The sequence below is a fragment of the Dyella choica genome, from assembly GCF_003977665.1.
GTDB classification, from domain to species: domain Bacteria; phylum Pseudomonadota; class Gammaproteobacteria; order Xanthomonadales; family Rhodanobacteraceae; genus Dyella_B; species Dyella_B choica.
Genome location: NZ_RYYV01000017.1, coordinates 57,672 through 99,606, shown reverse-complemented (window position 1 = coordinate 99,606; position 41,935 = coordinate 57,672). Strand labels below are relative to the sequence as shown.

Annotated in this window: 36 protein-coding genes (1 of these 36 running past the window's edge); 14 read left to right on the top strand and 22 right to left on the bottom strand. The window is 61.8% G+C overall.

Annotation, left to right across the window (positions count from 1 at the left end; translation table 11 throughout):
• Window positions 1–2: 2 nt before the first annotated feature.
• The 3 genes from EKH80_RS24350 to EKH80_RS18595 are packed head-to-tail and all read left to right on the top strand — an operon-like array spanning window position 3 to window position 1,315.
• Window positions 3–83, top strand: coding sequence for an integrase core domain-containing protein (locus EKH80_RS24350; RefSeq protein WP_268991921.1), 81 nt, complete (start codon window positions 3–5; stop codon window positions 81–83).
• Window positions 84–86: 3 nt separating this feature from the next.
• Entirely contained in the window at window positions 87–683 is a 597-nt protein-coding gene (locus EKH80_RS18600; RefSeq protein WP_126686290.1) for a hypothetical protein, read from the top strand.
• Window positions 680–1,315 carry a hypothetical protein gene (locus tag EKH80_RS18595; protein ID WP_126686289.1) on the top strand — a complete coding sequence of 212 codons (636 nt, stop codon included), beginning with the start codon at window positions 680–682 and terminating at the stop codon, window positions 1,313–1,315. Before EKH80_RS18600 ends, EKH80_RS18595 begins: the two co-directional genes overlap by 4 nt.
• Window positions 1,316–1,740: 425 nt before the next feature.
• On the opposite strand, the gene EKH80_RS18590 is transcribed toward EKH80_RS18595, so the two are convergent.
• The 5 genes from EKH80_RS18590 to EKH80_RS18570 all read right to left on the bottom strand — a co-directional run bounded on the left by EKH80_RS18590 (window position 1,741) and on the right by EKH80_RS18570 (window position 8,304).
• Window positions 1,741–3,948, bottom strand: coding sequence for a penicillin acylase family protein (locus EKH80_RS18590; protein WP_126686288.1), 2,208 nt, complete (start codon window positions 3,946–3,948; stop codon window positions 1,741–1,743).
• A gap of 250 nt (window positions 3,949–4,198) precedes the next feature.
• A complete protein-coding gene (locus EKH80_RS18585; protein WP_230473803.1) occupies window positions 4,199–4,612 on the bottom strand; it encodes a GFA family protein in 414 nt (137 codons plus the stop codon).
• A gap of 55 nt (window positions 4,613–4,667) precedes the next feature.
• The gene (locus EKH80_RS18580; protein WP_158628881.1) at window positions 4,668–6,038 is read right to left on the bottom strand and encodes a GGDEF domain-containing protein; all 1,371 of its coding nucleotides are present in this window, start codon (window positions 6,036–6,038) and stop codon (window positions 4,668–4,670) included.
• 314 nt (window positions 6,039–6,352) lie between these two features.
• A complete protein-coding gene (gene fghA / locus EKH80_RS18575) occupies window positions 6,353–7,183 on the bottom strand; it encodes an S-formylglutathione hydrolase (protein ID WP_126686286.1) in 831 nt (276 codons plus the stop codon).
• Window positions 7,184–7,194: 11 nt separating this feature from the next.
• Window positions 7,195–8,304 carry an S-(hydroxymethyl)glutathione dehydrogenase/class III alcohol dehydrogenase gene (locus tag EKH80_RS18570; RefSeq protein WP_126686285.1) on the bottom strand — a complete coding sequence of 370 codons (1,110 nt, stop codon included), beginning with the start codon at window positions 8,302–8,304 and terminating at the stop codon, window positions 7,195–7,197.
• Between the two features lie 227 nt (window positions 8,305–8,531).
• Here EKH80_RS18570 and EKH80_RS18565 point away from each other — a divergent pair, with 227 nt between their 5' ends.
• The 5 genes from EKH80_RS18565 to EKH80_RS18550 all read left to right on the top strand — a co-directional run bounded on the left by EKH80_RS18565 (window position 8,532) and on the right by EKH80_RS18550 (window position 14,078).
• Window positions 8,532–9,869, top strand: coding sequence for a hypothetical protein (locus EKH80_RS18565; RefSeq protein WP_126686284.1), 1,338 nt, complete (start codon window positions 8,532–8,534; stop codon window positions 9,867–9,869).
• A gap of 644 nt (window positions 9,870–10,513) precedes the next feature.
• Complete coding sequence (locus tag EKH80_RS18560) at window positions 10,514–11,872, top strand: alkaline phosphatase family protein (protein WP_126686283.1); 1,359 nt, start codon at window positions 10,514–10,516, stop codon at window positions 11,870–11,872.
• A gap of 239 nt (window positions 11,873–12,111) precedes the next feature.
• Window positions 12,112–12,648 (top strand): LamG domain-containing protein, encoded by a 537-nt coding sequence (locus EKH80_RS24240; protein ID WP_230473802.1) that lies wholly within the window; start codon window positions 12,112–12,114, stop codon window positions 12,646–12,648.
• Entirely contained in the window at window positions 12,623–13,063 is a 441-nt protein-coding gene (locus tag EKH80_RS24235) for a LamG domain-containing protein (RefSeq protein ID WP_230473801.1), read from the top strand. The genes EKH80_RS24240 and EKH80_RS24235 overlap by 26 nt, the downstream gene beginning before the upstream one ends.
• Window positions 13,064–13,148: 85 nt before the next feature.
• Window positions 13,149–14,078 (top strand): M15 family metallopeptidase, encoded by a 930-nt coding sequence (locus EKH80_RS18550; protein ID WP_158628880.1) that lies wholly within the window; start codon window positions 13,149–13,151, stop codon window positions 14,076–14,078.
• 76 nt (window positions 14,079–14,154) lie between these two features.
• Here EKH80_RS18550 and EKH80_RS18545 read toward each other — a convergent pair whose 3' ends face one another.
• The 5 genes from EKH80_RS18545 to EKH80_RS18525 all read right to left on the bottom strand — a co-directional run bounded on the left by EKH80_RS18545 (window position 14,155) and on the right by EKH80_RS18525 (window position 21,689).
• A complete protein-coding gene (locus EKH80_RS18545; protein WP_126686281.1) occupies window positions 14,155–14,517 on the bottom strand; it encodes a nuclear transport factor 2 family protein in 363 nt (120 codons plus the stop codon).
• 9 nt (window positions 14,518–14,526) lie between these two features.
• On the bottom strand, window positions 14,527–16,575 hold the full coding sequence (locus EKH80_RS18540; RefSeq protein ID WP_126686280.1) for a M13 family metallopeptidase: 2,049 nt from the start codon (window positions 16,573–16,575) through the stop codon (window positions 14,527–14,529).
• Window positions 16,576–17,617: 1,042 nt separating this feature from the next.
• Window positions 17,618–18,922, bottom strand: coding sequence for a c-type cytochrome (locus EKH80_RS18535; protein WP_126686279.1), 1,305 nt, complete (start codon window positions 18,920–18,922; stop codon window positions 17,618–17,620).
• Window positions 18,919–21,189, bottom strand: coding sequence for a xanthine dehydrogenase family protein molybdopterin-binding subunit (locus tag EKH80_RS18530; RefSeq protein WP_126686278.1), 2,271 nt, complete (start codon window positions 21,187–21,189; stop codon window positions 18,919–18,921). Before EKH80_RS18530 ends, EKH80_RS18535 begins: the two co-directional genes overlap by 4 nt.
• Window positions 21,186–21,689 (bottom strand): (2Fe-2S)-binding protein, encoded by a 504-nt coding sequence (locus EKH80_RS18525; protein ID WP_126686277.1) that lies wholly within the window; start codon window positions 21,687–21,689, stop codon window positions 21,186–21,188. Before EKH80_RS18525 ends, EKH80_RS18530 begins: the two co-directional genes overlap by 4 nt.
• Before the next feature lie 221 nt (window positions 21,690–21,910).
• On the opposite strand from EKH80_RS18525, the gene EKH80_RS18520 reads away from it, so the two are divergent.
• The 4 genes from EKH80_RS18520 to EKH80_RS18505 all read left to right on the top strand — a co-directional run bounded on the left by EKH80_RS18520 (window position 21,911) and on the right by EKH80_RS18505 (window position 26,374).
• Window positions 21,911–23,002, top strand: coding sequence for an XdhC family protein (locus EKH80_RS18520; RefSeq protein ID WP_158628879.1), 1,092 nt, complete (start codon window positions 21,911–21,913; stop codon window positions 23,000–23,002).
• 105 nt (window positions 23,003–23,107) lie between these two features.
• Window positions 23,108–23,725, top strand: a complete 618-nt coding sequence (locus EKH80_RS18515; protein WP_158628878.1) for a nucleotidyltransferase family protein — start codon at window positions 23,108–23,110, stop codon at window positions 23,723–23,725.
• A gap of 626 nt (window positions 23,726–24,351) precedes the next feature.
• Window positions 24,352–24,930: an acetate uptake transporter gene (locus EKH80_RS18510; RefSeq protein WP_126686274.1), complete on the top strand. Its 579-nt coding sequence runs from the start codon at window positions 24,352–24,354 to the stop codon at window positions 24,928–24,930.
• Window positions 24,931–24,946: 16 nt separating this feature from the next.
• Complete coding sequence (locus tag EKH80_RS18505; protein ID WP_230473800.1) at window positions 24,947–26,374, top strand: OprO/OprP family phosphate-selective porin; 1,428 nt, start codon at window positions 24,947–24,949, stop codon at window positions 26,372–26,374.
• Between the two features lie 61 nt (window positions 26,375–26,435).
• Here the strand turns inward: EKH80_RS18505 and EKH80_RS18500 are convergent, their stop codons facing one another.
• The 5 genes from EKH80_RS18500 to EKH80_RS18480 are packed head-to-tail and all read right to left on the bottom strand — an operon-like array spanning window position 26,436 to window position 31,766.
• Window positions 26,436–27,890 (bottom strand): efflux transporter outer membrane subunit, encoded by a 1,455-nt coding sequence (locus EKH80_RS18500; RefSeq protein ID WP_126686273.1) that lies wholly within the window; start codon window positions 27,888–27,890, stop codon window positions 26,436–26,438.
• 7 nt (window positions 27,891–27,897) lie between these two features.
• A complete protein-coding gene (locus EKH80_RS18495) occupies window positions 27,898–28,920 on the bottom strand; it encodes an HlyD family secretion protein (protein ID WP_126686272.1) in 1,023 nt (340 codons plus the stop codon).
• A 28-nt stretch (window positions 28,921–28,948) separates the two neighbouring features.
• Window positions 28,949–29,146: a DUF1656 domain-containing protein gene (locus EKH80_RS18490; protein WP_126686271.1), complete on the bottom strand. Its 198-nt coding sequence runs from the start codon at window positions 29,144–29,146 to the stop codon at window positions 28,949–28,951.
• Complete coding sequence (locus EKH80_RS18485; RefSeq protein ID WP_126686270.1) at window positions 29,136–31,262, bottom strand: FUSC family protein; 2,127 nt, start codon at window positions 31,260–31,262, stop codon at window positions 29,136–29,138. The genes EKH80_RS18490 and EKH80_RS18485 overlap by 11 nt, the downstream gene beginning before the upstream one ends.
• Window positions 31,263–31,274: 12 nt before the next feature.
• Window positions 31,275–31,766 (bottom strand): MarR family transcriptional regulator, encoded by a 492-nt coding sequence (locus EKH80_RS18480; protein WP_126686269.1) that lies wholly within the window; start codon window positions 31,764–31,766, stop codon window positions 31,275–31,277.
• Window positions 31,767–32,084: 318 nt separating this feature from the next.
• Between EKH80_RS18480 and EKH80_RS18475 the strand changes: the two genes are divergently transcribed.
• Entirely contained in the window at window positions 32,085–33,485 is a 1,401-nt protein-coding gene (locus EKH80_RS18475) for an MFS transporter (RefSeq protein WP_126686268.1), read from the top strand.
• 37 nt (window positions 33,486–33,522) lie between these two features.
• On the opposite strand, the gene EKH80_RS18470 is transcribed toward EKH80_RS18475, so the two are convergent.
• From EKH80_RS18470 to EKH80_RS18450, 5 genes are all read right to left on the bottom strand, one after another.
• Window positions 33,523–34,509, bottom strand: coding sequence for an LLM class flavin-dependent oxidoreductase (locus EKH80_RS18470; RefSeq protein ID WP_126686267.1), 987 nt, complete (start codon window positions 34,507–34,509; stop codon window positions 33,523–33,525).
• Window positions 34,510–34,601: 92 nt separating this feature from the next.
• Window positions 34,602–35,624: a cupin-like domain-containing protein gene (locus tag EKH80_RS18465; RefSeq protein ID WP_126686266.1), complete on the bottom strand. Its 1,023-nt coding sequence runs from the start codon at window positions 35,622–35,624 to the stop codon at window positions 34,602–34,604.
• Window positions 35,625–35,771: 147 nt separating this feature from the next.
• Window positions 35,772–37,421 carry a phosphoglucomutase (alpha-D-glucose-1,6-bisphosphate-dependent) gene (gene pgm / locus EKH80_RS18460; protein ID WP_126686265.1) on the bottom strand — a complete coding sequence of 550 codons (1,650 nt, stop codon included), beginning with the start codon at window positions 37,419–37,421 and terminating at the stop codon, window positions 35,772–35,774.
• Between the two features lie 245 nt (window positions 37,422–37,666).
• Complete coding sequence (locus tag EKH80_RS18455) at window positions 37,667–38,347, bottom strand: HAD family hydrolase (RefSeq protein ID WP_126686264.1); 681 nt, start codon at window positions 38,345–38,347, stop codon at window positions 37,667–37,669.
• Window positions 38,344–38,682 (bottom strand): hypothetical protein, encoded by a 339-nt coding sequence (locus EKH80_RS18450; protein WP_126686263.1) that lies wholly within the window; start codon window positions 38,680–38,682, stop codon window positions 38,344–38,346. The genes EKH80_RS18455 and EKH80_RS18450 overlap by 4 nt, the downstream gene beginning before the upstream one ends.
• A 149-nt stretch (window positions 38,683–38,831) precedes the next feature.
• Between EKH80_RS18450 and EKH80_RS18445 the strand changes: the two genes are divergently transcribed.
• A complete protein-coding gene (locus EKH80_RS18445; RefSeq protein ID WP_126686262.1) occupies window positions 38,832–39,080 on the top strand; it encodes a GlsB/YeaQ/YmgE family stress response membrane protein in 249 nt (82 codons plus the stop codon).
• Between the two features lie 223 nt (window positions 39,081–39,303).
• Here EKH80_RS18445 and EKH80_RS18440 read toward each other — a convergent pair whose 3' ends face one another.
• Both EKH80_RS18440 and EKH80_RS18435 read right to left on the bottom strand, forming a co-directional pair.
• A complete protein-coding gene (locus EKH80_RS18440) occupies window positions 39,304–41,388 on the bottom strand; it encodes a S46 family peptidase (RefSeq protein ID WP_230473799.1) in 2,085 nt (694 codons plus the stop codon).
• A gap of 475 nt (window positions 41,389–41,863) precedes the next feature.
• Window positions 41,864–41,935: the end of a DedA family protein/thiosulfate sulfurtransferase GlpE gene (locus tag EKH80_RS18435; protein ID WP_230473798.1), read on the bottom strand. It continues 915 nt past the right edge of the window; the window shows 72 of its 987 coding nt (coding positions 916–987); the start codon falls outside the window, past its right edge; the stop codon is at window positions 41,864–41,866.

Sequence of the window (41,935 nt, the reverse complement as noted above, 5' to 3'; positions counted from 1 at the left end):
GGATTCAGTTCTACAACCATCGGCGCCCTCACCAGGCGCTCGGCATGAAAACACCCGACGAGGCCTATGCTTTAGCGGCCTGACCTGTGCAGAAACTGCTGGGTCATTACACCGTGGGCAAGGCCGCGATGGTGATCCGGGCGGGGATCAAGGAGGGGAAAGTTGCTGGACAGTCGGCGAGCGTGGCCGGGGATGCGCTAAAGTCGGCCGAGCAAGAGGTAGGAACGCCTGATCATCTGCTGCCGGACAACATCGCAGGAGATGGCTTAGCCGGTAGAACGGCCCAAGACGCTGTTGGCGATTTGAAAGCAGGAAAGCTACCCGGCACATCGATTGGTGGTCCAGGCACGCCTAGGGAAATGCCTGCAACGGCTGATCCTGATGCTGCAGCGAAAGAGTTTGCTACCGAACTCTTTGGCGGCGCTAAGCCATCAGGCGACGCATTGATCCAAGATGGAATGACCATAGCAGGCAAGCGGTGCGCAGATTGCTGGGTTGGAAAGGCAAGCGATGGAAGTTATGTAACCTATCGTCCTGCTGGCTTTGCAAGTTCTGCGACGGAAGCGACTACTGCGACAGTGGAGATTAAAAACGCAACAATTCAGACAGTGAACGGCGGTAAGAGCCAACTAAAATTGAAATTTCCAAAAACGGGAAAAACCATCATAGGCAGTAACCCATGACGCTAAGTCCAGATGTCGCAGCATGGTTGCAGCGAAACCTCGTGATCATGTCAATTGATGACGTGTCGGCCATAGGGTTGTCGGGCGATAGCCCCAATCGGGCTTTGAATGAAACTGTGGGACAATGGCAATTCACGATAGACATGATTTATCGTTGCTTGGTTAGCGGATTAATTTGCGTAGGACCAACGGATGAGTGGTTGCGAGCCATTGGCCTTCCCGACATCAAATCCTTTACTGAAACGTTGGCAAAAATAAATCCTTTTGATCTCCCTGGTGATCCTGGTCATTGGTTCGATACCTATTTTGTCGATACCGATTATTGCCGCCTGCGTATTGCCCATTACGGTCTATTGAATGCCGATGCTGCAGAGACCATAGCACGCAACAATCTGGCGGTTCTCGAAGAAACGCCTGCATATTATCCGAAGGCTTACGTCAAGGATGAGGTTGGGCTAAGGAATGCTGCAACCCATTTCTTTGAGTGTGCCGCGATATCCCGGGCGGCTGGGTGGCATCCAGGAAAGAATGTAGATGTCCTAGTTCCTGCATTCGTCGAGGAAATAGAAATGTTATTCGAAAACCATGGTATCCCGTGGAGTGAAAAGCCACTGATTCCCATTCATCAGTAAACTGGTGTCGATATAAACGGAGTGTCCCACCAATGTCCGTTAGGTACGAAATCCTCTACAAACAGGGGGTGTTGGTGCCGACTTAAAACTGACCCACCGTGCCGATTCAAAACTGACCCGGGGTAAAGACGGCCACGCGAGGCGGCTGTTTGTGGACAACAGTACTGTTTACTGGACTTAGTGGCTAGCTGCGCGACCAGTCCTCCTCGTTGATCGGTCATCCCGATTGAGCGTATTTCTTCGTCGCTTCGCGGACCTTGATTCATTCAAAACGGTGTCCAAGACGGCGTCAGGTTCACTTCCGCGCTAGGCGCGTACCCTCGAAACGTTGTGTCTTCGCTTCTACCATCGCTCCGAAGGCATCGTGACCAAGCGCACGCTGTTTCTACAGGTAAGCGCGGCTGGCGCAATGCTGCCGCTTGCCATCATTGTGGGTGGTAGATCTTCTCCACGTGCCCTTTCAACTCCTCCGGCCAGAAATATACCTGGCGCAGATTCCCGGTGGCATAGCGCTCGGCTTCGTCATTGAAGTGCGGCGAATCCGGATGACCGCTTTCACCGCCGGCGGTCACGGCGCGGGCATGTACCTTGTCGCCGAATTCCACGACCGCCACGAAGCTGTTGCCGCTGGTGCCGTAATAGCGCTTGGTGCCCGGCCAGCGATGGGCGCCGAAGGAAGCAAGTGAGCCCCAGCGCGATGAGGTGAATGGCACGGGTATGCTCGGTTTGCTTTCGTCGAAGTGCGGGGCGATGTCATCGTTGACGCGCTGGAAGCGGTTCACTTCACCCCAGGGAATACCCCAGCTGCCGAAGTCCTGCAGCAAGCGGTCGGAAGCATCGGAAAGGGCTTGCAGCCGCGCTTGTGCACCTGCCTTCTCCGCCATGCGGTCGTACATCGACAGGCCTTCGGCATTATCGGCCTTGTCCATCTTGTTCCACAGCGCATCCCCCCAGAACACCGCGAGCGTAGTGGGCATGGAGGCAATGCCCCAGCGGTAGTCCCAGTTGCGCAGCATGCCGATCTGGCCGGCCAGTTTCCGCTTGAGCGGGTCAGCGGCCGGCAGCGCGTCGTAGTCGTGCACGAGAATCGGAATCTGGCGCGCAAACTCCGGCAGATAGGAATCAAACGCGAGCGTAAGCAAAGATTCCATGCTCAAACCCTGCTTGCCGGTCAGCAGCATCGTGGCGTGCACGCCGCGGGGGTTTTCGCCGACGGTATCCATGTAGCGCGGATAGTCTTCGCGTTTCGGGCTGTAGGGTCCCGCAGCGGAATACGGCCAGTCGTTGGTGTTCATGATCCAGCCATTGGGCGGATTGAACAGGCGCGGCAATTCATCCAGCGCATGCAGGCCCTGCCAGTCGGTGGCCGGATCGCTGCCGTCGACCGGCTTGGTGTAGTCGAAACGATCATTGCGCCTGGGCATGAATTGCGGGTGCAGATAGGCGATCTCGCCCTTGTCGTCCGCAAAGAGCGTGTTGTTCGACGAATTGGCCTTCAGCTCGGCCACCTTCATGTAGCTGGCGTAATCGCTCGCCTTGGTTCGCAACCAACTCTGTTCGAGGGCTGGCAGTGGCTTGTTCATCAGCGCGACGGCGATCCATTTACCGTCTTGCTCGCGCACTATCGGGCCATGCTGCGTAGCGTAGACGGTGAATCTCCGCTCGGCCAACGAGCCGTCGCTCTTGCGATAGGGCACGTCGATGGTGCGCATGGATATCGGATGCAAGTCGCCGCCATGGCGGTAGAACAGCTTGCCGTCCTTGTGCTCGATGGTTTCGGCGAACTCGTCCACGGCATCGGCCGTGGTGGAGGTGTGCATCCAGCCGATATGCCGATTGAAGCCCTGGTAGATGAAGAACTGGCCCCAGGTGACAGCGCCGTAGGCGTCCAGACCCGCATCGCTGGTCATCTGCAATTCGGAGCGGAAGTAGAACGAGGTATGCGGATTGATCAGCAGCAGGGCATGGCCATCGACTGTGAGCTTAGGAGCAATGGCGATACCGTTGGAACCGGAAGGCTCAGCCCAGCTCGAAGGGGATTCGGCCAGGGCGACCGCCTCGCCGGCGCGGCCGTAAAACGCCTGCAACTGCTCGAGCGACACGCGTTCGATATCGCCACCGATGCTGCCTTCGCTGAAGCTCAGTGCCATCCACGGCTCGAAGTGCTTGATCGCACGCGGGCGTACATCCGGATGCGTGGCCAGGTAATCGTTCAAGCCGTCGGCCCAGGCATCCATAAGCGCCTTCAGCCAAGCCGGACTATGAGCGTATTGGCTTTGCAGTTGCGCCGAATCGATGAACAGCCGCTGGCGCAGATCGCTCCAGATGGCCGATTCGCCTTCGGCTTCAGCCAGGCGACCCAGCGAGTTCAGGTAATTCGTTTCGACGCGGTTGAAATCGTCCTCGGCCTGCGCGTAGGCCATGCCGAACACGGCATCGGCATCGGTCTTGCCGTGCACGTGGGCAAGGCCCCAGTCGTCGCGGGTGATGGTGACAGCCTGCGCCTCCCGGTGCCAGCGGGCGGCTTCGTCATCGGCTTGGGCAGTGGCCGTAAGCCCAAGCAAAAGGGCGATGGCTAATGCAAAGGTGCACCGCTTAAGATGCGTAACTACTGCGATCGCGCGGCTTCGCATGGCGTTGTGACCTATCCGATGGGAACCCGGGCATGGTAGCGATGGCGGTCAATGGGGGTAAGTTGACCTTTGGCCCATGCGGCGCAACATAGGGGGCGAGCCAGAACGGCACGTGGGCATGGGGAACTCGGAGATGGCGTACTTCATGCCACGCCGATCGTAGGCTGGGATGACAATCCCAGCTCTTCCTGCGGACAGCCCCAGCTGAGATTGGCATCCCAGCCTACGATTGCATCCCCGGTCTGCGCGATCACTGTACCGGCATCTTCTCGTACGCCGGCACGGCTTCGGCCATGTGGTGAAAGATTTGCTTGTCGCAGGTGTAGATCGCCACCTGCGGGCCGCCGAACAGCGAGGGCTCATCCAGCGTGCCCACTTTCAGGATCACTAGCGGCATATCCGGGCGCCGAGTAACCAGATGAGTGCCGCATTCCGGGCAAAATTCGCGCGTGACCGGATGTTCAAGGTCGCTGCGCGAATAGGTTTTGGCGGTTCCCTGCGTATAGTGGAAGGTGCCGGCCGGCATGGCCAAAAACAGCTGCGGGGCACCACCGCTGATGTACTGGCATTCGCGGCAATAGCACTCCCCTTTCAGTACCGGCTCACCGTCCGCCACATAGCGCAGCGCACCGCAATAGCATCCGCCCTCGAACTTCATGGCCATCCCCCGATCCTGTCTTGGCGAGAACCGCAGTGTAGTGCACGCGCACAGAGACTACTCACGAAGAAGCATCGTGGAGCGAGGGTTGCGCAGGCGGTGAACGCGATGCTGCAGCGGAAGTCCTTTCTCCCTCGCCCGAGAAAACGTGCTCGACACGCCAGCGCTCCCGGCGCCGCAGGCCGGCTTTTTCGATCAGGTCATGAAACGTTTCTTCGGCATCGGGGTCGCTGGTCGCCTCACCCACGCTGAAGTGCGCCTTGTAGGAGCCCCCGGCGGCATTCAACGCTTCGATCGCTTCGCCGATACGCATCAGTGCAATCACTCCACCGGTGTTCTCGTCCTTGGTGATCACCACGAATTCATCGTTCCCGGTGCGAGCGATGATGTCCGCCGGCTCGAAGCTCTCTCGCAACATGCGCGCCATGTCCTGGATCAAATGCGAGCTTGCCTCATGACCATAGGTCTCACCGATTTCGTTGACGCCTTCGACCCGGAACACCAGCAGCGTCAGCACGGAATGGCTGCTCTGCGCCTCGCGGAACGATTGCTCGCCGAGCCATTCGAAGCCGCGGAAATTGAGTACGCCGGTCAGTTCGTCGTTCAGTGACAGCTCGTGTAGCCCCCGTTCCAGATGATTGATGCGCCGCCCCATCATGGCAACGAGCGCGGCCAGCGCCGCCGCCATCACCGCGATGGTCAGCCCCACCGCCACCTGCAGCGTAAGCCAGCCGGCGCGCACCATGGCAGTACTGCACAGCATCAGCGCGAACGGCAGCAGCAGCACCAAAGGCAGTATCTTGCGCGCCAGCCGGCTGCCAAGCCCCGATCCCGCCAGCACCGAGAAATAACCCAGTTGCGTGCGCCAGCCGATCAGGGCAATCACCAACAGCAGCATGCACAGCAAGGTATGCGGCGACGTACGGGTGGACATGCTCTGCCCGAACAACTGCACCACATCAAAACAGTAACCGGAAAATATGATCAACGTATGCAAGACGAGTAGCATGACAAGCACGACCACCGTCGTACCGGATAGCCGATACGGCAGTGTGGCGACCAGCAGGCTCAGCGCCATCAGCAGCAGATAGACCGCTGTCTGGGTGGCCATCAATCCTGGCTTGTCGCTGGTCGGATCAGTCACGAACAGCGTATCGAAGCCGGTAGAGCGTCCGCTCAGGTGCTCATACAGAGGCGTAACAGCCAGCAGCAGTATCAGCAGCGACAGCACGCGTGCGCACCATAGTCGCGATGGCGCCTGCCGGGCCGACAGCAGCGCAAGGCCGGCTGCACTCAGCAGAAGCCCGGCTGCCGTATCGAATTTCATCAGATACCAGCCGTGGGGATAGCCTGGACGCAGATCCCTGAATATCCACGCAAGCAGAATCAGCAAAGCAACCAGCGCCGCGGCGCAAAGACTCGCGGTTTGCATGGCTGCCACGCGTTTCAGGAGAGAAGCAGCGGGCTTGCTCGTTGACGGGGCAATCGGATCGTTTTGGTTCATGAGCGCGGTACGACAGTGGACTTTGACCAGCTGGAACGCTCAAACGGATACGACCCTGGCACCTCGCGCTGCTCTCCCCTCCGGGTCGCGGGCCATAGCATACATCCGTGAAAGCTTGTCCAAACGGCTTCTGAGTCATGAAATACCGCGCCACTACGTGAAGATTTCGTGTAGGCGCGTAGACTGGGATGTTAATCCCGGCATCAGAAAGCGGCAGAGAAAGCTGGGATTGTCATCCCAGCCTATGCATGCAACGCCTTCGCGTGATAAGCCAGATGCTCCCCAATGAAGCTGGCCACGAAGTAATAGCTGTGGTCATACCCCGCTCGCATGCGCAACTCCAATGGATGTCCCGCCGCCGCGGCCGCCGCCTGCAATAGTTCCGGTTGCAGCTGGGTGGACAGGAATTCGTCCGCATCGCCCTGATCGATCAGCAGCAGCAACTTTTCTTCGGCGGTCTTCACCAGGTCAGTGGCGTCGTGAGCGCGCCAGGTTTCGCGGTCGCTGCCCAGATAAGTGCTGAACGCCTTTTCGCCCCAGGGTACGCGTGCCGGCGCCACGATCGGCGAAAATGCCGAAACGCTGCAATAGCGCCCGGGATTCTTCAACGCAATGGTCAGCGCGCCATGGCCGCCCATGGAGTGGCCGCTGATGGCGCGCTTGTGGGTGACCGGAAAGTGCTGCTCGATCAGCGCCGGCAATTCGTCCACCACGTAATCGTACATGCGGTAATGCCGTGACCACGGCGCCACTGTGGCGTTGACGTAGAAGCCTGCACCCTGCCCCAGGTCATAGGCTGCGTCGTTCGCGACGTTTTCGCCACGCGGGCTGGTATCGCACGTCACTATCGCAATGCCTTGCTCGGCGGCGTAACCCTGCGCGCCCGCCTTGGTGATGAAATTCTGCTCGGTGCAGGTAAGCCCGGACAGCCAGTACAGCACGGGTACCCGCTGCGCTTCGGCCTGCGGCGGCAGATAGATGGCGAAACGCATTTCGCCGTCCACCGCCTTCGAGCGATGGCGATGGATCTCTTGCCAGCCGCCGAAACAGGCGTGTCGTTCGATGCGCTCCATGTCGCCCACCCTCAGAAGTGAATGACGGTACGGATCGACTTGCCTTCGTGCATCAGATCGAATGCCTGGTTGATCTGTTCCAACGGCAGGCGATGCGTGATGAACGGATCAAGCCTGATTTCCCCTCGCATGGCCTGCTGCACCATACCGGGCAATTGGCTGCGCCCTTTGACGCCGCCGAATGCGCTGCCGCGCCAGACGCGGCCCGTCACCAGTTGGAACGGACGGGTGCGGATTTCCTTGCCGGCGCCGGCCACGCCGATGATGATGCTCTCGCCCCAGCCTTTATGGCAGCACTCCAGCGCAGCTCGCATCACATCCACGTTGCCGATGCATTCGAAGCTGTAATCCACGCCGCCATCGGTCATCGCCACGATCACTTCCTGCACCGGCTGGTCGTGATCCTTGGGATTGACGCAATCGGTCGCGCCCAGCTCGCGCGCCAGCGCGAACTTGTCGGGATTGAGGTCCACGCCGATGATGCGCGCCGCCCTGGCCTGCACCGCCCCCTGGATCACCGCCAGGCCGATGCCGCCCAGGCCGAAAACCGCCACCGTCGCGCCCGCCTCCACCTTGGCTGTGTTGTGTACGGCACCGATGCCGGTAGTGACGCCGCAACCAAGCAGGCACACCTTGTCCAACGGCGCCTGCATGTCGATCTTCGCCAGCGAGATTTCGGGCACCACGGTGTATTCGCTGAACGTGCTGGTACCCATGTAGTGATAGATGGGCTGGCCCCGATACGAGAAGCGCGTGGTGCCGTCCGGCATCAGGCCCTTGCCCTGCGTGGCGCGCACCGCCTGACACAGGTTGGTCTTGCCGGACAGGCAAAACTTGCACTTGCCGCATTCGGCCGTGTAGAGCGGAATGACGTGGTCGCCGGGCTGCAGGCTGCTGACGCCCTCGCCCACTTCCACCACGATGCCCCCGCCTTCATGACCCAGCACCGCCGGGAACACACCCTCGGGATCCTCGCCGGAAAGCGTAAAGGCATCCGTATGGCAAACACCCGTGTGGGTGATCTTGACCAGCACTTCGCCGGCCTTGGGCGGGGCGACATCGATTTCGACGATTTCCAGCGGCTTGCCAGGGGCAAAGGCGACGGCGGCACGGGATTTCATGGGCGGACTCCTGCAAAACCAGAGAAAGGCGGCGATTATCGGTTACGCACGTTGGCGATCGGAATACACAAAGCTCCAGGCATGGCATAGCCAAAAGCCATGCATGCACGGTAGCTTGCGAGTGAGAGCAAAATGGCCGTGTCGCGCCGGCGGGAAATGGCTATTGGGTTCTGGGCGCAGGCCAATGCAAGATCGCATGCGAACCATTGCAGAGGTGAATCGAGGCCATGACGATACACCGCAGCACCGCCTTCGGATGTGGGATATGGCTTGCCTGCGCCTCCGCGGCCGTCAACGCGCAATCGGCGGCCGAATGGCGGGCACAGCAGACCGCCGCCGAGACAAAGGCCGACCGGATCATGGCGGAGGCTGGCCACCACAAAGGCCTGCTGAGCCAGTACATGAGCATGCGCCAGGCCTATGCCGGCGATGATTCGCCTGCCTTCCGCCTGATCTTCGGGCAATACATCGGCTGGTACCTGAGCTTTCTCGGCGACTATCCGTTGGCCATGAAGAGTTTTTCCATTGCGCAACCGGCGCAGCCGGGCGACAACCCGCCGCCGCCGGAAAATGGCTATACCGCTCGCCCCGCCCTGAATGCCATTCCCGATCTCGCCAAGGACTATCAGATCGTATTGCTTAACGAGGCGCACAACGTCGCGCTTACACGCAGCCTTACCGTACCGCTGCTAAGCCGCCTGTACGCCCAAGGCTTCCACTACTTCGCCGCCGAAACGCTTTCGCAAAGCGACACCAGTTTGCAAACTCGCGGCTACCCCGTCGTCGACAGCGGCTTCTACACCCAGGAGCCGGTTTACGGCGAAATGGTACGCACGGCGCTGAAGCTCGGTTTCAAGGTGATTGCCTATGAAGCCACCTCCAATACCACGACCGCCGATGAACGCGAGGCCGAGCAGGCGCACCATCTTTACGAGAGCGTGTTCAAGCACGATCCCAACGCGCGGATGGTCATCAACGCCGGTTACGACCACATCGTGAAATCGGGTAGTTATCTGGGTGGCGAATCGATGGCCGAGCATCTGTACAAGCTCACCAGCGCGTCGATGCTTGCCGTCGACCAGACCGCGATGTACCCGCACCCGTCGAGCCAGAACGACCATCCCTATTACACGGCGGAAATGAAGCAGTTGCAGCCGGCTGCACCGATCGTATTCGTCGATGCAAAAGGCAAGCCGTGGTCGCTGCGCTCCGCTTACGACGTCACCGTATTCTTTCCGCCGGAGCAACTGGAACGCGAACGGCCCACGTGGCTGACCCTGGGCGGCCTACGCCACCCGCACCTGGTAAGCGCGGATGGCTGCCATGGCCATTACGCCTGCCTGGTCGAGGCGCGTTACAGCAACGAAGGGCCGGATGCGATTCCCGCCGACCGCATGCTGCTGGACTTGCCGCCGATGACGGTTTCCATCTCGGGCTTGGCGGCGTACAGCAGCACGCAAGGCGTGCCCACGGGCTATCTTTATTTGCGGCCGGGCAGTTATCAATTGAGTTTTGTCGTGGGCGGGGACAAGGTGTTGCATAAGGAGACGATCGTAGTGCCGTAGGTTGGGGGCAAGCCCCCGACGGCCCCGTTTTTCGTCGTCGCACGGTGGCTGCATGTCGCTGGATGTTGCATTGCCTGCGGCGCTTTCGGTCGCAAGCGACCGAGTCACTTTTCTTTGCTGGCCCAAAGAAAAGTAACCCAAAGAAATGGCCTAAAAGGCTCTTGGCATGGGTAAAGTAAAAGCCTGAACGTCCATCGCCAGATCGAAAGTTGCTCGCCCATGGTTCAACGCTCCCGCTATACCGCGAGGCGTCGAAGCGCTGAGAACGTAAGAGCTGGCCGATCTCAGCAAAGCTCTACCTGTCGGCAGGCGCGCTTTAAGCCCTCAGTGCTTCGACGCCTCGCGGTATAGCGGCGCTGTAGAAGCTTGGCCCGACAACGATCAGAGCATGGCGAGCTGCTTCAGGCTTGTAACCTGGGCGGTGCCGCGAGCTCTTGAGGCCGTTTCTTTGGGTTACTTTTCTTTGGGCCAGCAAAGAAAAGTGACTCGGTCCCTTTAGGGACCGAAAGCGCCGCAGGCAATGCAACATCCAGCGACATGCAGCAACCGTGCGCGACAAAAAGGGGGATGTTGGGGGACTCGCCCTCAACTCATTAGCCCCATCTCCGATAGACTCAGCACGTTTTGCCCACCATCGGTGCTCCATGCGCAAACTGCTCGCCCTCCTCCTCGTCGCCGCATCCCTTGGCCCGGTGCACGCTCAGCCCCCGCCCAACGACGGCACCGCTGCCACGCACGGCCCTATCGTCGTGCTCATCACCATTGACGGCTTCCCGGCACGCGCGCTGCAAGACCCGAAGCTGCCGATGCCCACGCTGCGCAAACTGATGCAGGAGGGCGCCTATGCGAAGGCCATGCAGCCGATCAATCCTGCCGTGACCTGGCCCAATCACACCAGCCTGATCAGCGGCGTGGACGCCGGCACGCATCATGTGATGGCCAATGGCCTCATCACGTTTCCGCCGGACGGCAGCCGACCGGAAGTGAAGCCCTGGACACCCAAAGATCAACTGGTCCATGCCCGTACGCTGTACGACGCGCTGACGGAAAAAGGCATGAGTACAGGCCAGGTGGACTGGGTGGCGATCTACGGCACTAAGCATGTGCAATGGTCGTTTGCCGAACAGCCCGATGCGAATGGCGTGATTGCGCAAGACCTGATCGCACAGGGCCTGGTGACGAAAGAGCAGCTGGCGACGTTTGGCGACGACAGCACGCCGGCGTGGCGCGATCAGATCTGGACGGACGCCGCCGTCGACATCCTCACCCATCACACTCCCAACCTGCTGCTGTTTCATTTGTTGCAAACCGATACGCTGCAGCACGAATACGGCGCACTCTCGCCGGCTGCTTACGCCGCGTACGCTTATGCGGATACACGAATCGCCAACCTGATCGATGCAGCGCGCACGGCGGGCCTGCTCGATCGCATTACCTTCGTGATCGCTTCCGATCACGGCTTTACCGACTACACGCATCTCATCCATCCGAATGCCGAGCTGGTGCGACAGGGCATGCTGCAGATGGAGAAAGGAAGCTATCGCGGCGACGTGTGGATCCAGCCGGAAGGCGGCGAAGCCTCGCTCTACGTACGCGATCGCGCCAAGCGCTCCGCGTTGCTGCCCAGGCTCAAGGCCGATTTCGAGAAGCTGCCAGGTATTGCCGCGGTTTATACCGCCAGCGATGCGAACCAGCTTGGCCTTCCGGCATCCGGCTCCACCGACCAGGCACCGGATTTGTACCTCGTCGCCAAGGCAGGCTATTCCTTCACGGATGGCACCGACCAGCTGGTCACGGATGTCGATCCGGCCCGCGGCGGGCATGGCTATCTCAACAGCGAAGCGGACATGCAGGCGCTTTTCATCGCTGCTGGAGCCCACGTACGGCACGGCGTGAGATTGGGCGTGATCAGCAATTTGCGCGTCGCTCCCACCATCGCCGAACTGCTGCAAGTCTCATTACCGGCAGCCACGCAAGCGCCTCTCAACGAAATATTGCAGTGATGGCTCCAGGCTGAGACTTGTGCTGCAGATTTGCTTTTCAAAGCAAGACACATTAAGAACAGGTGTAGGGGATGTCCTTGCCCCGTGTATTTGTCCGCCGGCCCGGCCATGCCGGGACGACACAGTAGAGAGCGTGCCGCAGGTCGGACCGTTCCTGATCCCGGTAGTTTATGCAGTACAAGAAAATCTCCTCCGCCACCGTCACCCTTGCTGCAACATGCGTGCTCGGGGCGGGCTTCATGAGCTTTAGCCACGACGCGCAAGCCATCGACCTTCCCGCTCCGCCGGGCTGGCAGCTGCAGTGGGGCGACAACTTCGCCGGTCCGGCCGGCTCCTTGCCCTCAGCCGCCAATTGGCGCATCGACACCGGGCACGGCTATCCGAACGGCCCTGTGAACTGGGGTACCTCGGAAATCGAGAACTTCGCGGCCGATCCGGCCAACCTCCGCGTGGATGGCCAGGGCCACCTGCTGATCACGCCGCAACGCGACGCGAGCGGCCAATGGACGTCCGGTCGCATCGAAACCGTCCGCGACAACTTCAATGCGCCCGAGGGCGGTGCGCTACGCATGGAAGCGCGCATCCAGATGCCGGACGTGACCGGACCACGCGCTCTCGGCTACTGGCCTGCGTTCTGGGGCGCTGGGAAGCAACTACCGCACGACCTTGGCATGGCCCAAGGCCGGCGAGTTCGACATCATGGAGAGCGTCAACGGCCTGGATGCGGGCTGGGGCATTTTGCATTGCGGCATGAATCCCGGTGGCCCTTGCGGTGAGCCGATCGGCATCGGCGCCCGCCTGCCCTGTCCGCACGAAGCCTGCACTGCCGGCCCGCACACCTTCACGTTCGAGTGGGACCGTGGCGAAACGCCTGAACGCATGCGCTGGTTCGTGGACGGCCAGCTGATCAATCAGGTGGCGGAAAACCAGCTTTCCGCCGATACCTGGCGCGAACTCACCCAGCAGCGCGGCTACTTCCTGCTGCTGGACGTGGCGATGGGCGGCGGCTTCTCGTTCGTGATGGCCGGCTGGAAGCCCACACCTACGCCAGATACCGAGCCAGGCCATTCCATGCAGGTGGATTACGTGGCCGTGTGGACCCGACCCGGCACCGGCAAGAAGCAGCCAGGGCCGCCGGAGATGGCGGCGGATGCGGCGAAGTCTGGGCAAAAACGTTCGTCCAAGAGCTGACTTAGGTTGAGATGGCAATTCCGACACCACCATGCCAAAGCTGGGATTGCCATCCCAGCCTACGAAAACAACATTGAGGTTTGCGATGCGATGCCTGATCCAGGCAGTTTCTGCAACAGCCTTGTTCGTGACGTTGGCGGCAGGTGCGCAAACCAATGCCGCCGCAGGATTGGGTTTGCCTACCATCGAACCGCTGTCCGCACACGCTTGCCAAGCGATGGAACAACACCATAGCTTGCGGCCCGACAATCCCGTGGCCTGCCAACGCCTGCGCGCCGTGCATTTCAGCTACCGCTCCGATGCAGGCATCAAAACGGACGGAGAGCTGGTCGTGTTGGACGTGATAGCCCCGCAAGTGGCCGACTTGATGCACGAGCTTGCAGAGCGAGGCTTCTACATCGATAAGGCCAGACCCGTGGAGGACTACGACGGCAACGATCTCGCCTCCATGAACGACAACGACACCTCCGCGTTCAATGGCCGCAGAACGGCAACCAGCCGCAGTTGGTCCCTGCACGCCTATGGCGTCGCCATCGATCTCAACCCGCTGCAAAACCCCAGCATCTATCCCAACCAGCGCGAAGACGCCGATGGCAACGTCGTGCCGGGACAGCCGGGCACGGCCTTGGTTCGCCCCGCCGCATCCTCCAGCGGCAGCGATAACTATCTCAATCGCAATGTCTATCGAGCGCGACCGGGCCAAGACGGCTTTTACCGTCCCGGCATGGCCGAATCGGTGGTCGAGCTGTTTGCGTACCATGGCTTTCTGAGCTGGGGCGGAGACTGGAACGATCCGCTCGACTATCAGCATTTCGAAGTAGGTCCACGGCGCTTTATCGAGCGCATGTATGCGGCGGACCCAGCCGATAGCACCGATCCCGTCAAAGGACGGCGGCTATTCGCACGCTATGTGAAAACCTACCGGTCCTGTCTTGCCTCCAAACACGGCGGTACATCCGACGCATCGCCACGACGGGCTTTCTGCGCCAGGGAGACGATCAACCCGTTTTTGTAGGCTGAGACGATAATCCTGAGCCTTTCCTGCCAAGCCAGGAGCCGGGATTATCATCCCGGCTTACAAGGCTCATGTCTCACCCGGGAACAGGTGTGCCCTGGTGAAAAACCATCTGCCAGGTCTCGCCCCGCTTCTCCCATAGCGAGCTGCGCAGGCTGAGCACCGGTGGCTCCGAAATTCGCCTCACACGATAGGTCAGCAGTACAACATTCGCTGCCAGCATGCGTGTTTCAAATTGCGACGCTTGCAGTTCTATCGGCGATTCCGTCTGCAGCAGCGCGATGATGTCCGCCTTGGTAAACACTCGGCCCGAGCTACCGAACTCCATGAAATCATCTGCCAGCAAGCGCGAAACGGCGCTTGAACTTCGAATCTCCGGCTGCAGCAGGTCAAGCTCCCACTGCACCAGATTTTGCTCAAGGGAGCGCTGATCGTTCATCCGTCTGGCCTACCAGATTTTTACGCGCTGATCCGGCGACAAGTACAACTTCTCGCCCGACTTCACCTCGAACGCCGGGTACCAGCCATCGAGATTGCGTACCGCCTGGGCACGGATGCGTTCGGGCGCATGCACGTCGGTCGCCAATTGCTGCCGCAGTGCGGCATCACGGATCTTGGAGCGCCAGCTTTGCGCATAGGCAATGAAGAAGCGCTGGTCGCCGCTGAGGCCATCGATCACCGGCGCGGGCTTGCCGTGCAAGGAACGATGATAGGCCGCATAGGCCACCGCCAGGCCGGCGACGTCGGCAATGTTCTCGCCCAACGTCTGCTGTCCATTGACGTACAGACCCGGCAGCGCTTCGTAATGATTGTACTGTTCGGCCAGCTTCTGCGTGTCAGTGTGGAAATGCGCCGCATCCTGCGGCGTCCACCAGTTCGCCAGCCTGCCCTGCGCATCAAAATCGGCGCCGAGATTGTCGAAGCTGTGGCTGATTTCATGGCCGATGGTCGCGCCAGTGGCTCCATAGTTGGCGGCGTCGTCGGCAGCGGGGTCGTAGAACGGCGGCTGCAGGATGGCGGCCGGGAAATTCAGCGCGTTCTGCAGCGGCAGGTTCACCGCATCCACCGTCTGCGGCGTCATCCACCATTCGCCGCGATCGACCGCCTGATGCAGCTTGGCAAGCTGATAGCGGTAGTTCTGGGCGACGGCGCGTTGATGATTGCCCAACGCATCGTCGGCGCGAATCGCCAGGTCGCCGTAACTGCGCCAGCTATCCGGGTAGCCCACGCCTACCCGCAGGGTGGACAGTTTTTCCTTCGCCTTGGCGCGCGTAGCCGGCGTCATCCATGCAAGCGTGTCGAGCCGTTCGTCGAAAGTGGCGATCAGGTTCTTCACCATCGCCTGTACCTTGGCCTTAGAGGCGGGCGGAAAGTAGCGTTTCACATAGACCTGGCCAACGGCATCGCCCAAATCCACGCTGGTGGCATCCACCGCGCGCTTCCAGCGTTCCGCCTGCTTGGGCGTGCCTTGCAAGCTCGTACCGTAGAAATCGAAATGCAGTTCGGCATAGGGCTTGGGCAACAAAGGCGCGGCTTTGTCGATCGCGTGATAGCGCAACAGTGCCTTCCATGTATCGATCGCTTCGCCTTCCACCAGGGCGGCCAGGCCAGTCGTGCCAGCCGGCTGCCATACGCCGAAACGCGGCTGGTCTCCCAGCTGTGCGGCGCTGAAATAGATCTTCCAGTTCAGTCCCGGCGCCTTCTGCGCGAAGTCGTCCAAGGTCCATACCTGGTTGGCCTTATGGATGTCTTCGCTGTCGAGCAGGCTTTCCTGTGCCTTGGCAATCTTGGTTTCCAGCGCGATGACGGCTTTGGCCTGTGTTTCCGCATCGGGCATAGCGGCAAGCTTCAGCAGCGATGTCACGTACGCCTGATATTTCGCTCGTGCCTTGACGATCTCGGCATCTTGCGACAGGTAGTCATCGCGGCTGGGCATCGCCAAGCCGCCCTGCAGCAGATACGGCATATTGTGTAAAGGATCTTCCAGGCCCTGGGCCACGAACAGGCCGAACAGATTCTCGGTATGGAAGTGGGTAGCGTTGACGGGATCGACGTCGGCGCGCTGTTCGCTGCCCAGCACACGGGCCAGATCGTCGCGCGTCTTGATCGCATCGACCTCATCCAATTCGGCCTTCAAAGATGACAGGCCACGCTGTTCGATCGCTGCCTCATTCATGAATGCCGCGTAGTAATCGGCAATCTTGCGCTCGTTGGACCCTGCGGCCGGATGTGTGTCGGCCATGTTGCGGATCAGGTCCGCCGTGCGCTGCTCTGTAAGCTCTTCCAGGGCTTCGGTGGGGCCGGTGCTGGAGCGGTCGGCGGGAATGTCTGTGTGCTTGACCCAAGCGCCATTGGCAAAACTGAAAAAATCGTCGCCCGGCTTGACCGCGTGGTCCATCCCGGCCAGATCGATGCCGCTCTGGTTGCTCGGCCCGGCGATCAGCGCCGATGCGCCGCCAAGCAGGGCGAACGCAAGAATGCGACGTAGCGAATACATGGTGACTCCTCCCATTGCGCGGATGAGCGGGAGGATAGCCTGGCAAGGCCTGAGCTTGCAGATGACGTTCGGGCTAGCTTCTGCGGGAAACCCGTGCAGGTTGGCACCTTGAAATATCCTCGCATTTCTCATCTCAGCCCAGCTATTCATTTCGTGATTGGAGGCATTGCCTGCGGCGCTTTCGGTCGCGAAGCGACTGAATTACTTCTCTTAACATCGCGGGTCGTGTGCGGGTTGGAGTACCCCCTGATCACGCATAGTTGCCGCATGTCGCAATGTGCTGCATTGCCTGCGGCGCTTTCGGTCCCTAAAGGGACCGAGTCACATCTCTTTGCGTGCCCAAAGAGAAGTAACCAAGAGAAAGGGCAACCCAGCGGGGGCTCTGGGCGGGCTCCTGCCCGCCCAGTCCGTGAAGGGCCGGAGGGGCTTTTCGACAGGGCATCCTGCCCTGGCGAAAAGGCATGGGCATCCATGCCCATGCCCCCTAGCGGGGCCTGATCCTCCGACCCTTCACCGCCCCCGATGGGACCCGGAAAAGCAGCGCGCATCCATGCGCGCACAATTAACCATCGCGATGCGATGGTTAGAGCGTGTGTGCTTCGCACAGCTGGCCTCATGACTTCGGTGTGTCGCTTCGCGGCCGCGAGCGCATGCAAGCCGCGAAGCAATGCGCAGCACGCGAAGCCATGAAATGCGCACAAGGATGTGCGCTTGTCTGGGTCCCATAGGTTGCGAGCAGGTGGGCGGCGATCAGTCCGAAGGATGGCTCGCAGGGATGCGAGCCAGGTTTTCGCCGGCACACGGAGGTGCCGTCGAAAACCCCGCCGCCCACTTGCGGTCCCGTAGGACAGGATGTCCGTAGGGCGCGACCTCTGGGTTGCCCTTTCTCTTGGTTACTTCTCTTTGGGCACGCAAAGAGAAGTGACTCGGTCGCTTGCGACCGAAAGCGCCGCAGGCAATGCAGCCAGATACGAAATTCCGCAATCGTGCAATGACTAAAAATGGGGCCGTTGGGGTAATCACCCCAACCACCCCCAGAGCACTACAACTGCTTACGCCGCTCCGCCACATCATCCGGCGTCACCATGCCCTGCTTGTTGCCAAAATGCCCGATCACGTAATTGCTGAGCGCCGCGATCTCGGTGTTCGAGTAGGCATTGCCAAAATCCGGCATGAACACGCTCGCCCCTTCGCTGCGTTGGCCCGAGCCGTGCAAAAGAATCTGTGTGACATTGTTGCCGCGCACATCATTCACACCGCGTGCACCCAGCAAGGAAGCATAGGGAGTCTGCTGGCCCTTGCCGTTCCACTGGTGGCAACTGGCGCAAGCGCCTTCGAACAGCTTCAGTCCTTGCGCATTCGCCTGCGCGTCGCCAGCAGGGGCGTAATCGCTGGAGGCCAGGGCTGGCGCAGGCTTGGTATCGACCGCAATGGGATCCAGGCCTGCGCGCGCGGGCACGCTGCGCAGGTAGGCCACCAGTGCGCTGGTATCAACAGGCTGCAGGAAGCGCAGGCTGTTTTCCACGGCCTCGGCCATCGGGCCGGCGGCTGAACCATGGCCATCGGCATGGCCGGTGGAGAGATAACTGGCGATGTCGCTGTCGCTCCAGCTACCGATGCCATGCGCCGGATCGGCAGTGATGTTGTACGCACGCCAGCCTTGCAGCACCTCGCCGGCGAATTCCTGCCGGTGATCCAGCGCGAAGGCGAAATTCCTCGGCGTGTGGCATTCGGCGCAATGGCCCAAGGCGGTAGCGAGGTATTTGCCGCTGTTCCATTGCGCGGATTGCGTCGCATCGGGCTGGAAGCGCTGGCTCTTGAAGAACGCTGCGTTCCAGAAGCCGATCGCCCAGCGCTGGTTGTACGGAAAGGAAAGTTCGTTCGGCCGGTTGGGCTCGGAGACCTTCGGCAGGCTGAAAAGATAGGCCTTGATCGCGAGCACATCGCTGCGACTGAGCAACGTATAGGAGTTGTAGGGAAACGCAGGATACAGATGCTCACCGTGCTTGCCGATGCCATCGTGCAGAGCACGCACGAAGTCATCGTCGCTCCAGCCGCCGATGCCGGTGGCTGCATCCGCCGTGATGTTGGATGAGTAGATGGTGCCGAACGGCAGGCGGAACGGTACGCCGCCGGCAAAGACCTGGTCCGAACCGGGCACGGTATGGCAGGCAGCGCAGTCGGCCGCCTTGGCGAGGTATTCACCACGCGCGATCACGTCCGCTGCAGGGGGGGCGCCGGCCATGGCCGGCGCCGTGCCGTCGGAACTGTCGGAACGATTCAAATACAGGTACACGCCCGTGCCGACCAGCAGCAGGACCACGATGGTGAGCAGGAAGCGTTTCATGCGACTTCGCTCCCCTCACGCGCGGAAGCCGAAGCTACGGACTTCAACGCCTCAGGGTTTTGCACCAACAGCTTGCGATCCACCGGCAGCTGATAGAGCCGCACGCCTGTAGCCGCGAAGATCGCATTGGCAAGTGCAGGAGCAGCAATCGCCGTACCCACTTCACCGAGGCCGCCCGGTGGTTCCGCGTTGACCACACGATGCACTTCCACCACCGGCGCCTCGTTGATGCGCAGCACGCGGTAGTCGTTGAAATTGCCCTGCTCGACCGCGCCGTGCTTGATGGTGAGCTCGCTGTACAGTGCGGCACTGAGTCCGAACAGCACGCCGCCCTGCACCTGCGCCTCGATGGAACTGGTGTTGACAGCGATACCTACGTCGATCGCCGCGACCACCTTGCGCAGGCGTACTTCGCCCTGCGCAGTGACTTCCGTTTCCACGACTACGCATACATGGCTGCCGAACGGCTCGCCCAGCGCGATGCCGCGCCCCACGCGCGGCGGCAGCGGATGAGCACCCCAGCCGATTTTTTCGGCTGCCAGGTTCAACACGCCAAGCGCACGCGCATTCTTCTGCAACAGCGAACGGCGGAATTCGAGCGGATCCTTGTTTGCGCGATGAGCCAGCTCGTCGAGGAAACTTTCCACCACGAACAGATTGTGCGTGGGCCCCACGCCACGCCACCAGCCGACGATGATGCCGGGCGGCATGTCATGCCGGATCCATTCGACGCGGGCCTTGGGAATGTCGTAGGGAAGCTCCACCACGCATTCCACGGCGTCGTCATCCAGACCGTCCTTGCCCATCGCGCCCGGCGCAAACCGCGCCAGCACCGAACCCCCGCTGGTTCGATAGCCAAACCACGCCGGCCGGCCATTGGCGTCGACCACGGCGGAGATCACGTCGTGATACATCGGTCGCATATGGTCCTGGCGGATGTCTTCTTCGCGCGTCCACACCACTTTAAGCGGATACGGCACCTGTTTGGCCAGGGCCACCGCCTGCTCCACCCAATCGGTTTCCAGCCGGCGTCCGAAGCCGCCACCCAGATACTGGTTGTGCAGCACGACCTTTTCTGCGGGCAGCCCGGTGATCTTCGCCGCCTCCTGCGCAGCGCGCATCGGCACCTGCGTTCCGGTCCAGATTTCGCATCGGTCGTGTGTGACGTGCACCGTGCAATTCATCGGCTCCATCGTTGCGTGCGCGAGCATCGGCGACTGGTATTCCGATTGCACGAGCGTGCCCTGCGGACGCGCTCCATCATCGCGTGCCACGATGCCCTTGCCGTTGCGCGCGCTGTCGGCGATGGCATCCTGCAACTGCCGCGTGGTGAGGTTGGCGTTCTCGCCACGGTTCCAGTCGATGACGAGCGCTTCCATGCCCTTCTTGGCCGCCCAGAAATGTTCACCCACTACGGCCACGGCATTGTCCAGGCGCAGGACATCCACCACGCCCGGCACCCTGCGCGTGGCCTTGTCATCGATGGAAGCAAGCTTGCCGTTGAAAGTCGGGCACGCCATCACGGTGGCAACCTTCATGCCCGGCACGCGCACGTCGATGCCGAATTGCGTGGCGCCTTTCACTTTGTCCGCCGCATCCACGCGCCTGATCGGCTTGCCGATCAGCTTGAAATCCTTGGGGTCGGTGAGCTGCACTTTGTCGGGCATGGGCAGCCGGCCCGCGGTGGCGGCCAGCTGGTTGAAGCTGGCGCTGCGCCCAGATGGCGCGTGATGCACCACACCTCGATCCACCGTGCAGGTGGAGGGGTCCACGTGCCACTGCACGGCCGCCGCACTTACCAGCATGCTGCGCGCTACTGCGCCGGCTTCGCGCAGCACCGACCAGGTCGAGCGCGTGCTGGTGGAACCGCCGGTGATCTGTCCGCCGAGCGCGGGAATGCCATACAGCTCGTCACTGGGCGGCGAATGTTCCAGCTTGATCTGGTCCAGACCTACGCCGAGTTCTTCAGCCAGCAACATGCAGCAGCCGGTGTAGATGCCCTGCCCCATTTCCACGCTGGGCATCACCAGCCGCACCGGGCCTTCGCTGTCGACGCGGATGAAAGCATTGGGTGCGAAGGGCGGATTGCCATCGGCCATCGCTGCAGCGGTGTCGCCTGGCTGCCGGCGCGCGCTGATCATGGCCGAGGCCGCGCCGGTGCCGCCCAGCCATAGGAAGGCAATCGCCAGTCCGCTGGATTTCAGTATCTGTCGGCGCTGCAGGTCGACGGCTTGCTCCGGCTTCGGCGAGAAGGTTCCAGTGCTCATGACACAGCTCCTTCCGGCGTACTGCCGATCGTCTGCAGGATCTCGGCCTTGCCGGTGGCAGCCTGCTTGATCGCCGCGCGGATGCGCACATAGGTGGCGCAGCGGCAGAGGTTGCCCGCCATCGCCGCATCGATGTCCTGATCGGTGGGCTGGGGGGTACGCGCTAGCAGCGCCGCCGCCGCCATGATCTGACCGGACTGGCAGTAGCCGCATTGCACCACGTCCACCTCCAGCCAGGCCTGCTGAATCTTCTGACCGCTGGGGGTATTGCCCACCGCCTCGATGGTGGTGATGGCACGATTGCCGATGGCCTCTACCGGAAGCACGCACGAGCGCACCGCCTGGCCATCCAGATGGACGGTGCATGCACCGCACTGCGCCATGCCACAACCGAACTTGGTGCCGGTAAGGCCGATCACATCACGCAGCACCCATAGCAGCGGCATGTCATCGGGTACATCGACCGGATAGGACTGACCGTTGACGGACAAAGAAAGCATGCAGGCCTCCATACTGCGTCAGGGGTCGCGTGGATTGCCTGAAACCGCAAGCGCTTGCCTAAAGCTCCCCCGCTTGCAGATCCGCAACTCGAAACCGCCCATTCAACCTAAGCCGACGCGATAATTGTGTGCCGGCAACCCACAACAGGATGGCATCCAACGGCAAAGCCGTGACACCATCACGTCCATCGATTCTGCTCCTTTTTTTGTCGACGGCAAAGATGAATTCGGCCCATGAACTGACGACCCTGATTGCGGCGTTGCGTGATCTTCACGCCCAAGCCACACCGAAAGCGGCGCTCGCCACGCTTACTCGCACACGCGGCTCCACTTTTCGCCGCCCCGGCACTCGCATGCTGGTACTGGGGGATGGCCAGGTAGTGTGCGAACTTTCTGGCGGCTGTCCGCAGCGTGACATCGTTGCGCGCGCCCTGGAGGTCATCGCCAGCGGCGAACCGCGGCTGGTCGGCTACAACGCGGAATCAGGCCTGGATGTGCTGATCGAGATGGGCTGCGGCGGCGAACTGGAGGTACTGATCGAACCGCTGTTGGCGATCCGCGACACCGATTTCATCGACACGATCGCGCGCTTGTTGGACGAACGTCGCCCGCTGCATATGGCTACCCTGTTTGCACTGGACGGCAAGACGGTCTTGCCGAGACGGCTGGTATGGAATGGCAATGGGGTGGCATACGATGCCATCGGCGACGCATCGGCAGTACAAGCGATCCTGTTGCATGCGTCTGCATCGGCGATACGACGTGCGAGCACGCTAAGCATTCCATCGGTGCAGGGCGTGGCCGACGTACTGGTGGAAGCCATCGCACCACCCCACGCTTTGGTAGTGATCGGCAGCAGCGCAGCGGCGCGCGCGTTGCTGCCACTGGCAAGCGCACTGGGATGGCGCACTACCCTGGTCGACCATGACCCGGCACGCCTTCGCGCCGACGATCTTCCCGCGGGCCTGCACACCGCATGCGCCAGCCCGCAGCAGCTCATGGAAGCCGTTGCACTGGATGCACACAGCTCCGTGGTGGTGATGACGCATAATCTCGAACAGGACATCGCCTACCTCGCTGCCTTGCGCAACGCGCCGGTGGCGTACATTGGTGCTCTCGGCTCACGCGAACGCGTTGCACGCATGCGTAGCAGTCCGGTGCTCAACAGCATGCACGTGCATGCGCCGGCAGGCCTGGACATCGGCTCGGAAACGCCGGAGGAAATCGCGCTGGCGATCGCCGGGGAAATCATCGCCGTAATCAATGGTCGCAACGGTGGACATCTACGTGATAACGACGGCGCAATCCATTAAGTTGTAGGCTGGGATGACAATCCCAGCTTTGCATGCCGTTTCCCGATGCTGGGATTACCATCCCAGCCTACGCGTCCCTGCATCCTTCGTACGGCGATGATTCCAATGCACCATGGTACGCCCGCCATCTTGCTGCTTGCCGCCGGCGAAGGCAGCCGCTTCGGCGGCGCCAAGCAACTGGCGGAGATCGCCGGCGAAGCGATGGTGCGGCGCATAGCGCGCGTGCTGCTGGACACGGATTTGCCGGTGTGGGTGGTCACCGGCGCGTACGCCGCTGAAGTCGAAGCCGTGCTCGATGATCTGCCGCTCAAGCTGATCCGTTGCGAAGACTGGCAACTCGGCATGGGCAACTCGCTTGCCACCGGCGTGCGCTCCCTGGCGCTGGCGTTTCCGCAGGCTTCGGCTGTGCTGGTCTGTCTTGCCGATCAGCCTCTACTGGATATCGGCTTGCTGCGCGCTATGCTCCAGCGTCACCAGCAGGCGCCGGACCGTGTTCTTGCCACCGCCCAGCATGGCACACAGGGGCCGCCGGCGCTGTTTCCTCGTGACTGTTTCAAATGCCTGGCGGCGCTGTCCGGCTCGCATGGCGCGCGCGTGGTACTTACGCGGGAAGCACACCGCATGGAGCTGTTCGAGTCGGCGGGCCTTTTGGACGTCGATACGGCCACGGACCTGCAGCACGTACGAGCGCTGCTGACCGATACGCCAAAACAAAGCGCATAGGCACCGCTCAAACAGGATGTTGAGAAAGGGCTTTCCTGCCCTTTCTCAACGCGCCAAGTCCGGCACAGGTCCGTATTTGGCTGCGTCCCGCCAAGCGCTTGCGGCGCTTGACGGGCGGCGGGGACCCGTGCCCCGCATTAGCAGGTTGAATCTCAACAACCTGCCAAGCACCCATGCCCGATCCGCCAGATGACGAAATTGCAGGAAAAATAGCTGGCCTTTTCATCATAAATGCGTAAAGTCGGCCTCAAGGTCTGACCCTGCGCGGCTGCTTGCTGCCTTGCAGCACATCAGCGCATGGCACGGGTAACGAAGCCCGGTTTGCCACCGGGCATGTACAGGGAGGAATCCCACGTCCAAACGGCGCAAGCCGTCATGACGACAGCGCCCTTCCCGGCGCTACGCCGTGTCCGAACCGACACGTCTCCAAGGACATGGCGACGCACTTGCGACCTATAGCCTCGCGATTCTCAACACGTCCATGACATGGCGCACCTGCCATCGGCCTCTCGTACTTCGATCAGGCCGACAGCGGGCAGTGCGTACCAAGTCTGATCAGGGAGCCGGACACTGCGGGCAATACCGGGGTACGCACTCCGTCGCATCCATTTCGGGAGGTTCCTGCCATGAGCAATGAACAGGCTTTAACGCGATTCTCCAATCCGGCCCCGCTGGGGCTGGCGGGGTTCGCGTTGACGACGTGGTTATTGAGCATGATCAACGCCGGCTGGTTTACCGGCGATGCCATGAATATGGTGCTTGCAGTGGCCATGGCTTATGGCGGCACCGCGCAGATGATCGCCGGTGTGATGGAACTGCCGCGTGGCAATACCTTCGGCGCCACGGCGTTCGTCAGCTACGGCGCGTTCTGGTGGTCGTTCTCGCTGTTCGTGCTGTTCCTGCACGACAAGGTGCCAGCGGCGTTCGTGGGCTGGTATCTATGCATGTGGGGCGTATTCACCTTCTACATGTGGCTCGGCACGCTCCGTGCCGCACGCGCGCTGCAACTGGTTTTCCTGGCCTTGTGGATCACTTTCTTCCTGCTGGCCGCCGGCGAGTGGACGGGCATGAGCGGCCTGCATGTGGCCGGCGGTTACGTGGGCCTTATCACGGCGCTGTTCGCGTTCTATCTGTCGGCGGCCGAAATCATCAACGACGCGCACAAGCGGGTGGTGCTGCCTATCGGCGCGCCCGGCGCCGGCTGAGAGAAAGGAGCACACCATGAAACGACATGCCCTGTTTCTAGCCCTGGCCACCTTGGGACTGACTGTCACCGCCCCCGCCTTGGCGCAAAAGAGCGACAAGCGGGACGCCCAGATCAAGGCGCTGAAGGCTTTGGTGGAAAAGCAGCAACAGCAACTCGATCAGCAGCAGCAGGATCTGAAGCAGATGCACGAGGCGCTGAACCAGTTGCAAAATCAGCAGACGCAACAGCAAACGCAGATCCAGCAGACCCAGCAGGTCCAGGCGCAGCAGGCAAAAACCATTGCGGCAGTGCCCCTCAAACCGACCTTCAGTAGCGCACCGGGTGTATCGGTGGCGCTACACGGTTTCATCGATGCCACAGCGTTTTCACAGAGCAGGACCTTCACCTACGGCAACGGCCAGAACGCCGAATTTCCAGCACCGGGAGAACATGGCAGACTCAGCGGCGTAGATGTCCGCAACACGCGCTTCTGGCTGGACCTGACCGGCGGGAAAGTGGTGGGCGACTGGACCGGCGGCGCGCGCCTGGAAATGGATTTCTTCGGCGGCTTCAATGGTACCGGCGCCTACTCGCAGCAACAGCCCCTGCCCCGCCTGCGCCAGGCCTACATGACGCTGGACAATCCGGTGACCGGCAGCAGTTTCAAGATCGGCCAGATGTGGGACCTGATGTTCCCGCTGGATGACCTGCCCACCTCGCTCAGCCATATCGCCTTCCCGCTGGGCTACGGCACCGGCGTCATCGGCTGGCGCTTCCCGGGCATCATCTTCTCGCAGGATCTCAACCACGGCTCCACCGGCCCGCAGTGGCGCCTGGATGTCGGCGCCTTCGAGGGCACCTGGAGCGGACCGGGCAATCCGCTGAATTATCTCAGCGCGGGCAACGCAGGATTCCGTCCCCAGATCGAGGCGAAGCTGCACGTGGAGCAGCCGAAAGACTGGCTGCTGTTCGCTGCCGCGCACTGGAGCAAGATCAACCTGGCCGGCGTGGGCAGCAGCGCGCCGACTCCGATCAAGCGCGAATTCTCCAGCACCGCGTTCGAACTGGGCGGCCAATGGACACCCGGCCCGTGGGTATTCAGGAGCGTGGCCTATAGCGGCCGCGGCATCGGGCAGATCTTCGGTGATCTTTCGCAATTCGGCGACATCAAGGATACCGGCGGCTACGTGATGGGCGGCTACAAGTTCGACCCGAACTGGAGCGCCAATCTGTTCTACGCCATGAGCAAGCCCAACGCCCGGGAGGTGATTCGCTGGTTGAACAACGGAGCCACCGGTTTGCTGAAAAATCGCCAGATGGCTGCGAACGTGATCTACAGCGTGGGTGATTACTCGTTTGCGCTGGAATGGATCCACGCGATGCTCGACTCCACCACCAATGGCAACAATCGCACGCGAACCACCGGCAACCAGGTGAACGTGAGCGCGTACTACAAGTTCTGAGTCAGAGGCCATCAACACCGCGTAGGCTGGGATTGTCCCCCGCCTACGCGATTGCGCGCCTCTAACGTGTCGCCGTCGCGGCGTACCCACCACCCAGCGCATCGATCAAGCGGATCGAAAGATCCGCCTGCTGACTCTGCAACAGCGCCAGCCGCTGATCGGCAAGCAACAGCTGCTGGCGGCTCGCCAGCGGCGTCAGCGGCCCACTGACACCGCCCTTGTACGCTGACAAGGCATCGCGCCAACTTTTCTCGGCATCCTGCTTCGCGCGCTGCTCCAGGGCGATTTGCGTGCGCACCGAGGCCAGGGCCGAAACCAGGTCCGACACTTCGTTCACCGCGCCAATCAGCAGGCCGTTATAGTGCGCCACGGCCTCGTCATAACGTGCGTCGGCACCGGCAAGATTGGCACGCAGCCGACCGCCGTCGAAGATCGGCAGGCTCAAGGCCGGCCCGACCGAATAAGTGCGCGCCGGCAGCTGAAACACGTTGGTGCTGCCGCCGACCGCAACGAAACCGGCCATGGCGCTCAGGCTGATATTGGGCAGGAATTGCGTCTTGGCGGCCTTGATGTCCTTGGACGCCGCTTCCACCTGCCAACGCGCAGCCACCAGATCAGCGCGACGGCCGAGCAAGTCGACCTGCAATTGATCAGGCAACGCTACCAGACTCGGATCAAGCAGATGCGGGCGCGCAATGCTCAGACCACGATCCGGTCCCTGCCCCAGCAATACCGAAAGGCTGCTGCGGGCGGCATCGATGGCACGGTCCGCCTGCGCTTTCTGCTGTTCGGCGCTGGCCGCCTGCGAATCGGCGAAGGCTTCCTGCTGCGGCGTGCCTAGGCCGCCGGCCACCAGCCGGCGGGTCAGCGCAAGCGTCTGCAAAGTGCGTTGCAGCTCGCCGTCCGCTACATCCCTTTGCGCAAAGGCATAGCCCAATTGCACGTACGCACGCGCGACATTCACCGATAGCTGGATGCGCGCCGCATAAGCTTCGATTTCCGCCGCATGGCTGCGCCCGAGCGCGGCTTCCCACGCATCGCGCTTGCCGCCCCACAGGTCCAAGTCCCAGGAGAAATTCGCCGTTACGGCCTTGCCCCAGGCGAAATGGCCCAGCACATACGGGGGGTAGATCGGATCCTTGTTGGACAAACGGGTGCCCTGGGCGCCTGCTTCCAGATCCACCGCCGGCAAGCGCGCCGCGTCGGCGCTATCGGCCACCGCCTGGGCCTGCTGTGCACGCGCCGCAGCCTCGGCCAGGCTTGGGTTGTTCTTGAGCGCCTCAACGATCAGCTCGCTCAGCTGCGGATCGCCGAAACCCACCCACCAATCCTGCGCCGGCCACGCCGTGGGACTAAGCGGCACGCCGGCCAGGCTCTGCCCGCTTTGCAGGCTGCGCGCGTCGAGCGTGTTGCCGGTGGGATGCAGACCGCCCGGCGTGGCGCAACCAACAAGCGCGGCGCACAGTGCCAACGAAGCCACCACCGGCAAACGGAAGAGAATGTTTACGCAAGACATGATGGCGTCACCGTGATTGGGCCATCGCATCGCCGCGACCGCCGGGTTGCACGATCAGCGTGGCGGTCTGTCCCGCCACCAGCACCGTGCCGGCAGGCATGTGCTCGGTATCGATGCGCACGCGCACCGGCACGCGTTGCGCCAGTCGCACCCAGTTGAACGTGGGATTGATGTTGGCGAGCAGGTCGTTGCCGGTGGGGTCGACGGCTCCTGCTATGCCCCGCGCAACACCCTCGACTGTGCCGTGCAAATGCACGCCGCCGCTCATCAAACGAATATCGACCGGATCGCCCTCGCGCAGATGCGGCAGCTTGGTTTCTTCGAAATAGCCATCCACCCAGAATGAATGGCTGTCGATCAATGCCAGCCGTGGTGCAGCGGCGCTAGCGTAATCGCCCATGCGCACCAGCAGGTTGGTGACATAGCCATCCACGGGTGCACGCACCTCGGTGCGCTGCAAGTTGAGTTCCGCCGTTGCCAATGCCGCCTGCGCCTGCTTCACTGCGGCCAGTGCCTGCTGCTGCGCGGCGATCGCCTGCTCGATGCCCGCCCGCGCCTTGTCCCAGGTGGCGCGCGCAGCCTCCGCGGTAGCGCCGGCATTGGCAATGTCCTCGTTGGATACCACATCCCGCAGGCCCTGCCTGCGCTTGGACTGGGCTTCATACATGGTGAAGTTCGCTTTGCTCTGCGTGGTGCCGGCCTTGGCGGCATCGATGTTCGCCTGCGCTGCCGCCACCGAGGCTTGCGCCGCGGCGAGATTGGCCTTGGCCTGCTCCACGGCGTCTTCGTAACGGGCGCGGTCGATCACGAACAGCACGTCGCCCTTCTTCACCTGCTGGTTGTCGACCACGTTCACTGCCGTGACCAGTCCGGACACATCCGGCGCGATGCGCACGACGTTGGCGCGAATACGCCCGTCACGCGTCCAGGGCGAATACATGTAATGCCGCCACATGCTGTGGCCGATGAGCGCGGCTATCAGCACGATGACGGCAGTGATGGCGATGCGGAGGTAGAGAGTGTTTTTCATAGAGGTATAGGTGAACGCCTTGCGTCGCTCAGAGGGTCAACCAGGCCAGACCGCCGAAAATGCATACGAAAAAAGCCAGGCGCAGCAGCGCCGGATGCCACACGTAGCGGTACAGGCCGTAACGGCCGACCACCCAGTCGAACAGCAGCAATAGCGCGACGGCAAGCAGGAACCACAGCAGCAGTCCGGGAACCAGCGCGCCGCCGATGGCGATTTCACGTGGCATGGGCGACTCCTTGTGAGCTGGGCTGATCTTGCATGTAGGAGGCGAGCACGGATTGTTCGTCCAGCATGGCCAGGCGCAGCACGTGCAAGTGATTGAGCAGCGGTGACATGGCTTCGTCGCCTTCGATCATCGCCATGGCGGCGGCGAGCGCATCGCGCGCCTGCGTGTAAGTGGCCGTATCGGGATCTTCGTAAAGCTGCGCGATCGCATCGATGCAGCGTTCGATCGCTTCGCGCACTTCCTCTGGTAGTGGCCTGCCGGCCATGTCATTGCGCAGCTCAAGCAAGGTGCGCCCGACTTCGTGCACAGACAGTGTCCAGGCCACCAGGCTGCGCGAAGCCTCGCTGCCGCGCTCGGTCTGCGCCACGATCTGGCCGAACAGGTCATGGTTGACGCTCTCGAAGCGCGCATGCAGGCCGGGCAATGGCGCGCTGGCCGCAAGGCGGACCTGGCGGCGCAAGCGCTCCAGCTGGCGGCGGCGCAGCCACAGGCTGCCGATGGCCGGCGGCACGAGCGCGAAAGCCAGTCCCGCGGCGGCCAGCCCGGCGAGCTGGGCCAGCGTGTCGTTCCAGAAGAACACCACGTCGTAATTCATCTCGTTGCGAGCAGCGAGGGTCAAGGTAAAACCCATGCAGTAGCCGACCCCGGCGCGGGCCGTGACAGGCCACGCCATCATCGCCATGCCGATCATCAGGAACGGCGCGGAGCCGGCCACCAGTAACCCGAAACCATCCATCAGCGGCAGCACGAAAAACTGGCAGAGAAAGCTTGCGCAGATACCGAAAAAAAAGCCCACAGAGGTGTGATGCACCCACTGCGACGGATTGGGTGTGGCGGCAAACAGGCCGGCAAATACCGTCGCCAGCAACATCGTCGACGCACCGGATGGCCAGGCCGAAATGATCCAGAACAGGCTCAAGACGCCCATGGTGAGCGCAGTGCGCAGCATCGTCAGGCCGGCGCCGAGAAAATCATTGCTGCGCTCGAAGCGCACGCGCTCCCCGGCCGTGCCGAAGAGCTTGGGCGCCTGCAACGCCGATGCCGTTTCGACGTAGGCATAGAGTTCATCGGCGAAGCGATCGACCAGCGCGGCACCGGTGTCGAAATCGAGCATGTCGTAGGCGGAGTTCATTTGCGCGCGCAGGGTCGCCTTGCGTTGCTTGATTGCATGCCGTGCGCCATCGAGCCGCGGTAACAGTACCCGTGCCGAGCCACCCGCTTCGATCGGCGCATCGAGCGCACCGGCCAGTGGACGGTATAACTCAATCAATGCGTTCGCGGCGGCTTCGTGCCCCTTGCGCTTGAGTCGGTTGATCAGGTGGTGCAGGGTCTGCAGCGTGGTGGAGGTCGCCATGAACCGCTGGTTGAACAGCAGCATGTGGCCACTGCGCGCGCGCGCCTCCGGATCCTCGAAGATCACCGAGCTGCGCAGGTCCTCCACCGTAACCGCGTCGCGGACGAAACGCAGATGCGCATTCTCGATGTCTGCACGCGCCACCTTGCCGCACATCACGCGCTGCACGAAATCGATGAAGTTGGCGAACTGGGCGCGGCAAAGGCGGCGCAGATCGTCGCGGATGCGGCTGGGAAACACCAGGTCGCTCACTGCGGCCGACACGGCCAGGCCCAGCAGTACTTCACTCAGGCGCCAAACGGCTGAATTGAACACCTCCAGCGGGTCGTTGATCACCGGCAGCGCCACGATCGCCGCCGTATAGCCAGCCAATACGAATGCATAGGCCTTGAAATTGCGGTACAGCGCAGCGCCGCCGGCGCACATGCCAACCCAAAGCGACAGCGCGCAGAGGAACAACACACGCTGCTGCGGAAACAAGGCCACGATCAGAAAGCCCGCCAGTGCACCGACCAGGGTGCCGATGGCGCGGTAGAAGCTCTTGGCCAGCACCATGCCGGTCTGACGGTTGGCGACGATGACGGTGGTGAGCATCGCCGTGCCGGGCTGCGGCAGCGCCAGGCGCATGGCCAGCCAGCCGGTGACGTAGAAGGCCAGCAGCGACTTGACCACGAACAGCCAGGTGATGGTCTCTTCGCGCAGGGTCGCCACGAGGATCTCGCGCGTGCCGGGCGTCGCTGGCTGGACATCTGTTGCGGACATGACGGCCTCTGCTCAGTCTGCCAATCCACCCAGAAACTTCTTCAACAGCTTTTCGAGCTGAACCTGCTCGGAAACCGTGAGGTGATGCCCCTGCCTCGCCAGCAACGCACAGATGTCCGGAAGAAGATTCTTGAGCAGCGCCTCCCCTTGCGGCGTCAAGCTAAGTTCGATCTTGCGACGATCATCGGCGCTGCCGCTGCGGTCGATCAAGCCTTTGTCACACAGCTCGTTGGTCAAGCGGGTGATGTTGGCGGATTTCTCGCCCGCCGCGTCCGCCAGCTCCGATGGCGACATCGTACCGTTGGCTGAACCATACAACATCATCAGCAGGTTGTATTCCGGATGATTGATGCCATAGGGCTTGAGCGCGAGGTTCGCCTCGTCGTGCAGTTGCTTGTGGATGTGCTTGATCAGTCGCACCAGGGTGGCGAGGCGGCGCGGAAAATCGGGATAGCGCCGGCAGGTGACGGCAAGGCGCTGTTCGGTGAGGGCGAAGTCGGCCATGGCTGGCAGCTCCCGGGTTAATATTACAGTTATATATAATATATAAATGTACTATTTAGATGTAAAGAGAACCGCACAAAACCCGCCTAGCGGGCCTTTGCAGCCTGCCGCGCGCGGCACAAGGCAGATCGGCAAGCGTAGGCTGGGATGATAATCCCAGCTTCGCATGCGGCATTCTGGTGCTGGGATTGCCATCCCAGCCTACGCTTTGCCAGACGCACATACGGTTACGTGGAGGAGATCAGAACAACCCTAGTGGCTTGAACTTCCGCCCGATGGCTTTCAATCCGAAACTCCCACTCACAAGTCCAAGCAACGATGTCTGAAACCGAATCCGCCAAGATCGCCGCCCGCCTCGATCGACTGCCCTCATCGCGCGCGCTATGGAAAATCATCGTGCTGCTTTCGCTCGGCGGACTGTTCGAGTTCTACGACCTGTTCTTCACCGGCTACGTCGCACCCGGCATGACCAAGTCCGGGCTGTTCACGCCTTCCTCGCTAGGCGTTTTCGCCAGCCTCGCCGGCATCAAGGTGGCGGGATTCGGCAGCTTTGTGTTCAGCACCTTTGCCGGTCTTTGGGTGGGCGTCGTGCTGTTCGGCCAGCTTGCCGACCGCCATGGCCGCCGCCCGGTATTCACCGGCTCGCTGCTCTGGTACGCATGCAGCACCCTCATCATGGCGTTCCAGCACACGGGGGAAATGCTCAACCTCTGGCGTTTCATCGCGGGCGTCGGCTTCGGCGTGCAACTGGTCACCATCGACGCCTATATCTGCGAACTCACGCCAGCATCACTGCGCGGGCGCGCTTTCTCGATCAACCAGTTCGTATCGTTTTGCGTCGTGCCGGCGGTGGCGCTGCTCGCCTGGGTGCTGGTGCCCACCGTGCCGTTCGGGCTGGATGGCTGGCGCTGGGTCGTGCTAATTGGCTCGGCCGGTGCGGTCGTGGCCTGGTTGCTCGTGCAGCGCGTGCCCGAAAGCCCCCGTTGGCTGGCGTTGCAAGGACGCGTCCAGGAGGCCAAAGCGATTACCGTCGAGATCGAACGCCGGGTCGAGGCTGAAACCAGCACGACGCTGCCGACGCCGCATGTCGAACCGGTGCAAGACGACGGTGAAGCTCGCTTCGTGGAAATATTCTCGCAGCGCTACTGGCCACGCACGCTGATGCTATCGGTATTCAACCTGGCGCAGGTGATCGGCTTCTACGGCTTTGCAGCGTGGGTGCCGACCTTGCTGATCGCGCGCGGTATCACGGTCACGCACAGCCTGGAATATTCCTTCATCATCGCTATCGCCAACCCGCTCGGCCCGCTGCTGGGAACCGTCTTCGCCGACCATTTCGAAAGAAAGACCCAGATCGTGCTCGGCCTGGTCGTGATGGGACTGTCGATGCTCGAGTTCGCGCACGTCAACTCGCCAGCGGTGCTGATCGCGCTCGGCGTGGTGTTCACGCTGGCGGCCAATATCATGTCTTACGCTTATCACAACTATCAGGCCGAGCTGTTTCCCACCCGTATTCGCGCCCGCGCCGTAGGCTTCGTCTATTCGTGGAGCCGCCTTGCCGCGGCTTTCGCGGGCCTGGGCATCGGCTACTTCCTCGACCTCGGCGGCGTTCTCGCCGTGGCCACGTTCATCGCGATAGCAATGCTGGTGGGCATTGTCGCCATTGGAGTGTTCGGGCCGTCGACCAAGGGCGTGGCGCTGGAGCACATCAGTCATTGATCACGCGCAGGGGGCCGCGAATGACGGCCCGCGGAACCTACAGCGCCTCATGCGCCTGCATCGCCAGCTCGAACGAGCGCTTGCGCGCGTCGTGATCGAAAACATTCGTCGTGATCATCAGCTCATCCGGACGATGGCGTTCGATGAACGCAGCCAGCCCTTCGCGCACGCTCGCCGGTGCTCCCACCACTGCACACGCCAGGGCACGCTCCACCATGAGTTTCTCGGTGGGTGTCCAATACGCTTCGATATCGTCGATGGGAGGAGGGATCAGGCCCGGACGTCCGCGTCGCAGGTTGACGAAACTTTGCTGCTGCGTGGTGAACAGGCGCCTTGCCTCGGCGTCCGTCTCGCTGGCCACCACGTTCACGCTGAGCATGGCGTACGGCGTGGCCAGACGCCCTGAAGGTTTGAAGCCGCGCCGATAAAGCATCAGTGCCTCGTCCATCGCATCCGGCGCGAAATGCGAGGCGAACGCAAACGGCAGGCCGAGTTCAGCGGCCAGCTGAGCGCTGAAGAGACTCGATCCCAGCAGCCACACCGGCATGTCGATGCCCGCTCCAGGTACGGCGCGCACGGCTTGGCCAGGCGTATCTGGCTCGAAGTAAGCGAGCAGTTCCTGCACGTCCTTCGGAAAGGTCTCCGCAGCTTCGTAATACCGGCGCAGTGCACGCGCCGTGGCCTGGTCCGTGCCGGGTGCGCGTCCCAATCCCAGGTCGATACGCCCCGGATACAGCGAAGCGAGCGTGCCGAATTGTTCGGCCACCTGCAGGGGGGCGTGATTGGGCAGCATGATTCCGCCCGCTCCTACCCTGATCTGCACAGTTCCGCCGGCGACGTGGCCGATCAGCACCGCAGTGGCCGCGCTGGCGATGCCCGGCATGTTGTGGTGCTCGGCCAGCCAGTAGCGCGTATAGCCGAGTTGTTCGGCCCAGCGTGCGAGGTCCAGTGTATTGGCGAAGGCTTGCGCCGGCGTGCTGCCTTCGGTGACGGGGGCAAGGTCGAGTACGGAAAACGGGATCATGCGGAGGCCTCGGGAATCAGGCTCCCAATGTGGGGATGCGTGCCGGCAATGCCAGTAGCGAATGCGGGCGGGGGCGCGAAGCCCAGCCTGCGCTAGAACAGCTGTTGCTGCGGATACTCCGCGGTGAAGTCATTGTCCCACAGGAAATTGGTGAACGACACCGTCACCGAGATATCCAGCCCCTCCACGAAATGCCAGCAGCCCACCGGCAGGAACAGCACTTCACCGGGCTGCAGCGTGCAGGAAAGCACCTGCACTCCGGCCATGTCCGGATAGCGCTGCAGATCGATCTGCTTGCCATCCACGTGCGTAAAGCAATGCTCATGGTTGTAGACGTGCGCGATCTCGCAGGCCGGCATCAGCAAGATGCGTTTGCGGCCGAGCACCTGCGCCATGAAATTGTTGGTGAGATCGTGGTGGAACGGGGTGATGGTGCCGGCTGGGCCGAACCACAGGAACCCCTGGGTGGCGCCCTGATGGCTCAAATACTCAGGAATCTGCACGATGTCCTGCCATAGCTCGTCCAGCGCGGCGCGGTTCTTTCCTTCGTTATAGGCCGTCATGTAGAAGTCGTTGCTGCGCTCGGCGTTGCGCACCATCTCTACGTAATCGCCGAACAGCATCGTCTTGCGATGGGCCGTCTTGCGCAGTTCGTATTGCGCATCCGCATCGCGGCCAAACTGGATTTCCACTTCGCGGTCGCCGCAGCGCTGCTTGAAATAATCAAGGCCCCACTTCGTTCTCGCCGGCCAGTCTTCCATCCTGCCGGTGATGATCACCGGGCGGCCGGCGGTGTAGTACCCCTCCAGGAATTCCTCGCGCGAGAGCTGATGCCGACGCGGCACTTCCGCCGAGCGCAGGCGGTTCATGCGGCGCTGCGTCTCCAGCAACCAATCGTGTTTCGCCAAGCGATTGCGCAAGCGCTGTGCGCCGGCCAGGTAGGGACTGGCGATGGCCTGCTGCAGTTCCTGCACGGCCTCCTCATGCGCTATGCCGGCGCGCAGCATTTGTTCGTAAATGCTCTGCGGCGCCCCCTCCAGCAACAGGTTCTCAGCAATCCATCGGCGCCATTCGTTGTCTACGTGCACCACCGGCCTCAACTCGACATTCGCCATGGCATCCCCTCGCGCATTGCCGGGCAACATAGGAAGGCGAGCCTAGCGCAGGCCCGTCCGCAGCAATGCAATTGTGTCGACGAAATGACAACGATGTCCAGCCCCAGGCGCTGGCCTGGCTGGCGACCCATGACAGCAAAGCCCCTCTCAGCTGGCCAGCGCCGCATCCACGATGCCCTGCGCCTCCTGCAGGATCGCCTGCAGGTGTTCCTCGCTGCGGAAGCTTTCGCCGTAGATCTTGTAGATTTCCTCGGTGCCCGAGGGACGCGCGGCGAACCAGCCGTTTTCCGCCACAACCTTGATGCCGCCGATCGGCGCGTTATTGCCAGGTGCTCGATCGAGCACTTCGACGATTTTCTCGCCGGCCAGTTCCTTGCTCTGCAACTGCTGCGGCGAGAGCTTGGCGAGCCTGGCCTTCTGCTGAGCACTCGCGGCTGCATCCACGCGGCTGGAATAGGGCCTGCCCAAGGCACTGGTCAGATCGGCGTACAGTTCGCCAGGATCCTTACCCAGGCTCGCAGTCATTTCCGCGGCGAGCAGCGCCGGCACGATGCCATCCTTGTCGGTGGTCCACACCTTGCCGTCGTGGCGCAGCATGGAAGCGCCCGCGCTTTCTTCGCAGCCGAAACCCAGCACGCCTTTGAAGAGGCCCTCGGCGAACCATTTGAAACCCACTGGCACTTCGTACAGCCTGCGCCCCAAACGCCTGGCCACCCGATCGATCAGCGAACTGCTCACCACCGTCTTGCCGACGCTGGCCTGGTCGGTCCATTGCGGGCGATGGCGGAACAGATAATCCACCATCACCGACAGGTAATGATTCGATGGCATCAGGCCGGCACTGCGCGAGACAATGCCGTGCCGGTCGTGATCGGTATCACAGGCGAAAGCCACGTCGTAGCGATCCTTCAGGCCGATCAGCCGCTGCATCGCGTAGGGTGAGGAAGGATCCATGCGGATCTTGCCGTCCCAATCCACGCTCATGAAGCGGAACGTGGCATCGACCGAGTCGCTTACGATGCTCAGGTCGATGCCGTAACGCTGCGCAATGGGTTGCCAGTAATGCACGCCCGCACCGCCGAGCGGATCGACCGCCATGCGCACGCCCGAGCCGCGGATCACATCGAAGTCGATGATGTTTTTCAGGTCATCGACGTAATGCCCGAGGAAATCGTATTCCCGCACCAGGCTGGAGCGCCGCGCTTGCGGGTAGCTCATCCGCTTCACGCCATCGAGCCGGCTTTCGAGCAAGCCATTGGCGCGTTGCTGGATCCAGCTGGTGACTTCGGTTTCGGCCGGACCGCCATTGGGCGGGTTGTACTTGAAACCGCCATCGGCGGGCGGGTTGTGCGATGGGGTGACGACAATGCCGTCGGCCCATCCCTCGAGGCGATTGCGATTGTAGGTGAGGATGGCGTGCGACACGGCGGGCGTGGGCGTGTATTCAGCGCCGGCCGAAATGGCTACCGCCACCTCGTTGGCGACCAGCACCTCAAGTGCGCTTTCGAACGCAGGCTGGGACAGCGCGTGCGTATCGATACCGATGAACAAAGGGCCGGTGATGTGCTGCTGGTGGCGGTAATCGCAAATCGCCTGGGTGATGGCTAGCACGTGCCATTCGTTGAAACTCGAGTCGAACGAAGAGCCGCGATGGCCGGAGGTGCCAAAGCTCACGCGCTGGGTCGGTTCGGAAGGGTCCGGGCGCAGTGCTGCATAGGCCTGCAGCAGCTTGGGCACGTCCACCAGCATGGATGAAGGAGCGGGCCTTCCGGCGAGTGCGTCAGCGTTGGGGTTCACGTGTGGGGGTTCCTCAGGTGAAAACGATTGGAATTCGATGGCCCGCCCAGTCCGTCATTCCTGCGTAAGCGGGATTCCATCTTGCTCCGGATGGACAAGCAAACCTGGATTGACCAGCATTCGCTGTTGAAAAGCGCCTCCGCTTACACGGGAATGACGGCCCTGAGGCGTCTCAAGGCTGCGGCAAATTATCGGCGAAGGCACATCAATCCTCCGTCTGCGCCGCGTTGGCGGTGGCCGTTCGTTCAGGCCGTGGCCCGCACGAGCTCCGCCGCCAGGGCCGGCAGCTCGCTGATTGCGTTGATGGTGTAGTCGGGCTGGGGCTGCAGCTCGGCGAGGTTCGCCTGCAAGGCGTAATGGCCCTGGCGCACGAACACCGTGGTCAGCCGGTCGCCGAGCCGGCGCTTCATCTTCGCCAGCAGCTCGGGCTTGTCGTCCGCCATCACGTAGTGGGAGGCGGGATAGCGTGCCTGCATCGCATCCAGCGCCAATTCCTTGTGCACGAAGATCAGCACTTCGCCGCGCACCACGCCATGGATACCGGCGCGCTCGATCTTGTGCGGCTGGAACACGATGTCTCCATCGGAAAGGATCACGGCGCGTCCGAGTTTGCCGAGTTGCTCCACGGCCTCCAACGCGCCGGCGTACAGCCTTTGCTCGAACGGATAGTCGAGCAGCCAGTACGACAAGGTGAATACGCCCGGACGCGTGTCGTTTTCCCGGCGAAAATGCTGGAGTGCGCCGAAATAGTCGACATAGCCCAGCGAAGCCCGCAGCTGTTCGTAGATCGCCCAATAGCGATCGCATTCGGCCGGTCCGAACTCACGCGTGAGGTGCGCGCCCAGGTCGGCGCTGAAACGATCGTTGTCGAGCAGGGTGTTGTCGACGTCGAGCAAGAATACATGCGAAGCGTTGGCTTGATTCACGAATAAACATCCAGGTGGTGCTCGCCGCCATCGTCGACCCGTAGCAGGCGGTCACCCTCGACCGGCTTGCCGTTGAACAGGATGCGGCGCGATTCTGCCCCGCCCTGCGCTGCATGCACGACGACCTTGCAGTCGGTCTGGCGGTGCCGGTAGCTCAGGCGGTACTGCGTCCAGTCTGGCGGAAGCACGGGGTCCATGTACAGGCTTTCACCTCCACCCCGCAGGCCGTGCAGCGATTCCAGCGCCCGCTGGCGGCGCTCCGGCGGCGCTGCGCCCGCGCTAATCGTGGGCCAGGCTTGCCAGTGTAGGCCTATGTTGCGAAACCCGGCTGTCATACAAGCAACATACGCAATGCCGGGATGGTCATCCCAGGCTACAGGCCACCCACGGGTTCTAGGAATTTTCCGAATCCCTTTGTCAAAGCGAACTGATACATTCCCATCCGTCATGACTCGATGACATCGTTCAATTTGGGGGTTTGTACATGCATGGCATTTTCGCGTGGCTGATCATCGGCGCCATCGCCGGCTGGCTGGCCGGTCAGTTCGTCAAAGGCAGCGGCTTCGGTTTGCTGGTCGATATCATCGTCGGCATTGCCGGCGCATTCGTAGGGGGCTGGCTGACGGGCGTACTTGGCATCCATGTCGGCGGTGGATGGATCATGTCCATCATCACCGCGACTGTTGGCGCAGTCGTGCTGTTGTTCCTGATCCGGCTGATAAAACGAGCCTGACCAGCTGCCTGATTTCAGATAATTCAAGGCCACCCGTGGACAGCCTCCATCGGTGGCCTGATTTTTTTCGTAACCGCCCACTCGTAGGCTGGGATGACAATCCAGCTTTGCGTGTGTTGCACGCATCGCAATGCTGGGTTTTGCAACCCAGCCTACGAACCTCGGACATTGTCGCGAGGTTGCTCCACTCCACCTAGCCCTCCCCTAGTGCATCGCTAGCAGCTTACAGGTGACCTTGCGTCAACTCATCCGCAAGACGCGGCAAGTTGTAGACCTTGCGCACTGATTCCACCAGCACGGCGGTATCCACCGCCACGGTGCGATTGTTGCTGCCGTCGTAGACGAAATCGCCGCCGAGCGAATGGATGTTGCCGTCGAAGACCAGGCCTACGGCATGTCCTTCGCGATCGATCACGGCGCTGCCGGAGTTGCCGCCGATGATGTCGTTGTCGGTGACGAAATTCATCGGTGTGTTCGCATTCAGCTTGCCCTCGGCCTTGACCCAGCTGTCGGGCAACTGGAACGGATCGGCGCCGGTAGCGCGCTTGTACAAGCCGCCGATATAGGTGAAAGGCGGTACCGGCGCACCGTTTTCATTCCAACCCACCACTTTGCCGTAGGACAGGCGCAACGTGAAGGTGGCATCCGGATAGCTGGACATGCCTTCGCGGTCGAAGCGTGCCTTGGCGATGGTTTCATCGGCCTTGTCGGTGGGTGCGGTGACTTCATCCTCGTACGCCTTGCGCACCTGGCGCGCTTCCGGATCGATCTGCCGCACGAGTTTGATCATCGAATCGTTGGACGCTTCGACCGCCTTTTCGCCACCATCCCACAGGTGCTTGCGTACCGCGGGATCTGCCAGTTGGGTGCCACTCACCAATTGTTGTGAGAGCTGATCGGGCGATTGCTTGCCGAGCACCTCATGCACGGTGGAATCGTCCGCCCCTAGTACCTGACGCAGCTTTTCCAGCGACCAGGACAGCAAGGTCTGCTCGTAGTGCGGATAGACCGGCGCATTCGATTCCAGCGTGTGTTCCACCGCCGGCAGATTGGCTTCACGGAACTGCGGCAGGCGCTCACCATCGGGCTTGCCGCGTTCAGCCGCGGCGCGTACCAAGGTGCGCGCATATTCGAACAGTTCACCTGCCCGGCTGTTGAAGCCCGCACCCGCTTCCAGCATGTCGTAGCGCGCCCTCAAGTCCTTGCTGCTCTGCTGGGCGCGTTCCAGCTCAGCCCAGGGGTCGCCGTATTTGGCACGTCGATCCGGTGTGGCCGCCATCCATTCGCGCAAGGTCGCATCCTGCTTCTTCTTATGCTCGATGAAGTTCTCATCGGCCAAGGTTTGCAGCCAGCCATTGAACACCTTGATGCTGTTTTCGATGTAGAAGCGCGCTTCCTGCGCTTCCTTTCCCTGCTCCGCGCCGGCACGGCCGTATTGCCACAGCACGCCGCGCAGCTCGGACAGGAAACCGAAGAACGGTACCAGCCGCGCGTCGCGCATCGCCGCCAGTTGGACCCACGGAATGCCGCGTTGGGTCTGGCCCGGATTGCCGATCACGAAGGTCATGTCGCCCGCCTTGGGGCCTTGCGGCGAAAACTTGAAGAACTGCGGGGTGCTGGCCGGCTTGTTGTCGACGTAAGCCCGGAAGAACGTCACGTCCAGGTCGTAGCGCGGAAAGTTGAAGTTGTCCGGATCGCCGCCAAAGAAGGCGATGCTCTGCTCGGGGGCGAACACCAGACGCACATCCTGGTAACGGCGGTACTTGTACAGCGCATAGCGGCCGCCGTTGTAAAGTGTGATCACGTCGCAGCGCCAAGTCTTGGCATCGCCGTCGACGCAGGATTGCTCCAGTCTACTGTCGATTGCACGCTCGGCTTTTACGCGCTCGGCGCCGGTCTTGCCGGCCGTAGCCGCATTCACTTGCGTGGTGACGTCGATGATGGACTCGAGCTGGTTGAGTTCGACGTCCGGGCATTTCGGCTCGTCTTCCTGCTTGAGCGCGATGTAGCCGTTGGACATGTAGTCCTCGCGGCCCTTGGAGAGTTGCGACAAGCAAGTGTTGGCACAGTGGTGATTGGTCATCACCAGACCGTTGGCCGACACGAACGAGCCGGTGCACCCTTCGGCGAGCCGCAATGCCGCATGCTGCACCAGATCTATCCACCGCTGGCTCGGCGTAAAGCCGTAGCGCTGCTGCATTTGCTTGGCTGGCAGGTGGTCCAGTGTCCACATGCCTTCGTCTGCCACGGCGGTGCCCGCCCCCATCGCAAGCAGACCGGTCAATGCCATACCCAGAAATCGCTTCATGGCTGGTTCCCCGCAAGGGCGCAATGCGCCGGAGACAGTGAGGATCGAGCGACTGTTACAGAATAACAATAAGTCCGGCGACATGCCTGCCATAGCCGGCACACCCCCATGCCGCCATCGTTCCTTATACACCCATCGAGGCACAGGCATGAAAAAGGCCGTCTGAAGTTCAGTGCTGCTTGCGCTGAGGGTGGCGAGTGCTCCCCACGCCTAAGCCGATTTTCGATGGCAAGACGATGATGTCATCGTCACCGCGTCCAAACCGCGTCGCACGTTTCTATCTTCAACGTGGATGGTGACGGCTACGTCAGCCAGCCCAGCGGCGTCACGATCGGCCATTCCGCGACGAACGGCATCGCCATCGTGCGTGGCGATGATGATCTGGACGATGGATGGCTAATGCGTAGGCTGGGATGGCCACCCCAGCATCCGGCGTCGCCAGGGAGCCGGGATTGCCATCCCAGCCTGCGTACACTCAATGCGCGTGACCTGACACGACTGCCCGGGGCACGGCGACCGACTGCACCGCCAGGTGCTCTATGGCATA

Bases quoted from the DNA above. Each gene is read 5' to 3' on its own strand.
- EKH80_RS18540 (WP_126686280.1), bottom strand. From the start codon at position 16,575: ATGTATTCGCTACGTCGCATTCTTGCGTTCGCCCTGCTTGGCGGCGCA.
- EKH80_RS18450 (WP_126686263.1), bottom strand. From the start codon at position 38,682: ATGACAGCCGGGTTTCGCAACATAGGCCTACACTGGCAAGCCTGGCCC.
- EKH80_RS18545 (WP_126686281.1), bottom strand. From the start codon at position 14,517: ATGAACGATCAGCGCTCCCTTGAGCAAAATCTGGTGCAGTGGGAGCTT.
- EKH80_RS18445 (WP_126686262.1), top strand. From the start codon at position 38,832: ATGCATGGCATTTTCGCGTGGCTGATCATCGGCGCCATCGCCGGCTGG.
- EKH80_RS18560 (WP_126686283.1), top strand. From the start codon at position 10,514: ATGCGCAAACTGCTCGCCCTCCTCCTCGTCGCCGCATCCCTTGGCCCG.
- EKH80_RS18570 (WP_126686285.1), bottom strand. From the start codon at position 8,304: ATGAAATCCCGTGCCGCCGTCGCCTTTGCCCCTGGCAAGCCGCTGGAA.
- EKH80_RS18565 (WP_126686284.1), top strand. From the start codon at position 8,532: ATGACGATACACCGCAGCACCGCCTTCGGATGTGGGATATGGCTTGCC.
- EKH80_RS18510 (WP_126686274.1), top strand. From the start codon at position 24,352: ATGAGCAATGAACAGGCTTTAACGCGATTCTCCAATCCGGCCCCGCTG.
- EKH80_RS18465 (WP_126686266.1), bottom strand. From the start codon at position 35,624: ATGGCGAATGTCGAGTTGAGGCCGGTGGTGCACGTAGACAACGAATGG.
- EKH80_RS18550 (WP_158628880.1), top strand. From the start codon at position 13,149: ATGCGATGCCTGATCCAGGCAGTTTCTGCAACAGCCTTGTTCGTGACG.
- EKH80_RS18440 (WP_230473799.1), bottom strand. From the start codon at position 41,388: ATGAAGCGATTTCTGGGTATGGCATTGACCGGTCTGCTTGCGATGGGG.
- EKH80_RS24240 (WP_230473802.1), top strand. From the start codon at position 12,112: ATGAGCTTTAGCCACGACGCGCAAGCCATCGACCTTCCCGCTCCGCCG.
- EKH80_RS24235 (WP_230473801.1), top strand. From the start codon at position 12,623: ATGAATCCCGGTGGCCCTTGCGGTGAGCCGATCGGCATCGGCGCCCGC.
- EKH80_RS18505 (WP_230473800.1), top strand. From the start codon at position 24,947: ATGAAACGACATGCCCTGTTTCTAGCCCTGGCCACCTTGGGACTGACT.
- EKH80_RS18515 (WP_158628878.1), top strand. From the start codon at position 23,108: ATGCACCATGGTACGCCCGCCATCTTGCTGCTTGCCGCCGGCGAAGGC.
- EKH80_RS18470 (WP_126686267.1), bottom strand. From the start codon at position 34,509: ATGATCCCGTTTTCCGTACTCGACCTTGCCCCCGTCACCGAAGGCAGC.
- fghA (WP_126686286.1), bottom strand. From the start codon at position 7,183: ATGGAGCGCATCGAACGACACGCCTGTTTCGGCGGCTGGCAAGAGATC.
- EKH80_RS18520 (WP_158628879.1), top strand. From the start codon at position 21,911: ATGAATTCGGCCCATGAACTGACGACCCTGATTGCGGCGTTGCGTGAT.
- EKH80_RS18590 (WP_126686288.1), bottom strand. From the start codon at position 3,948: ATGCGAAGCCGCGCGATCGCAGTAGTTACGCATCTTAAGCGGTGCACC.
- EKH80_RS18595 (WP_126686289.1), top strand. From the start codon at position 680: ATGACGCTAAGTCCAGATGTCGCAGCATGGTTGCAGCGAAACCTCGTG.
- EKH80_RS18580 (WP_158628881.1), bottom strand. From the start codon at position 6,038: ATGCAAACCGCGAGTCTTTGCGCCGCGGCGCTGGTTGCTTTGCTGATT.
- EKH80_RS18485 (WP_126686270.1), bottom strand. From the start codon at position 31,262: ATGTCCGCAACAGATGTCCAGCCAGCGACGCCCGGCACGCGCGAGATC.
- EKH80_RS18535 (WP_126686279.1), bottom strand. From the start codon at position 18,922: ATGAAACGCTTCCTGCTCACCATCGTGGTCCTGCTGCTGGTCGGCACG.
- EKH80_RS18525 (WP_126686277.1), bottom strand. From the start codon at position 21,689: ATGCTTTCTTTGTCCGTCAACGGTCAGTCCTATCCGGTCGATGTACCC.
- EKH80_RS18585 (WP_230473803.1), bottom strand. From the start codon at position 4,612: ATGGCCATGAAGTTCGAGGGCGGATGCTATTGCGGTGCGCTGCGCTAT.
- EKH80_RS18530 (WP_126686278.1), bottom strand. From the start codon at position 21,189: ATGAGCACTGGAACCTTCTCGCCGAAGCCGGAGCAAGCCGTCGACCTG.
- EKH80_RS18475 (WP_126686268.1), top strand. From the start codon at position 32,085: ATGTCTGAAACCGAATCCGCCAAGATCGCCGCCCGCCTCGATCGACTG.
- EKH80_RS18480 (WP_126686269.1), bottom strand. From the start codon at position 31,766: ATGGCCGACTTCGCCCTCACCGAACAGCGCCTTGCCGTCACCTGCCGG.
- EKH80_RS18495 (WP_126686272.1), bottom strand. From the start codon at position 28,920: ATGAAAAACACTCTCTACCTCCGCATCGCCATCACTGCCGTCATCGTG.
- EKH80_RS18500 (WP_126686273.1), bottom strand. From the start codon at position 27,890: ATGTCTTGCGTAAACATTCTCTTCCGTTTGCCGGTGGTGGCTTCGTTG.
- EKH80_RS18490 (WP_126686271.1), bottom strand. From the start codon at position 29,146: ATGCCACGTGAAATCGCCATCGGCGGCGCGCTGGTTCCCGGACTGCTG.